We start from the raw sequence: 56,496 nt of genomic DNA on the forward strand, positions 1-56,496 counted from the left end.
CCCGGTTCGCCGTTGCCGGACGAGCGGATGCGCATGCCGTTGTCGATGCCGACCGGGATCTTCACTTCCAGCGTCTTGTTGCGCTTGATGCGGCCCTGGCCCGCGCAGGCCGCGCACGGCTCCGCAAGTGGGGCAGTCGATGTGCCCCAGCACTTCCTTAGATTGGCTCATGGTGGTGGTGTGGTGGTGGTGTTTGGTGCTCCCCCGTGGCCTCTCGCAGCCACGGGGCGAACCGATCAACCCCCCGCAGGCCGTCACAGTGGACGGCTCGGGGGGCTTGGGGCCTCGTCGGCCCCTTGTCTTGCGTACAGTTATTGACACGGGTCCGAGGGAGTGAAGCGCCGCAGGCGCTCCACTCAAATGCCCGCGCTCGGGCCTGCTCTCGTTGCTCGGGGCTCCATGTGCCGCGTGCCTTCCATTCCTTGCGGCTGCTACGCGCCACAAAGCCCGCCGCCTTGTCCAGCACGCCCACGTGCTTCGCCTGGGTGGCGGTTTCGTACCGGCCGACCACTTCGCGCTTCTCGGTGGCGACCGCGTAGGCGTAGCCGCGCCCCGATGCCGCGCCGCCTTGGGCTGTCAGGTACAGGCCCCAATCCGCGCCGCCCTCGGCCGTCTTGTTGGTGGCATCCCAGGCCAGCCGCAGACCCTCGGGGGCGAATTGCAGCGCCGCCGCTTCGACCCGGCGCAGTTCGCGCCATGCCGTGACCGGGGGTTGCCCGATGGCCTGAAACTGCCGGATGTGGTGGGCACGCGCCCAGAAACGCACGCGGGTGGCGCCCTCGTAAAGCTGCCCCTGCTCCATCACGATCTTGGCCCCGTCTTCCTCGTCGTGGTGGCCTTCGTCCAGGGTGGCGCCGTGCCCGTCGATGCCCTTGCTGATGTACTTTGCGCAGTAGCCCGCCGCGCCGCCTGGGTTCAACGCCACGGCCTTGAAACGGTGCTCCGCTGCGCCGCTCTCGTCGCCCGAGTCGGCCAGCCAGTAAGCCCGCAGCAGGGCCGCCGCCTTGCAGGCATTCCCAGGCATCGAACCCGCGATGCCCTCACGCTCGGCCGCGCTGGGCTCGACCCATAGCATTGCGTGCCAATGGGGGGTGCCGTCTTGGTGCGGCTCGGCCACCCGAAAGCCGAACACGCCCAGGCCGCGCCGCTGCAAAGCCGAACGCGCCCGCGCCCAGGTCTTGCACAGCCATTGCTGCCCGTCCTTGATCGTCGGACGGCCGGCCGCCTCCCAATTGGGATTGGGGCGCCCGTTGTGCTTGGTGGCGTGGTACCGGCTCGGGGTGGTGTGCGTGGTGAAAATGCCCAGCCAGCCCGCTTCATCGGCCCATGCTTCGCATCCCTTGATGCGGGTCATCAGTTCGCCGCGACGGATAGCCGGGTTGGCGGTGCTCTTGGCCGCCAGTTCGCCCAGGTTGAACACTTGGCCGTCCGCGTTTTCGAGCTCGGTCCCTTCCAGGGTGGCCCGGTTGCGCTCGTCTTGCTCCAACATCCGGTGCACGGTGTCGTGAGTGACGTAGGGTTGCCGCCGCTTTGCGCAGACCTCGGACGCCTCACGGCCTGCCGCCTCACGCTTTGCGATGGCCGCCCGCGTCAGTTGGCGCCGCCACCAGTAGGCGCAGGACACGCGGGCGATGATGCCGCCCAGGTCTTGCAGGGTGTCGACAAAGGGCCGCGCATCCAGGGGCGCCAGCACATCGGCCAGCAGCGCGAAAAACCGCTCACGGTGGTAAATGGTGCGCTCGGGGTCTTCCAGGCCCGCGACCTCGGCCGCCGCCTGGGTGGTGATCCGCTCGACGGCCTGGGGCATCATGTCGGCCCGCTGGCGTGCCAGTTCGCGCAATTCGCGCCCGCGCATGGATGGCTCGACAGGCCGCGCACGGTTGGCCGCCTGGGTGGCCGCGATTTGCGCGACGGCCTGGGCGACCTCGGCCACCGTGGCACGGGTGCCCAGGGTGGCCGCATGGTTGAAACGGTTGATCTTGAGGCGATCCGGGCCAGTGTCCAGCCAGTTCGCCCGCGCCCGCTCACGCTGAAGGGGCGACAGGTTGCGGCGCCTGCTCATGGCAACATCCCCGCATCCCATCCGGCACACTCACGGCCGAACAGGACGAACATGGCGCCCACTCGGCACTTTTGTTCCCAGGTGAACGCCTCAAACCGCAGGGGCACGGCTTCGACCTCGGGCACGGCCAGCGAGACAAGCGCGAGTTTCACCCGCTCGTCAAGCCCCTGCCACGTCTTTTCCCACTTGGACAACAAAGCCGGGTTTCGGCTCCGCAAAAGCTGGGCGATGCTCACCCCCTGGGCGTCAGCCTGGGCGCGCAGATCGGCGCCGCCGATGGCGTGCCGCTCTTGGTCCGTGGTGGGCCGCATGGCGTGCCGCCTGGGTCAGAACGTGACGACAGCGCCCGCCTGGGCCTTGCCTTGCAGACCGGCACGGTCCCGGAATTCGTCAGCGTGGGCCGCTTGATGCACCAGGGCGAAGCCGATCACGTCGGCCTGCTCGGGGTCAAGTCGCACTTCCAGACCCTTGCCGCAGGGGCTCACCAGTTGGAGCACCACATAGGCGCCCAGGTTTTCGCTCACGACGGAGCCCGCTTCGATCTTTGTGGTGTGCTTCATGCTTGATCCCTTCCCCCCGGTGCCCTTGGTAGGTGTGCCGGGCCCCTGCTGTTTGGGGGGGATCGTCCAGGGCTGCCCGGCACAGGGGCGAAGCATAAACGGGTCGTGGTGCTATTTCACGGGCCGTTGTGCAATGTGTCGGCGCTGACACATGGGGTTGCAATTCGTGCGTTTTTGTGCTTCACACCCTGTTAGGGGTATCGCTTCATGGTGTTTACACGTATCGTTTTGGTATCACAGATCGGGGGATCTCATGCTTACTACTGCAAAGCTGCTCGACGCCGCGAAACGCGCCCAGGGCATCACGTCGGAATACCGTCTTGCCCGCGTGCTGGGTGTCACAGATAGCGCCCTTTGGAACTACAGACACGGCCGCACGCCGGACGACGAACGCGCCCTAAAAATCGCCGCGCTTGCCGGTCTTGATGCCCGGTATGTGCTTGTTTGCCTTGCCGCCGAACGGGCCAAAGATGACGCATCCCGCGCCGTGCTTCTGGCCTCTGCCGCGATCCTGGGCGATGCCCTCGGCATCCCTCCCGATGGCCCCGATGATGGCGACCGATCGGACAAAACGCCGCGCACGTTGGACGCCATCCCGGCGCCCGCTTCTTCACTGTCTATTGGGGTTTCGAGCGATTCGCCCGCCGCACAGGGTACCGATGCGTTTTATACATCGTAGCAAGTTATTAATGCGGATTGCTGCGCGAAGAAAGCAAGCCCCTCGCTCGGCGCCGGGTGTGCGTCCTCACGTATGCTTGACCCTTCGCGTCACGTCACACCCGCCTCGCACCATGCGCACCTTGATCCGCCCATTGTTGTCTGTCGTCCTCGGTCTGGCCGCCATGCAGGCCCAGGCCGGCAAAACGCTCGACGCCGTGCGCCAGCGTGGGCAGGTCCAGTGCGGTGTGACCAATGGCGTGGCCGGCTTCTCGGCGCCCGATGCCCAGGGGCGCTGGCAAGGGCTGGACGTTGACGTCTGCCGTGCCATCGCAGCGGCCGTGCTGGGCGATCCCAACAAGGTCAGCTTCGTCTCGCTCAACGCCCAGCAGCGCTTCACGGCCCTGCAGTCCGGCCAGATCGACGTGCTCTCACGCAACAGCTCCTGGACGCTGACCCGCGATGCCTCCTTGGGCCTGAACTTCACCGCCATCACCTATTTCGATGGCCAGGGCTTCCTGGTGCCCAAAAAGCTCAAGGTCACCAGCGCAAGGCAACTCAAGGGCGCACAGGTCTGCACCCAGGCCGGCACCATCAACGAAAAGAACCTCTCCGATTTCTCCCGCACGGCGAAGCTCAACATCAAGCCCGTGGTGTTCGACGGCTTTGAAGCGGCTTTCAAGGCGTTTTTCGCTGGCCGTTGCCAGGCCTTCAGCACCGACGCATCGGCCTTGTCCACCATCCGCAACAAGGAAGCCAGCAAGCCCGACGACTACGTGATCCTTCCGGACATCATCTCCAAAGAGCCCCTGGGCCCGGTGGTCAAACGCGGTGACGACGACTGGTTCGCCATCGTCAAGTGGACGGTCTTTGCCCTGCAGAACGCCGAAGAACTCGGCATCACCCAGGCCAATGCCGACAAGCTCAAAGTCAGTGAAGACCCGGCGATCCAGCGTCTGCTGGGCTCGGGTGAAGACATGGGCAAGCTGCTGGGGCTGGAGAAGACCTGGGCGCTCAAGGCCATCCAGGCCGTGGGCAACTATGGCGAGGTGTTCGAGCGCAATGTGGGTGCGCAATCACCGCTGAAGTTGCCCCGTGGCGCGAACAGGCTCTGGAATCAGGGTGGTCTGATCTACGCGCCACCCGTGCGCTGACCCCGAGGCCCCGCGCCCACGATGTTCGAGTTCCTGCAGCAGCCCGCCGGCTTTGACATCGGCGAGACCGGCCTGCTGGCCTTTGACGCGACCCAGCCCCTGTGGCGCGCCATGCTGGTCGGCCTGGGCAACACCCTGAGGGTGGCCTTGCCTGCCTTGCTCCTGGCCACGTTGCTGGCCACGGCCGTGGCCCTGGCGCGCCGCGCCCGCAGTGCGCCGTTGCGCTGGGCGGGGGGCGCTTTCGTCGACACCCTGCGCAACGTGCCTTTGCTGGTGCAGTTGCTGGTGGTCTATTTCCTGCTGATCGAGTGGCTGCCGGATTCCAGCCAGGCGCTGCCCTTGCTGCCCGGCGTGTGGCTGAGCAAAGGTGGCCTGGCCTTTCCATGGCCCGATGCCTGGCTGAGCCAACCTTCTGGCCAGGGATTCTGGAACTGGCCGGTTCAAGGCGGCTTCAACATCGATGGCGGCGCCGCCCTCACGCCCGAGTACCTGGCGGTCTGCCTGTCGCTCACGCTGTACACCGCGGCCTTCCTGGCCGAGGTGATCCGTGGTGGGCTGGAGGCCGTGCCCCCCTCCCTGCTGGAGGCCGCTGAAACGCTGGGGGCGACCCGCTGGCAGGCCTTGTGCCGGATCGTGCTGCCCCAGGCGCTGCGCGCCATCGTGCCGGCCGCTACCAACCAGTACCTCAACCTCATCAAGAACTCGTCGTTGGCGGTGGCCGTGGGCTACCCCGATCTGGTCTCGGTTGGCAACACGGCATTGAACCAGACGGGTCAGGCCGTGGCCTGCGTGCTGGTGATGATGTCGGTCTACCTCAGCCTGTCGCTGCTGACTTCGGCCTTCATGAACTGGTTCAACCGCCGGCAGGCCCTGAAAGGCGTGGCATGAAAGGGGCTGGCTTGGCAGCAGTGAAGTGGGCCGTCACGGTGCTGGCTGGCGTGCTGCTCGCATGGTTGGGCTGGCAGGTGTTCAACTGGGCCGTGCTGAAGGCCGTGTTTCAGCCCGATCTGCTCGCGTGCCAGTCACTCGACCACGCTGGGGCCTGCTGGGGTGTGGTTGCCGAGAAATTTCGACCCATGGTGCTGGGCGCCTACCCCCATGAAGCGCAGTGGCGGCCTTTGACCGCCTTGGCACTCACGGGCGCCTTCGCCTGTGTGGCGTTTGGCTCGGTTTGGGCCCCTCGAGGCTGGCGCCTGTCATCGCGCGCGGCCTGGTTCCTCGGGCTCTGCTGGCTGCTGGGCAGCCTGGGGCTGATGCGAGGCGGCTTTGCGGGGCTGGAAAGCGTGCCCGTGTCGCAATGGGGCGGCTTGCCCCTGACCCTGGTGCTGGCCGTGGCCAGTCTGGTGTTGTCGCTCCCGCTGGGCATCTTGCTGGCCTTGGGCCGGCGCTCGCCACACGCTGGCTTGAGTCTGCCCTGCACGGTGTTCATCGAGACGGTGCGCGGGGTGCCTCTGGTCACCTTGCTCTTCATGGCGGCCTTCATGCTGCCCGCCCTCTTCCCGGCCGATGCCCAGCCCAGCCTGTTTGGGCGTGTGCTGGCCACGCTCAGCCTGTTTTCTGCGGCCTACCTGGCTGAACTGGTGCGTGCCGGTTTGCAGACGGTGCCTGCCGAACAGGTCGAGGCTGCCCAAGTGCTGGGCCTCACGGGCTGGCGCATCCAGCTGAAGGTGGTCTTGCCACAAGCCTTGCGGGCGGTGCTGCCGGCCCTCGTCAGCCACACGATCGGGCTGTTGAAAGACACCTCGCTGGTCATGGTGGTCAGCCTGCACGAACTCACGGGCTCACTCGGCCTGGCCTTGGGGGGCGATGCCGACTGGCGTCCCTTCTATTTCGAAGGCTACCTCTTCATCGCGGCCATTTACGCCCTCATGTGCCTGGGCCTCGCCCGTCTGGGGCGTCGCATCGAGGCGGGTTGGCAGCAGGCGGTGCGCTGAGCCGTCCCCAAAAAAAGACCCGCCATCGGGCGGGTCACATCGCACTGAGCCGCAAGCCAGTGTGTTCAGGATTGAGCGCGGTCCCGCGGGGGCATCGACTCGCCTTCGCCGTCTTCTTCACCGTTGACCATGGGGATCAGCGGTTTGTCCAGCGGGCGGCACACGCGGCTGTGCAGTCGGTTCAGGCGCTCGGAGCCTTCCATGGCCTTGAGAACCGCTTGCGGGTCCATCATCAAGGCAAAAGGATTGGCGTAAAGACCTTGCTTCTGCATGCTGCCTCCGGTGTGAAAAGTGAATGTCGATGGAAGTCATCGTAGGCTTCACGGGCCGAAGGCGGTAGTCGCCAAAGCGCCAGACCGCCTGTCAGAAATTGTCTGACAAGGGTTGGCGCAATGGTGCGTTCAAACCCTCAGGCGGCCCGCACACCCGAGAACAAATCCTCGAAGTTGGCCGACGTGATGCGGCCCAGCTCGGCCAGGTCGACGCCTTTGAGTTCGGCCATCAGTTGCGCCACCAGGGCCACATAGGCCGGTGAGTTCGTTTTGCCCCGGTGCGGCGCTGGCGCCAGGTAGGGGCTGTCGGTTTCGATCAGACAGCGATCGAGCGGCACGAAGCGGGCGACGTCGCGCAGGTCGGCAGCGTTCTTGAAGGTGAGGATGCCCGAGAACGAAATGTAGAAGCCCAGGTCGAGGGCTGCACGGGCCACGGCTTCGGTTTCGGTGAAGCAGTGGAAGACGCCGCCCACCTGCCCTTGCCCGCTTTCACGCAGGATGGCCAGGGTGTCGTCGCTGGCCTGGCGGGTATGGATCACCAGCGGCAGCGCGGTTTGTCGGGCGGCCTCGATGTGCACACGAAAGCGCTCACGCTGCCAGGCCATGTCGGCCACGGTGCGGTCGCCCAAGCGGTAGTAATCCAGGCCGGTCTCGCCGATGCCCACCACGCGTGGCAAAGCGGCCCTTTCCACCAGATCGGCCACCGTGGGTTCCTGGATGCCTTCGTTGTCGGGGTGCACGCCCACCGTGGCCCAGAAGTTGTCGTAGCGGGTGGCCAGGGCGTGGACTTCCGGGAACTCTTCCAGCGTGGTGCTGATGCACAGTGCCCGGTCGACACCGGCTTCGTGCATCTCGGCGCGGATCTGGTCGAGTTGCTCGGCGTACTGAGGGAAATTGAGGTGGCAGTGGGAATCGACAAACATGGGGACGTGACCTGGGCGCAAGGGGCTGCAGGGCGCAGCCAACCCATGATCTTGCCTCAAAGTGTCTGTGTGGGCTTGCTCGACGAGATGTTGGTGCCCAGGATCTGCTCGATCTTCACGCGCAGCAGTCGGGTCTTGTCGTCTGCGGGGAAACGAACCCCCACGCCTTGTGTGCGGCCCCCCGACGCATTGGCCGGGGTGATCCAGGCGATCTTGCCCGCCACAGGGTAACGCTGCGGGTCTTCTGGCAAAGAGAGCAGCAGGTAGATGTCGTCGCCCAGGGTGTATTCGCGCGTTGTGGGCACAAACAGACCCCCATCGGTGAAGGCTGGGATGTAGGCAGCGTACAGCGCGCCCTTTTCGCGGAAGACGAGCTGGATAACGCTGGGGCGTGCTGGCGATCCCGGCACACCGGCTCCCAAGGCCCCGAGGCCGGGGCTCAGCCGCCCCGGGCCCGAGGGCGCAAAGGCAGAGGGCAATGCCGTCGTCTGAAAATCACTCATCGTGGGGAAAGTGTAAGGCCTGCATTGGGCCCCACGGCGTGAAATAGCGCTCACTCCAACGGGTCTTTACGCACTGTCACACCCCCGATTCGGAGGGGCCACTCGCCCACATGTGCGATCGATCGCCCAGGCTCAGCGCGGTCGGCTCACCTTGGGCGCCATCACGGCGCGGGCCTGCAGCAGCAGGGTCTCGACCTTGAGTCCGGCGTTCCAGGGGTGCTCGGCGTGCCGGCTCAGCTTGCGCAGCTCTTGCGACCAGAGCGTCAGCCGATCGAGGTGAGGCGGTTTGGGCAGGCTGCTGGCCGGAAAGTAGCGCGGCGCCGCGCCCACGGCCGTGCAGGCCAGGTCGTGGCAGAGCTTCTGCAGGGTCTCGACGACCAAGGGCAAGGGCCAGCTGGTCAGGGCGGTGGCATTGCCTTGCACCAGGTCCTTGGGGATCATGGGCCAGTAGCGGGCGTCCAGGCCCAGTTCATGGCGCTCTCTGGCCGTGAGCGGCTGGCCACCCGCGGCCGACAGCAGCACCTGGGCATCGGTTTGCGACAGGCCCTCGACCGCATCGGCCAGCCAGCTCGCCGCAGCGGCCTCTTCCGGCCAGGGCAGGCGCCAGGCCTGGCACCGGCTGCGCACGGTGGGCAGGAGTTCGTCCAGTGCCGACCCGCTCAGCACGAAACGAACCTGGCCCGGCGGCTCTTCCAGGGTCTTGAGCAGGGTGTTGGCGGCCACGAGGTTCATGCGCTCGGCCGGGTGCAGCAACACCACCTTGGCCCGGCCGCGTGAAGCGGTGTTCTGCGAAAACTGGACCACGGCGCGGATGGCCTCGACCTTGATCTCCTGGCTGAGCTTCTTGCCCTTGCCCGAAGATTTCTCGGCCTTGTCGCCCCCCTCGCCTTCTTCGCTCCCGCCCGCCTGCCATCCCAGGGAGGCCTGAAGGGCCTCGGGCAGCACGACCTTCAGGTCAGGGTGAGAACCGGCGTCGATCAGGTGGCAACTGGCACAGAGCCCGCATGCGGGGCGGAAGGCCGATCCAGCAGGCTGCGCTTCGCACAACCAGGCACGTGCCAGCGCCAGCCCGAATTCGAACTGGCCGATGCCCGGGGCACCATGCAGCAGCACCGCGTGGCTGTTGAGCTGGTCAAGGGCGCCTTGCAAGGCCGGTTGCAGCCAGGGCCACAGCGGCGCGCGGGGGCCCTGTTCGTCGCGGGCGCTCATGCCAGGCCTCGCTCGACCATGGCCAGGCGGATCTGCTCGGCCACGTCTGCGGGGGAGCGGGCGGCGTCGATCAGCACGAAACGCTCGGGCTGGGCGGCGCGGCGCGCCAGGTAGGTGGCGCGCACGCGTTCGAAGAAGGCCTGGTCCTGGGCTTCGAATCGATCCGGCTGGCGTGCGGCACTCAGGCGGGCCGCGGCGACGGCGGGTGGCAGGTCAAACAGCAGCGTCAGGTCGGGCTGGCGACCGGCCTGCACCCAGTGTTCGAGCGTGCCCAGCACGTTGAGGTCAAAGCCCCGGCCTCCCCCCTGGTAGGCGAAGGTTGCATCGGTGAAGCGGTCGCACAGCACCCAGGCACCACGGGCCAGGGCCGGTTCGATCACCTGCTGAAGGTGGTCGCGTCGGCCGGCGAAGACCAGCAGGGCCTCGGTGAGCGGGTCCATGGCGTCGTGCAGAAAGAGCCCGCGGAGCTTCTCGGCCAGCGGCGTGCCTCCGGGCTCGCGGGTGCGCACCACTTCGTGGCCGGCCTGCCGCCAGGCCTGCTCGAGCGCATCCAGGTGGGTGGTCTTGCCCGCGCCGTCGATGCCTTCGAAGGTAATGAAGCGGCCGGTGGGGCTCATGGGCTCTTTCTGGCGTTGCTGACGCCGCGTTGGTACAGGTTCACGGCCCGATTATGCTCAGCCAATGTGGTGCTGAAGGCACTGCTGCCATCGCCGCGCGCGACGAAATACAGGGCCTTGCTGGGCGCAGGGTTGACCGCGGCCAGCAAGGCGGCCTTGCCCGGCATGGCGATCGGCGTGGGGGGCAGGCCTCGGCGGGTGTACGTGTTCCAGGGCGTGTCCGTCTGCAGATGGCTCTTGCGCAGGTTGCCATCGAAGGCATCGCCCACGCCGTAAATCACGGTGGGATCGGTCTGCAGCGGCATGCCGATGCGCAGGCGGTTGGTGAACACGGCCGCGATCAGCGGGCGGTCGCTTTCCTGGCCTGTTTCCTTTTCGACGATGGAGGCGAGCACCAGGGCGTCTTGTGGCGTAGACAGGGGCAGGTTGCTCTGGCGCTGTGCCCAGGCCGCATCCAGCTGTTTGACCATGGCCTGCATGGCGCGCTTCATCACCGCCAGATCGCTGCTGCCTTTGGCGTAGGAATAGGTGTCGGGAAAGAAGTGGCCCTCGGCCGGCACACCCTGCAGGCCCAACCGGGCCATGATCTCGGCGTCGCTCAGTCCTGCGGTGTCGGCCTTGAGGCCTTCGGCCTGGGCCAGTTCGGCGCGGAAGCGCTTGAAGGTCCAGCCCTCGATCAGCCGGACGGTCGCGAGGCTGGCATCGCCACGCACCATCATGCGCAGCAGGTCGCGCGGGGTGGCCCCGGCCGACAGTTCATAGCTGCCGGCCTTGAGCTGGCGCGATTGTCCGGAGACACGGAACCACTGGTACAGCAACCAGGGCGAGGTCTCGACCCCGGCATCGACCCATTCTCGGGCCACATCGCGCGGCGTGCTGCCGGTTTCGATGGACACGTCGACCACCGGGGTGCGCAGGCTCAAGGGCTGGTGCAGCCACCATGCAACGCTGGCGGCCGCGCCCAGCAAGGCGATGGCCAGCAGACCGAGCAAGGGACGCAGCACGCCACCGGCTTGCCGCACAAAGGAAGTGGGATACACCCGGTGATGTGGTTCATGCATGACGGGCGTGATGATAATGACCTCCATGAGCCAGATCCAACTTCCAGAAGCAAAGTCGTGGGGCGGTGCCCTGCTTGTGTCCGACCTGGGTGTGCTGCAGGCCCAAGGTGCCGATGCCGCCACCTTCCTCCATGGCCAGTTGAGCCAGGACACCAAGGGGCAGGCCGCCACCGAAGGTCGCCTGGCCGCCTACTGTTCGGCCAAGGGGCGGATGCTCGCCAGCATGGTCACCTTGCGCCCTGAGCCTGAAACCTTCTGGCTGCTGACCGATCGCCAGGTGCTGCCTGGCCTGCTCAAGCGCCTGCAGATGTTTGTGTTGCGCGCCAAGGCTGTCCTGAGCGACGCCTCGGCCACGCTGAACGTGGTGGGGCTGGTGGGCGAGGTGGCCCAGGGCTGGCTGGGTGAAGCGGCAGGCAGCGAGCCCTGGCAGGCCCGTGCCCATGCAGGTGGGCAGGTGCTGCGCCTGCCGGATGTACAGGGTGTGGCCCGCTGGGTCTGGGTTGGGCCGGCGTCGGAGGCCGCCACGGTGACGGGCGCCCTGCCCGCCTTGCCCGAGGCCGCCTGGCGCTGGCTGGATGTGATGAGTGGCGTGCCACGCATCGAGGCCACGACGGTCGATCAGTTCGTGCCGCAGATGGTGAATTTCGAACTGATCGGTGGCGTGAACTTCAAGAAGGGCTGCTATCCGGGCCAGGAAGTGGTGGCGCGCAGCCAGTATCGGGGCACGACCAAGCGCCGCGCTTTTGTCGTTCACGCGGCGCAGGCGCTGCAACCGGGACAGGAAGTGTTCAGCGCCGCGGATCCGGCCCAGCCTGCCGGCCTGGTGATCAACACCGCGCCCATGCCGACGGCATCGCCCTCGGCCGGTTTGCCGGTGGACGGCGGGCCCAGCAGCGCCCTGATCGAACTCAAGTTGGCTGCAGTGGGTTCGGCCTTGTTTGCAGGTTCTGCGGATGGGGTGGCCCTCACCCTGGGCAGCCTGCCCTACGACCTGCCCAGTGCCGAATCGGCCGACTGAGAGAAATCCTTAACGGCCATCTGACGCGTTTGCCCCGTGAACACGGGGCGCGCGACGCAGGCTGACCAGGCCTTGCGTTAGGCTTCACCCTGATGTTGGCCGCGCCCCTCCCCTCCCCTGTTTCGCCTGAGCCCCAGAGGCCCGGGCGAGCCCTTTACGTCTATTACCGCGTGCCCATGGGACAGACCCTTGCCTTGCAGGCTCGGGTGCGGGCCATGCAGGCCACCCTGAACGAGGCCTTTCCTGGCCTGCAGAGCCAATTGCTGCGCCGGGCAGATGGCCCCGCGGATGCCGCCGAACTCACCTGGATGGAGGTCTACGCACACCCGCAGGGCGTGAGCGCCGCCTGCGAAGAGGCGCTGGCCGATGCGGCGGCAGACCTGTCTGCATGGGGGATGGGGCATCGCCACGTCGAGGTGTTCGTGTCAATGGAGGCCACGCCCGTGGCCAGGATGGATTGAGGTCGTACCATGTGCCTGGTCGCGTTGGCGCTTGATCAAAGCAGCCGTTTTCCCTTTGTGTTGGCCGCCAACCGTGACGAGTTCATGGACCGCCCCTCCGCCCGGCTGGGATGGTGGGAGCCCGAAGGCGGTGGCCCGGCCATCCTGGGCGGTCGCGATCTGCAGGCTGGCGGCACCTGGCTGGGCCTGACCGCGCAAGGTCGTCTGGGTCTGGTCACCAATGTGCGCAACCCCAAGGAGCAGGACGACGAGGCCCCCTCGCGCGGTCTGGTGGTGCCCCAGTGGCTCAAAGGCGATGTGCCGATGCAGATGCTGTGGCCCCGTCTGGCGATGTCTGGCTACAACGGCTTCAACCTGCTGGCGCTGGACTTCGCTCAGGGTGAGTGCTTCTGGATCAACAACCGCAACCTCTATCCACAGCGCATCGACAAGGGCATCTTTGGCCTGTCCAACGCCGTGCTCAACACGCCTTGGCCCAAGGTTCAGGCCCTCAAGGCCAGGATGAAGGTTGCCATCCCCAGTTCGGCCACGGCCGACGAGCTGGCCAACAGCCTGTTTGAAGCCTTGGCCGATCCCAGCCAGCCAGAGGACAAACTCCTGCCCCATACCGGCGTGAGCATGGAATGGGAGCGCCTGCTCTCGTCGGCGTTCATCCGTTCGGAAGATGGGCGCTACGGTACACGTTGTTCGACCCTGGTCATCACCGAGCGGGTCAACAAGCGCCTGGTCACGCACGTGATGGAGCGCAGCTTCACGGGCAAGGCCGGCATGGCCCTCCTGCGGCGCGTGACGCTGAAGAACTGGCCCCCTCGGCACACCATGGACCCCACCGAGGTGGCCCGCCTCGGTGCCACCCTGCCGCCGGCCGCATTGCGCCACGAAGATGCGTTCGAGAGCAGCGAGGTATCGGAAGACGCCCACCACGCCCTGGCTGCCACAGGCACCACGCCGCGGCCCCGAGCCCGCAGCCTCATCAAGCCGAACAAGGTCAAGCCCCTCGGCACCATCTGACCTCGGCCTTCCGCCAGGCTGCGTCGTTTGGGCAGGCCTGGATCAGAGTGTGAGCGTCATGCGCTGGTGCGGGATGCCGACTTCGTCGAAAACGGGGCCTTCGGCCCGGAAGCCCAGGCGGGTGTAGAACCCCTGGGCGCTGACCTGCGCATGCAAGGCGATCTGCTGGATCTGCCGGGCACGGGCCTGTTCCAGCAGGGTCTCCAGCATCAACTGGCCCAGTCCCACACCGCGGCTGCTGCGCAGCACCGCCATGCGGCCCACCTTGGCCGCGCCGTTCGCCTGCCCAACGTGGATCAGGCGTCCTGTGGCCAGCGGCAATCCTGCGAGGTTGCAGGCCACGACGTGCACCGCCTCGGCATCGTCCTCGTCCCACTCTTCGGATTCGGGGATGCCCTGCTCGCCGACGAACACGGCCTTGCGCACGACCCGGGCGGCCTCGCCGACTTCGTCCCACGAGCCCGCCCGAACGGAATGCACGGGCCGTTCGCTGGCATGGGCTTCGATCTGGGCGCGCAGGCTGTCGGGCACACGCATGGGTTGGCGGTCCGCCAGGCTGGTCAGCACGTAGACGGCCTCGCCGCTGACGATCAGTCGTCCCTGTGCCCACACGGCCCAGGCCATGGTGAGAGAAGAGTTGCCGATGCGCTCGCAGCGCACGCCCACCTCCAGCCAGTCATCGAGCCGGGCGGGCGCGTGGTACTGCATGCTGTTGGCGCGCATGTAGAGGTCGCCCTGCACATGCAGCAGGCCTTCCGGGTAGGGCAGGCCCACTTCACGCCAGTAGTCGGACATGGCCGCGTCGAGGTAGCTCAGGTAGTGAGCGTTGAAGACCACCTGCTGGGCGTCGACCTCGGCCCAGCGGACACGCAAACGGTGGATGAAGCTGAATTCGTCGGGGCGGCTCATGCAGGCAAGGTTAGCGCAACTCGCGCCGCAGGATCTTGCCCACGGGGGTCTTGGGCAGCTCTTCGTTGCGGAATTCCACGATGCGCGGGATCTTGTAGCCGGTCAGGCTCTTGCGGCAGTGTTCGATCACGGCTTCCTTGGTCAGCGTGGGCGCGCGCGGCACGATGATGACCTTCACGCGCTCGCCGGCCACCTCGTCGGGCACACCCACGGCGGCCACTTCCTTGACGTCGGGGTGCATGGCGATCACGTCTTCGATCTCGTTGGGGTAGACGTTGAAGCCCGAGACCAGGATCATGTCCTTCTTGCGATCGACGATCTTCAGGAAACCGAGCTCGTCCATCACGGCGATGTCGCCAGTGGCCAGCCAGCCGTCCTGGTCGATCACCTCGGCGGTGGCTTCAGGGCGGTTCCAGTAGCCCTTCATGACCTGGGGGCCCCGCACGCAAAGCTCACCCGGCTCGCCGATGTCGGCCCAGGAGCCGTCGTCACGGCGGTTACGCACCTCCGTGGAGGGCAAGGGCACCCCGATGGACCCGGTGAAGGTGGGGCCCGGCTTGGAGATGTCGACCGGGGCCTGGGTGACGATGGGCGAGCACTCGGTCAGGCCATAGCCCTCCACGATGGCGTTGCCTGTGACCTCCTTCCAGCGCTCTGCGATCGAGCGCTGCAGGGCCATGCCGCCTGCGATCGAAAGCTTGAGCTTGGAGAAGTCGCGCTTTCGGAACTCGGGGTCGTCCAGGAAGGACGAATACAGTGTGTTGACGCAGGTGATCCCGCTGAAATGCTCGTTCTTCAGGATCATCATGACGCGCTTGGTGTCGCGCGGGTTGGCGATCAGGATGTTGCGACCGCCCAGTGCCATGAAGATCAGGCAGTTCACGGTCAGCGAGAAGATGTGATACAGCGGCAGCGGCGTGACCACGGTTTCGGTTTCGCCCGTGAGCTGGCCTTCGGCAAAGGCCAGGGCCTGCTGGCAGTTGGACAGCACATTGCGGTGCGTGAGCATGGCACCCTTGGCCACGCCAGTGGTGCCCCCTGTGTACTGCAGGAAGGCCAGGTCGTCTGCGGTGACGGCCACGGGTTTGAGCTGCTGCGGCGAGGCGGCCTGGAGCGCATCACGGATCCAGATGGCGCCGGGCAGCTTGTACTCGGGCACCATTTTCTGCACATGGCGCAGCGCGAAGTTGAGCGCCCGCCCCTTGAGGTTGAGCCAGCCGTCGGACAGCAGGTCGCCGATCTGGGTCAGCACGATGCGCTTGACCGCGGTACCGGCCATGGCGTCCTGCAGGGTCTTGGCGAAGGTTTCCATCACGATGATGGTTTCAGCGCCGCTGTCTTTGAGCTGGTGGTTGAGCTCGCGCGCCGTGTAGAGCGGGTTGACGTTGACCACCACCGCACCGATGCGCAGGACCGCAAACAACACCACCGGGTACTGGAAGGTGTTGGGCAGCATGATGGCCACGCGGTCGCCCTTTTTCACACCCTGGGTTTGCAGCCAGGCCGCGAAGGTGCGCACCAGGCGGTCGAGGCGGTCATAGGACATCTCGGTGCCGATGCTGACGAAGCCAGGGCGGTTGCGGAACTTGTTCACGCACTCGTCAAAGTACTGGCTCAGCGAGCTGTACTTGTGGACGTCGATGTCGTGCGGCACGCCCTTCACGTAGGACGACAGCCAGATGCGGCGGGTGCTGCCATCGGGGTTGACGATGGACTGGCCGGACGGGATGGCGGCTGCGGCGTTGTGGCTCATGTGTGTCTCCTTCAAGGCCTGCCTGGCTCGAGGCGAGGCGGCAGGTCGGTGCAGTCTGCAGGCTGTGGGCGAGGTACGGTGGGGCTCAGCGTTCCAGGATGGCGACCACGCCCTGCCCCCCCGCTGCGCAGATCGAGATCAGGCCACGACCCGAGCCCTTCTGGGCCAGCATCTTGGCCAGCGACGCCACAATGCGCCCGCCGGTGGCGGCAAAGGGGTGGCCCGCGGCCAGCGAGCTGCCGTTGACGTTGAGCTTGCGACGGTCGATGGCGCCCAGGGGTTTGTCGAGCCCCAGTTTTTCCTTGCAGTAGACCGGGTCTTCCCAGGCCTTGAGGGTGCACAGCACCTGGGCGGCAAAGGCCTCGTGGATCTCGTAGAAATCGAAGTCCTGCAGGGTCAGGCCGGCACGGGCCAGCATGCGCGGCACGGCGTAGGCCGGGGCCATCAGCAGGCCTTCCTTTTTGTTGAAGAAGTCGACCGCGGCCACTTCGCTGTGCGTGATGTAGGCCTGCACCGGCAGCTTGCGTGCGGCCGCCCATTCTTCGCTGGCCAGCAGCACGGCCGAGGCACCATCGGTCAGCGGGGTGGAGTTGGCCGGTGTGAGCGTGCCCTGGCCGGGGGCGACCTTCTTGTCGAAGCAGGGCTTGAGCGAGCGCAGCTTCTCGATGGTGATGCCTTCGCGCAGGTTGTTGTCCTTGCTCACGCCCTTGAAGGGGGTGATGAGGTCGGCCAGGAAGCCTTCCTTGTAGGCACGGGCCAGGTTGGTGTGCGAGGCCAGGGCCAGCTGGTCCTGCTCTTCGCGGGGGATGCCCCACTCGCGCGCCATCAGCTCGGCGTGCTCGCCCATGGAAAAGCCGGTGCGCGGCTCGCCATTCTTGGGGATGGCCGGCTTGACCAGCATGCTCGGGCGGATCTGGCTGAGCACCTTGAGCTGGGCCATGGTGCCCTTGGCGCGGTTGGCTTCCATCAGGATCTTGCGCATCTTCTCGTTGATGCCGATGGGGGCGTCGGAAGTGGTGTCCACACCGCCACCGATGCCGGATTCGATCTGGCCCAGGGCGATCTTGTTGCCCACCAGCATGATGGCTTCCAGGCCGGTGCCGCAAGCCTGTTGCAGGTCGTAGGCCGGCGTTTCGGGCGAGAGCGTGGTGGACAGCACGGATTCGCGCACCAGGTTGAAGTCCCGGCTGTGCTTCATCACGGCGCCGGCGGCCACGTCGCCCAGGCGTTCGCCATGCAGGTTGAAGCGGTCGGCCAGGCCCTGCAGGGTGGCGGTCAGCATCTCCTGGTTGGAGACGTTGCTGTAGGCGGTGTTGGAGCGGGCGAAGGGGATGCGGTTGCCACCCAGGATGGCGACGCGACGGACGTGGGTCATGATGGGACTTTCAGATTCAATGTGCGGGGATGGCGTGGGCTGCGGGGTGGCTCAGTAGCTCACCCGGCCGCGCAGATGGGGCTTGTCGCCCTTGGCGTTGCGGACCTCGAACAGGGCACCGGATTCGCTGCGGGCCGCCCAGAGCGAGGCGCGGGCCGGCAGGTAGAGCGGTGTCTTGAACTCGACCAGCACCTCGGCCTGGCTGAGGGCCTCGCGGGGCAGCAACATGGCCAGCGCGCGGGCCTTGGTCCACATGCCATGGGCGATGGCCTTGCGGAAGCCCAGGAAGCGCGCCGTGAGCGCCGACAGGTGGATGGGGTTGATGTCACCCGAGACGCGGCCGTAGCTGCGGCCAATGCCGGCCCCGGCGTAGAAATCGGCCTGGTGCGACAGCGGGGTCGGGTCGACCAGGGCGCTGGCATAAGGCTCGCCCTTGGGCTGACGCACGCCCAGGCGCAGCAGGGTCCAGGTGCTTTCCCAGACCACCTCCCCGGCACGCAGTGCGCGAGCGTGGAGAGTGAAGGCCTGGCCCTTTTCGTGGGCGTAGAGCTCGCCGGTGCGCATCTCGATGCGCAGCTCATCGCCCACCTGGATGGGCTGGCGCAGTGTCGCGCTGTTGGCCAGGTGCACCAGGCCCATGGCGGGCCACGGGAAGCGACGCGACCCGAACAGCATCATGGCCAGCGGGAAGGCCGACAGGTGCGGCACCAGCATGGGCACGCCGTGCACCTTGCAGAAGCCGCAGACCTTGGCGTAGGCCGCCACGTCTTTCTGGGTGATGAGGACCTTGGGTCGGACATAGGTGACCTCGGGCAAGGCCTCGACCACACCCGGGCGCTTGCTGCTGGAGCGCAGCGCACCCAGGTTGAGCGCCAGGGCGCCGGGCAGCTTGTTGACTTCGATGATCTTCATGGACCGATCTCGTTCAAGGGCTGCGCTCAGGCGCCGATCAGGCTCTGCCCGCACACGCGGATCACATTGCCCGTGACACCACTGGACGCCGGGCTGGCAAACCAGGCGATGGCCTCGGCCACGTCGACCGGCTGGCCGCCCTGGCTCATGGAATTCATGCGGCGACCTGCTTCGCGGATGGCAAAGGGGATGGCGGCCGTCATGGCGGTTTCAATGAAGCCCGGGGCCACGGCGTTGATGGTGATGCCCTTTTCTGCGAACAGCGGGGCGCTGGCCTGGACCATGCCGATGACACCGGCCTTGGAAACGGCGTAGTTGGTCTGCCCCATGTTGCCGGCCACGCCCGAGATGGACGACACGCAGACGATGCGGCCGCCCGACTTGAGCGCGCCGGACGCCACCAGGGCCTCGTTGATGCGCTCCTGCGTGGACAGGTTGACGTTGACCACGAGCTGCCAGAGGTGCTCCTTCATGTTGGCCACGGTCTTGTCGCGGGTGATGCCGGCGTTGTGCACGACCACGTCCCAACCGCCGTCGGCGCGGGCTGCGTCAACCAGCTTCTGAGGGGCGTCTGGCGCACCGATGTCCAGGGCCAGGGCGCTGCCACCCAGGCGCTTGGCGACGGCATCCAGCCCGGCCTGGGCCTGTGGCACGTCGAGGCAGATGACCTGGGCACCTTCACGGGCCATGACCTCGGCGATGGCCTCACCAATGCCACGCGAAGCCCCGGTGACCAGTACCTTCTTGCCCGCGAGGGACTGGGCCCAGTCGGCCGGTTCCTGCAGGCCGCCCACCAGCTTGCCCACGCGGATCACCTGGGCCGAAACATAAGCCGAGCGCGGCGAGATCAGGAAACGCAGCGTGGATTCCAGGTGGGCCTCGGCGCCCTCCTCCACATAGACCAGCTGGGCGTTGATGCCCTTCTTGAGTTCCTTGCCCAGCGAGCGGCTGAGGCCTTCCAGGGCGCGCTGGATGGCAGCCTTTCGGGGTGAAGCGCACTGCTCAGGCGGGCGACCCAGGATGACCACGCGGCCGCAGGGCAGCACCGAGCGGGCGGCATCGTGGAAGAACCAGTAGAGCGCATCCGACTGGGTGCTGTCCTCCAGACCGGTGGCGTCGAAGACCAGGGCCTTGACCTTTTCCCCTGGCTGGCCGTTGTTGTTCCAGCGGCCGGTGGTGAGGCCCTCCTTGTTGGCCACGGCCACCCACTGGGGCAGCTTGTCGTGGGCCAGGGTCTGGGCGCCGATGCGCTTGAACACGCTGGCCAGGGCCGGCAACAACTGGGGTTCACCGCCTCCACCGATGAGCACAGAGCCCTTGATCACAGGCTGACCGGGCTTGTAGCGCTCCAGCTGCATGGGCTTGGGCAGGCCCAGTGCATTGACGAGCTTGGCGCCCATGGGCGAGTTGGCGAAATCAAGGTAACCGTCGGACATGTGACTCACTCTGTGTGATGGCCAGGGGACGTGGACAGTCGCCTCAGGCCGGTTGATGACGTGGTGGGCCTAACCGGCACACCGCTGGGGGTGGTGTCGCCCGAAGGCGGCACCGGGGGTCAGGAGATGGCGATGCCGGCCCTCATGCGCTGCTGACTTCGCTGAGCGCCAGCTTGGCCGTGCCGGCCGAGGTCGCCCCGACCGCAGCCACACCCGGCAGGTTGACGATGGCATCGAAGAGGTTGGTCTGATCGGGACCGGGAAGCGGCGCCTTGAGCGCGGCCACCATCAACGAGGCCAGGCGGGACAGGATGAGGGCTTCGTTGTCGCCGCTGTCCTGCGTGAACTCGCGGATCACGCGCTGGGTGTTGCCCGCGGCCAGGATGCTGGAGAGCGCGCCCATGGCAAAGTTCAGCCGGAAGCCCAGGTCGTGGCGGTGCAGATCGGGCAGCGTGCGCTGGAAGGCCGAGAAAAAACGCCCGAGGATCTGGATGTAGTGCGTGTTGATGAAGTCGCGTACCACCGGGGAGGGGTCGGTGTAGGAGCGGCCCAGGAAGTGCAGGTAGCGGTCGGCGAAAGGCACGTCGCTGCGGAAGATGCGCACCGCTGGCAGGAACAGGGCCACGAGCACGTGTTCGCAGGTGAGCTTGTCGCCCAGGGCCGCTTCGAAGGTGTCCAGCATGGCCAGTCGCTGTTCGTTCAGCGGGTCGAGCTGGCGGGCGAGCACGGCATGGATGAGCGCATCCTTGCTGCCGAAGTGGTAGTTGACCGCGGCGAGGTTGACGGCCGCTGCGCTGGTGATCTGTCGCATCGACATCGATTCGAAGCCGCCGGAGACGAACAGCGTCTCGGCCGCATCGAGGATGCGAGTCTTGGTGTCAGCAGGTGAAAGCCGGTTAGGGGCTGGTGCAGCCATGTGTGTGTTCCCCACGTTACGGACGTTTCAAACGTCCGTTTCATGAACGGTTGCAATGGTATGCGACGGCGCCACCAGCGCAGCGCGTCGCACGCGTCAAAAAAATGGGTTTCCCCCGTGACCCGGGGGCCAGTTGTGCATTTTGACGTGCATTCGCCCTGGGGCTTCCCCCTAGGAGCCACCCTGGCAGGGAAGCGAGGAGAGTCCCTGACGTGGCCCTCCGGCCCTGCAGGCTACAGTTTTGAGGTCCCCTCCTGCCTCCGGCTCAAGCCGCTCTGTCGCCATGTCCACCATCCTCTATCTCACCCAGATCCAGTTTGCGTTCGGGGCCATCGGCCGGTTGGCGGCCGAGTGCGAGCGGGTCGGCATCCGCAGGCCGCTGATCGTGACCGATGCGGGCGTGCGCGCGGCCGGCGTGCTGCAGAAAGCCCTGGATGCCCTGTCCGGCTGGCCCGTGACCGTGTTCGACCAGACGCCGCCCAACCCGACCGAGGCCTCGGTGCGTGCGGCCCATGCGATCTGGCAGGCCGGCGAATGCGACGGTCTCATCGCGGTGGGCGGGGGCTCCAGCATCGACCTGGCCAAGGGCCTGGCCATCATGGCCACCCACCCCGGGCCACTGACGACCTACGCCACCATCGAGGGCGGATCACCTAGGATCACCGCAGCGGTCGCGCCCCTGATCGCGGTGCCGACCACCTCAGGCACGGGCAGCGAGGTGGCGCGTGGGGCCATCGTCATCGTCGACGATGGGCGCAAGCTGGGCTTCCACTCCTGGCACCTGATGCCCAAGGCCGCCATCTGCGATCCCGAGTTGACGCTGGGCCTGCCTGCGGCGCTCACGGCCGCCACGGGCATGGACGCCATCGCGCATTGCATGGAAACCTTCATGGCGCCGGCTTTCAACCCACCGGCCGATGGCATCGCGCTCGATGGCCTGGCGCGCGCCTGGGCCCACATCGAACGCGCCACCCAGGATGGCAGCGACCGGGAAGCCCGCCTCAACATGATGAGCGCCTCGATGCAGGGGGCCATGGCCTTTCAGAAAGGCCTGGGCGTGGTGCACAGCCTCAGCCACAGCCTGGGCGGCGTGAACCCGCGCCTGCACCATGGCACGCTCAATGCGATGTTCCTGCCCGCGGTGGTGCGCTTCAACGCCGAAGCCGAGTCCATTCAAAAAGAACGCCGCCTGGAGCGCATGGCCCATGCCATGGGCCTGGCTACGGCCGAAGAGATCCCGGGGGCGATCCAGTCCCTGAACCGGCGCCTGGGCCTGCCTTCGGGCCTGGCCGAGATGGGTGTGCAGCGCGACTGGTTCGATCGCATCGTGAGTGGCGCGCTGATGGACCATTGCCACAAGACCGGTCCGCGCCTGGCCTCCGCGCAGGACTACCTCGACCTGCTCGACGCCTCAATGTGAGCGCGCTGCCGCCGCCAGGGCTTCAACCTCGGCTTCGCTGAGGCGGGTCACCATCACCTGGTCGATCTTGTAGCTGTCGACGTCCATCACCTCGAAGCGGAAGCCGCCCCAGACCACGGTGTCGGTGCGCTTGGGAATGCGGCGCAGCATGACCATGAGGAAGCCGGCCAGGGTCTCGTACTCGCCTTGATGTGGAAGGCTGTCGAGGTCGATGGCCCGCAGCACGTCGGGGATGGCGGTGATGCCATCGATCAGCCAGGAATTGGCGTCGCGCTGCACGATCTGTTCTTCGTCAAGTGGGGCGACCAGGCTGCCCATGACGGTGCTCATCACGTCGTTGATGGTGATGATGCCCACGACCAGGCTGTATTCATTGACGATCACGGCGAAGTCTTCGTGCGCCTGCCGGAACTGCAACAGCACCTCCGACAGGGTGAGCCGGTCGGGCACGCTGAGCACCTTGCTGATCAGGCCCTCGGCGCGCAGCGAGATGGGCTGGGCATTGAGCGCGCGGCTGAGCAGGTATTTGGAATCCACATAGCCCAGCACGTGGTCGATGTCGCCATCGCAGACCAGGTAGGTGGAGTGCGGGTACTGCTCGATGCGGGCACGGATCAGGGCCTCGCTGTCGTCCACCAGGAAGTGGATGATGCTGTCGCGGGCCGTCATGGCGCTGGTGACGAGGCGCGTGTCGAGTTCGATCACGTTCTCGATCACGCGGTGCTCGGCGCCTGCCAGCACACCGGCTTCGGCACCCGCCTCGGCCATGGCCAGGATGTCGTGATGGGTGATGGCGTCGTCGCGCTGGTCAGGCAGGCCCAGCACCTTGAAAAGCGTGTCGGTCAGGCGCTTGAAGAACCAGACGATGGGCCGAAACAGCAGCAGGAAACCGTGCATGGGGCCCACCACGCGCACGGCCACGTGCTCGGGCGAGTTCATGCCCAGGCGCTTGGGGAAGAGGTCGGCCAGCAGGATGAAGAGGCTGGTCACCAGCACGAAGGAGCCGGCGACGCTGAAGGTCTCGACGTGCTCGGTGGTGAACGGCAGCTGGGTCAGCACCGAGCGGATCACGGGCGAGAAAGCCCCCTCGCCCACGATGCCGCCCAGAATGGCCACCGAGTTCTGGCCAATCTGGATGACGGTGAAGTAGTCGCCGGGCTCGTCCTGCACGGCCATCACACGCTCGGCGCGGACGTCGCCCTGGTCGGCCATCTGGCGCAGGCGCATGCGGCGCGAGGCCGCCACGGCCAGCTCGGAGATCGAGAAAAAGGCGCTGGCCGCGATCAGGGCCGCGATGAGCATCAGGCTGCCTGCAGTGGAATCCATGCGGTGAGTGTAGCGATTGCCGGGTGACAGGTCACAGCGCCTGCAATTCGCTTGCCGGGCACCCACGGGCCAGCCAGTCCTGCCATTCATTGGCCAGCTGGGCGCTGCGGGCCACGGCCTCGGTCCAGGCGGCCACGCGCTCGGTGTGGGCCAGGCTGAGGAAGTCGTGGCGATCGGGCAGCTTGCCGCCCGGCAGGGTCCTGACCCACTCGGGGTTGGGGGCCAGCAGCACCATGTTGTCGAGAGCCGGTGTGGCGCCATGGCGCCAGCGCAGGGTCTTGTCCAGCCAGCCGGGGATCACCTGGCGCTGAAAGTGCGGGTAGAGCACCAGGCCCTCGGGCATCGACGCATAGGGCCAGTGAAGGTGGTAGTCGACCAGGCCACCGTCCCAGTGGTTGCCCCGCGGCGTGCCGGGGATGTCGCGCACCGGGTCAAGCACAAAGGGGATGCTGCAGGAGGCCTGCATGGCGGGCATGAAGTTGGCCTCGTCCAGCGTTGTGTGGCGGGTGGGCAGATCGGTGAAGCGCAAGGGCAAGGGCTCGCCGGGGGATGAGAGCACGGTGCGTTCCAGGAAGGCGCCCACAGCTCGGCGCGAGAGCACATTGCCCAGCGCCAGGCCACCGAAGCCCAGGGCGGTGCGGCGGCGCCCGGCGCGACGCAGCACCTGCCGGCCCGCAGCGGTGAGCACGTGCAGGCGCCAGCGCGGATGGTGGAGGATGTGGCCCAGATCGGCTCCGAAAAAATCCAGCAGGGTTTGCGCAAAGGCGGCGCTGACCTCGGTCGGGCTGGGCTTCTTCAGCCCAGGGCCCGTGCCGAACTGCTGGTGGATGTAGGCGTGGGCAAAGCGGCTGAGCGCCTGCCCCGGATCCGGCATGGCGGCGGTGGCCATGCGCCAGGCCCCGATCGACGCCCCCACCAGGTGCACCGTGTGACCACCCAAGGGCAGCCAGTGCGCAAACAGGTGCTGGTCGAGGTGGTGGAGGATCAGCCCTTTGGGGCCGCCTGCGGCGCCGGGCACCAGGTGGACATCGGCAGGGCGCAGGCCATGGGCGGTGATGTGGCGGCGAGCCCGTTCGCCCGCGTGGATGTGCAAGGCCTTCATGGCCGGGAGCATAGCCCAGCCATGAAGGCCGCCAAGCCTCACACCTGGCCGGGTGTGGGCTGACGGCGGCGCGAGCGGCTCAGCGCTTGGGCTGCAGCTTGGCGAAGGCGGCGGCCATGGCCGATTGGCCCTGGGGTTGCACTGCAGCGCCCCGCCCTGCCCCACCGGGCGCCCGTTCGTTGCGGGCCGCAGGCCGGAAGCCGTTGTCGCGCGCCGCGCCCGCGCCCTTCGGGCCGGTAGCGGTGTCGAGCTTCATCGTCAGCGAGATGCGGTTGCGAGAGAGGTCGACCTCCAGCACCTTGACCTTGACGATGTCGCCGGTCTTGACCACCTCGCGGGCGTCGGTCACGAACTTGTTGGAGAGCTGGCTCACGTGCACCAGCCCGTCCTGGTGCACCCCCAGGTCAACGAAGGCGCCGAACTGGGCGACGTTGCTCACGGTCCCCTCCAGCGTCATGCCTTCCTTCAGGTCCTTGATGTCTTCGACGCCATCGTTGAAGCGGGCGACCTTGAAGTCGGGGCGCGGATCGCGGCCAGGCTTTTCCAGCTCGGAGAGGATGTCCTTCACCGTGATGGCACCGAACTTCTCATCGGCAAAGGCCTCGGGGCGCAGGGTGCGGATCACGTCGGCATTGCCGATCAGTTCCTGCACCGGGCGGCCGACCTTGGCGCTGATCTTCTCGACCACAGGATAGGTTTCGGGGTGCACGCCCGAGAGGTCCAGCGGGTTGTCGCCACCACGGATGCGCAGGAAGCCGGCGGCCAGCTCGAAGGTCTTGGCGCCGAGGCCGGCCACGTCCATCAGCTGCTTGCGGTTGCGGAAGGCCCCGTTGGCATCGCGCCAGCGCACGATGCTGTTGGCCACCGCCGAGCTCAGGCCCGAGACGCGTGACAGCAGCGGGGCCGAGGCGGTGTTCAGGTCCACGCCCACGCCGTTGACGCAGTCTTCCACCACGGCGTCCAGGGTCTTGGCCAGCTCGCTCTGGTTGACGTCGTGCTGGTACTGGCCCACGCCGATGCTCTTGGGGTCGATCTTGACCAGCTCGGCCAGCGGGTCCTGCAGGCGGCGCGCAATCGACACGGCGCCACGCAGGCTCACGTCCAGATCGGGCAGTTCCTTGCTGGCGAATTCCGAGGCCGAGTAGACCGAAGCGCCCGCCTCGCTCACCACCACTTTGTCGATCACGGCGCCGGGCGCCAGCTGTTGCAGGCGCTTGATCAGGTCGGCGGCCAGCTTGTCGGTCTCGCGGCTGGCGGTGCCGTTGCCGATGGCGATCAGGTTCACGCCGTGTGTGGCGCAAAGCTTGGCCAGGGTGTGGATCGAGCCTTCCCAGTCCTTGCGCGGTTCGTGCGGGTAGACGGTGCTGGTGTCGAGCACCTTGCCGGTGTCGCTCACCACGGCCACCTTCACGCCGGTGCGGATGCCCGGGTCCAGGCCCATGACCACGCGCTTGCCGGCGGGGGCGGCCAGAAGCAGGTCTCGCAGGTTCTCGGCAAAGACCTTGATGGCGGTGGCCTCGGCCGATTCGCGCAGGCGGCCGAACAGGTCGCGCTCCAGGCTCAGGCTCAGCTTGACCTTCCAGGTCCAGGCGATGCTTTTGCGGATCAGGTCATCCGATGCGCGCTTGGCGTGGCTCCAGCCCAGGTGCACGGCGATGCGGCCTTCGGCCATGGTGGGCTTGCCGGGCACGACTTCTTCGTCCAGCGCCAGCTTGGCGTCCAGCACCTCTTGCGTGCGGCCACGGAAGACCGCCAGGGCGCGGTGCGAGGGCACGGTGCGGATGGGCTCGTCGTAGTCGAAGTAGTCGCGGAACTTGGCGATGTCGGGGTGGTTCTCGTCCTTGCCGTCCATCAGCTTGGACTTGAACAGGCCCTCGGTCCACAGCCAGTCGCGCAGCTTGCCGATCAGGGTGGCGTCTTCGGCCCAACGTTCGCTGAGGATGTCGCGCACGCCGTCGAGCACGGCAAGCGGGTCGGCGAAACCGGCCTCGGCGTTGACGAAGGCGGCGGCCTCGGCCTGCGGGTCGAGCGTCGGGTCGGCAAAGAGCTTGTCGGCCAGGGGCTCGATGCCGGCTTCGCGGGCGATCATGCCCTTGGTGCGGCGCTTTTGCTTGTAGGGCAGGTAGAGGTCTTCCAGCTCCTGCTTGGTGGGCGCAGCCTCGATGGCGGCGCGCAATTCGGGCGTGAGCTTGCCCTGCTCGTCGATGCTCTTGATGACGGCGGCGCGCCGGTCCTCCAGCTCGCGCAGGTAGCCCAGCCGGGCTTCGAGCTCGCGCAGCTGAGTGTCGTCGAGGCCATCGGTGGCCTCCTTGCGGTAGCGTGCGATGAAGGGCACGGTGGCGCCCCCGTCCAGCAGCTCAACGGCGGATTTGACTTGGGCGAGGCGAACCTTCAGTTCGGCCGCCAGTTGCGTCAGGATCTTGTCCAAGGGATGGCCCTGCTTGTCTAGCATTCATAGAGGCCGCTTGCGGGGAACCGTTTCCCGGCAGGCGGAGCACCGAGGGGGCGCAGTTTGCCACAGGGTCCGGCGCTGGCCGTGGTGCCGGATGGGTACCGGTGGGCCCGGCATCGGCGACAATAGAGCCTTCGTCCGACTCACCGGTGCCCCTGCGCCCGTTACCGCCTGCCATGGCCTTGATCTCTTATTTCCTGCCGAAGTCCGTCCTGTTCAAGCTGGACCCGGAGGCCGCGCACGACCTGACCATCGCCGCCCTGGCCCGCTTTCAGAACACGCCGCTGGCCTGCCTCTGGAGCGCCCAGCGCGTGCAGGACCCGGTGGAGCTGGCAGGCATCACCTTCCCCAACCGGGTGGGCATGGCTGCGGGCCTGGACAAGAACGGCCGCGTGATCGATGGCCTGGGGGCGATGGGTTTTGGCTTTGTGGAAGTGGGCACCGTCACGCCCAAGCCACAGCCGGGCAACCCCAAGCCGCGCATGTTCCGCCTGCCCGAGGCCAACGCCTTGATCAACCGCCTGGGCTTCAACAACGAAGGGCTTGACAGCTTCCTGGCCAATGTGAAGCGCGCGCGCTTTCGCCAGCAGGGTGGCATCCTGGGCCTGAACATCGGCAAGAATGCCGTGACGCCCATCGAGAATGCGGTCGATGACTACCTGATTGGCCTGGAGGGTGTCTTCCCCCACGCCGACTACATCACGGTCAACATCTCCAGCCCGAACACCAAGAACCTGCGCGCCCTGCAAAGCGACGAGGCGCTGGACGCCCTGTTGGGTCAACTGCAGGAACGCCGCCAGCAGCTCATCAAGCAGCATGGTCGCAGCGTGCCCATGTTCGTGAAGATCGCGCCGGATCTGGACGAAACCCAGGTGGGGGTGATCGCTGCGACGCTGCAGAAAAACGGCATCGATGGCGTGATCGCCACCAACACCACCATCTCGCGCGAGGCCGTGCAAGGCCTGGCCCATGCGGACGAGATGGGCGGCCTCAGTGGCGCGCCGGTGCTGGAAGCCAGCAACCAGGTCATCCGCCAGCTGCGTGCGGCCCTGGGCCCGCGCTACCCCATCATCGGCGTGGGCGGGGTGATGAGCGCGGCCGATGCCCAGGCGAAACGCGATGCCGGGGCCGACCTGGTCCAGATCTACACCGGCCTGATCTACGCAGGCCCGCAGCTGGTGCAGGACTGCGCCCGCGCACTCAAGGGCTGACGGGCTCTTCCTTGCGGCCGTCCACCAGGCGGACGGCCACTTCCAGCGCCTGCTGGCATTCCTTCATGTCCACATCCAGCGCCCTGGCATAACGGGCCACGGCCTGTTGCGTGGCGTGCAGCACCTTGGCCGCGGGCATGACATGGGCGTCGGTCAATTCATTGGCCAGACTGGCCACGGTGCGCAGGGTCTCTTCCGGGCCGATGGGTTTGCGGACTGGCGCCGTGCGGTTGAAGGGCCTGGCGGCCTGGATCAGGCGCTCCTGCATGCCCCAGTGCTTGAGCACGGCGGCGGTGAGGTCGTCGAGGTTCACACCCAGCACGGCGCTGGCAGCGGCCTCCTGGCTCATGCCTGGCGAGGGCGCGCTGCTGTCGCCCGTGGGCGGCCCAGGCAGCATGAGGCGGCTGATCTGCGCGGCCTCATCGGGAAAATGGTAGAGGATGAGCAACCAGCCCAGGCGCTGAGAGGTGGCCGACATCAGACCCTCTTCGTCGCTCACGCTGAAGGGCACCAGCAAGCGGGCGATGTGGCCGGCGATGCACGCCAGGCGCATCTCCTTGCCCAGGGCCAGCACGGCCTGCTGCCCAGCCTCCGCATTGGCCGTGACCCGGGCCTGCAGCGCGCCGGGCCAGGCCCGCACGGTGCCCGCCACGCGGCGCATGCCCTGTTGCCCCATGAGCACCATGGCCCGCGACAAGGTGGTCACCCCGTCGTCGGCCGAGCGGCTGCTGAAACCGGCGGCATTGGCGGCGCGCAGCATCTCCCATCCCAAGGTGGGATTGCGGGCGACTACGTCCACAAAGTCGTCGACACGCAGGGTGTCCTGGTTGAGCGCAGCCTGAAGGGCTTGCGGCATGCCGGGCCGACCAGGCAGGCTGCCCACCGAATTGAGCCGGTCCAGCAGAAAGAGCAGCGGGCTGGAGGCTTCCTGCGCATTGGTCTTGATCCAGCCCTGCAGCGCGCTGAGCAGCGTGCGGGCATTGAGGTAGCGCTGGCGCTGCTGGCGGTCGGTGGCGCGGTTGACGATGGCGCGCAGCGTGTCGACCACGGGTGTGGGCGTGTTCCAAGGCAGGCGCACGATCTCGGGGCCGACGCGCGAGGCGGCGCTGGCGAGGTCGCTGTCGTCCAGTGCCGGGTGGCCGGCCAGCAAGCGGTGCATCAGCAGGCCGACCATGAGCACATCGCGCTCGCTGCCCTGGCGGGCCTGGGTGCGAGCCTGGGCGACGAGGTTGGGGTGTCCAGGCTGGGTCTGGGCCAGGCCCACACCGAGGCCGACCAGCATGGCCTGGCCGTTGCCGTCGAGCAGCACGTTGTGGAGGCCGATGTCGAGGTGGGCCATGCCGGCTTCATGGGCGTAAGCCAGGCCCTCCAGCAGCTGGGCCGTCCAGTTGGCGACCTCGAAGGCCGTCGGCGCAGGAGGCAGTTGGAGGCGCTCGGCCAGGCTGATGCCCCCCCCTTTCACGCAGGTGACGAAGGGCCAGCCCTCGTGGTTGCCTTGCTCCAGCACCTCGGCCAGGCGCGGGTGATTCAGGCGTGACGACTGTTGTGTGTCTTCGCCCCAGCGCAGGCGCTCGGCAGGCGAGGCCGGCTGCACCCGGGGCACGCACAGCATCACGTCCTGCTTCAGCCGCGGGTCAAAGGCCAGCCAGGTGCTCGACGCCAGGCTGCGCCCCAGCATCTGGCGCAACTCGAAGCGTCCGAACATCCGGGGTGCGGCAGGGGTGGGGGGCGAGGCTAAGGCCATGGCGGGAGTCAAGGCAGGTCGTCCTTCGTGGGTAATGCCTCACGATTTCACACCATCCTGCCCTTTCGCAATGCGCCGTCAAGGTCCGGAAACCCGGGTCATTTCCATGCTGTCTCACGCTACGGTGGGCTGACCTCCCTCGTTCAGCGGCAGGAACTCGCCATCGCCACTGACCAGCGCAGCCGAGACCTTGTCCCCAGGCTGCAGCGCCTGCACCGCGGCCACATAGCGTGCCATCTGCGCCTGGTAGGCCTGTGACTGCTGAGGGCTGTGGCTGAGCTTGTAGTCCAGCACCCACCAGTGACGGCCTTCGGGCGTGTCGAGCGCCACCAGGCGGTCGAGCCGGAGCACCTGGCCCTCGTGGTCCAAGGCGACCTCGTTGCCGGCCCAGGCGAGGGCATCTGGGTCCAGCCAGGTGCGCAGCTTGGGGCTGTGCAGCACCTGCCTGACCTTGCGCTCGGCCTCGGCCCAAAGCGATGCGGGCAGGCCGAGGGCCGCGGCAGCACGCTGCACGGCCTGGGCAATGCGTGTGTCGTTGCGCTGAGGCAGGGGCAGCGTGGTCAACCATTCCAGGCTGCGGTGCACGGTCTGGCCCAGACGCTGGATGTCCGTCTGCTCGGGCGAAGCGTTCCGCCCGGCGCCGCCTTCCAGTCGAGGCTGCAGCGCGGGCAACACCTTGAGGCGGGTCTGGGCAGGCTCGCTGGGCAGCGGGCCATTGGGCGTGACGCGAGCCGGCGTCCAGGGGGATTCGGGATCGATCGCACCGGCACGATGCAGGCGCTGCCACCAGCTGCCCGGGTTGACACTGCGGGGGGCCGTGCGGCTGAAGACCAGTTCTTCGCGCGCCCGTGTCAGGGCCACGTAGAGGGCGTTGAGCTCCTCCCGTGCATCGGCCTCCTGTTCTGAGGCCATGGCGGCGGCGAGGCTGGGCGGCGGCTTGCTTTCCGATTGCACGAAGGCACAGCGAAGCGGCCGCGACTCGCTTTCGGGCCAATCCACGAGCAAGGTATAGCTGTCGGAACGGCCGGCGTTGGCATCGGTGTCGACCATGAAGACGACCTTGGCCTCCAGCCCCTTGGCGCCATGAATCGTCAGCAGCTGCACGGCCCCGGCCTGACTGCGCGATGGAAGGGGCTCGGTCAGGCGTTTGAGTGCGCGCACAAACCGGTAGGGGGTGGCGTCACGCCCCGAATCCATTGAGAGGCTCTGACTCAGCAGCGCGTCCACATGGCCCAGGCTCTGGACGCGCCGGCCAGCAGGCACCACGGCGACCAGGCGGGCTCGCAGGTCCCCCTCGCTCACGATGCGCTCCAGGAGGTCGTGCGGCGGTGACACCTCGGCCATGGCCTGCCAGCGCTGCAACAGCGTGGCCGCCCGGGTCAGCGCGGCCGAAGGTGGGGTGTCGCATTGACCCTGTTCGGCCTGGCGGCACCAGGCCATGAGCGTGTCCCACCAGCTGCGGCCGTCCAGCCGGGCCACCAATGCCATGAGATCGGCATCGTTGGCGCCAAACAATGGGCTCTTGAGCGCGTGGGCCAGGGCGAGGTCGTGCTGGGGCGAGACCAGCGCGTCCAGTACAGCCAGGAGGTCACGCACCTCGGGCGTCTCGGTCAGCAGGGTGTTTTCAGGCGCCACATGGGGGATGCCAAGGGCATCCAGCGCATCGGCCACCAAGGCCAGGGTGGCACGCCGGCGGGCCAGCACCTGGATGTCGTCCGGGGCCAGGTCGCCCTGCGCCAATCGCTCGGCAATGGCGGCGGCCACCAGCGCGGCCTCGTGCTCCTTCACGCCGGTCTCCAGCGAAACCCGGGGCGTCTGCAGGCTGTCCCGCCAGGCGGCGCCCTGCTCGGTCGATTTGGCCGGGGTCGTGGGCGTGGGCAACACGCGGATCCGAGCCTGCTCGGTCGACTCGGTTGTGTGTGGCCTGAAGCCGGGGAAGGCCCCCTCGTCGTGCGCCTGGCCCATGACCTGGTTGAGCGCCTCGATCACGCCGGGCGCATTGCGGCGGGTGTGGTCACAGGCGAGCAGCGCGCCATCGAGTGCGTCGATCACGAAGCCCTTGGCCGCCTCGAACACCCGCGGATCGGCCCGGCGGAAGCGGTAGATGCTCTGCTTTGGGTCCCCCACCAGAAAGACCTGGATGGGCTGGCGACCACTGAGCCCGCCCCCCGCGCCGGCATAGGCCGATAGCCAGGACTTCAGCGTCTGCCATTGCAGGGGGCTGGTGTCCTGGAACTCGTCCATCAGCAACTGGCGCACCTGGCTGTCCAGCCGCTCCTGCACCCAGCCCGAAAGCTGTTCGTCACCCAGCAAACGTGCTGCGGCAAGCTCCAGGTCGACCATGTCGGCCTGCCCCCGTTCGGCCTTCAGCCGCGCGTACTCGGCATACAGGACGCGCGCCAGACCCGCCATCTGGCGGTGCAGCCGGTGGCCATCGCGCTGAGCCTGGGCCTGCTTGAAGCCGACCAGCCAATCCTGCGCCCAGGCCAGCTCGTCGCTGTCCCCCAGTTTCTTTTTTGGCGTGCCGGTGGCCGTCAAGAGCGCCGACACCAGGCCTTGCGCCTGCGCAGCCAGGGAGGCCTGCCCCATGGCGGCTTCCATCTCGGCCCCGGCCTTGGAGGCCAGCGCGCCCTTGCTCCCACCCAGGGTCTTGGCCAGCGCCAGAAAACGTTCTCGCAGACCTGGCGCCAGCAACGCTTCGCCAGGATCTTCCACATCGGCCCAGGCGGGCGACCATTCGGACAGCGGCTGCACGCCCCCATCCAGGCGGCCAGCCTGGTCGGCCAAGGTGATTTCCAGGCGGTTGTCGAGCGCCTTCTGCAGCCAGGCCTCGACGCTGTGTCGGCCCAGATCGGCAAACAGCGCGGTCACATGGCTCACCTCGTCGGGCACAGCCTCGCCATCGCGACGCGCCTGCTGCGCCATGGCGTCGATGCGCTTGAGGAAGCGCCCCCACAACTCGGGCCAGAGTTCGCTGGTGTCTTCGATCAGCTGGAGTTCGGGGGGGAGTGAGAGTTCAGTCAGCACGTCCAGCGGCGCGGCCTTCACCAGGCGCGAAAACCAACCGTGGATGGTGTGGATGTCGACACCCCGCCCTGCTTCCAGCCACTCCCCGTGCAGGGCCGCCAGGCGCGGCACCAGCTCGGCCACGCGCTCAGGCGGCACACCGCGTAGCCGCAGTTCGGTGGCGCGCTGCGCATCGCTGGTGTGGGCAAACTCGCGCAGCCAGCCGTGCAAGCGCTCGCGCATCTCCCCGGCCGCCTTCTTGGTGAAGGTGATGGCCAGGATCTGGTGGGCTGGCACCCCATCCAGCAGCGCCCGCAGGATGCGCGACACCAGCATCCACGTCTTGCCCGCGCCCGCACAGGCCTCGACGACCACACTGCGTTGCGGATCGCAAGCCACTTCGTAAAAACGCTCGCGGGGGGCCAGCTGCCCGTTGATTTCGTAGGCGGCCTGGTTCATGCCGTGGGTCCTTCTTCAGTGGGGGCGGCATCCGTCTGCCGGTGGGGCGGCCAATGGTCCTTGCGGCACAGGCCGCGCGCCTGGCACCAGGAACAGGCCACGCCTTCGCCCAGGGCAGGCATGGCGGCGCCTGCGTGCAGCCTGCGCCAGTCGTCGCTCAGGCCCTCGACCAGCGCCTGCGCCGCGTCCATCACCTCGTCCTGCGCCAACAGGGTCACGGCTTTGGGCTCCAGATGCAGGTACGCGGCCTGCAGCTTGGCGTCAGCGGGTGCCGTCGCGTCGCCCAGGTCCAGCGCCGCATAAAACGCCAGCTGCGTGTCTTCCAAAGGCTTCTTGACCTTGTCCTTGAGCGTGCCCAGGCTGCCGGTCTTGTAGTCCAGTACAAAGCGGGTTTCCTGGCCTTGACGGTGTTGCACGTCCACCCGATCCAGTTGCCCCTGCAGACTGAGCTGCAGGCCTGCGCCCAGGTCGAGCCCACGCTCACGCTTGACCTCGGTGTCCCGCACCGACCACCCCTCTGCCTCGTGCGGCCGCAGCCAGCCCACATAGGCCTGGGCCAGGCGCGGCAAGCCAGCCTGGAAGGGCAGGAACCAGGGGCGCTGCCCGTCGCGGTCCATGCCCGTGCTGCGGCACACCTCGGTGGCAGCGTCAAGCCAGGCCGCCACGTCCTGCGCCTCGTCACTCAGCGCCGTCTGCATCCCCCGGCGATCGTGGAAGAGCTTGAGCACCTCGTGCAGCCAGTTGCCGAAGTCCGAGCGGTCCAGCCCCTCCTCCAGCTCATCGACATCCCGCAGCCGCAACAAGGTTGCCGCGAAAAAACGGTAGGGACACTGCCGCAGCTGCTCGTAGGACGTCGCCGAGATGCTCGCAGGCAGGCCCAATGGCGCCCCCGTCAGCTGCGGCAACGGGGGTGTGCTTGGTGCCACGTCAACCGCCCTCTCGGGCCGCGCGTCCAGTCGTGCCGCCACCGCCGTGCCCGACAGCCCCGCCCAGCGCTCCAGCCAGGCACTCGGCTCAAGTGGTTCACTGCCCTGCCCTTGTCGATACAGACAGACCACGTCGGGCCGGCTCATCAGCAGGGCAAAGGCTTCCCACTGGGCCGCACGCAGGCTCAACGGCGTGCCCAGCCCCATCTGTTCGCACAGGCCGGCACTCAACCAGCCCGAGGCACTGCCCAGGGCACCGAGCTGGCGCTCGTCGGCACCAGGCAGCACGATGGCATGGAAGGGGCGCAGGACCGCGCGCGCCAGCGGCGTGATCACCACGTCCACGCTGCCTTCGGGGGCTGCCGGCCGGAAGGTGGTCGCTTCCAGCACCGCATTGACCCAGCGCAGAAAGCCCTGCCCGTCCAGCATCGTGCCCTGCGAAAGCGGCACCCAGGCGCCGCCCTCCCCTTCGTCGACCTGGTCCAGCTTCAGGGCCGTCCAGGCCAGTTCGCCGGCCGGGTCCGACAGCAGCTGGGCCGCAGCGCCCCCAGCCTCCAGCGCCGCACGGGTGGCCCGCAGCCATTCCCGCAAGCTGGCGCGGGCTTTTTGCCACAAAGTCTGCAAAGGGGTGGCCACGTCGGTCGCCCAGCGCAGCAAGGTCTCCGCCGGCGGCGGCACCACCCAGGATGGCGCGCCCGAGGTGGCCTCTGTTGCACCCGCCGCGGCGGGCAACAAGCCCCATGCCGACATCAACCCGCGCCGCCTGCACCAGGCCTCCAGCACGCCGCAGGCGAACCCCGAGGCTGGCCCCAGGTCTTCGGGGCCTTGCAGCCAGCCCGACTTCAACCAGTCCAGCAATTCGTCCGTGCTGGCCCGCGGGTGCGAAGCCTGGATCAGCCGCGTCACCACCGTCGCCGCCCGAGTGGTCGACAGCCGCCAGCCCGTTTCGTCCGCCACCGTGGCACCGGCCCCCTCCAGCAAGGCCCTGGCCCGCCGGATCAGGCTGCGGTCCAGGGCGATCAGGGCCACAGGCGCACCGCCCACGGCCCGCGCCGCATTGACCGCCTGCAGAACCTGGGCTGTGGCCTGCTGGGCCTCGTCCTCCGCGTCGCCGCAGGCGACCAGCACCGGGGCACGACCGGATTCGTGCCCCCCCGTCCACGCCGGCATGGCGGCACACCACCACACCGCCTGCCCCAGCGCCTTCGCGTGGCGCAGCACGGCCAGCATCAGGGCGGCTTCCGTCCCCGGAGAGACCTGCTCGCCCGCGGTCACGCCCACCCAGGCCGAAGGCCGTCTCAGGTAAAGCAGGTCGCTGGCCCAGCCCGTCTGTCCGGCCTGCAGGGACCACTCCAGGGCCCAGGCCAGCAAAACCCGCTCACGCCCGCCTGGGCCTTGTGCAAACTGCCCGGCCTTGGCCGAGGCTTGCAGCGCCTCTCGGGCGTCGTCACCGTAGGCGGCCCGCTCGGCAGGCGGCATGGCCTGCTGACGCCGCGCCCACGCATGGGCGGCGGCCACGATCTGGTCCAATGCAAACTCGAACCCTCGGCGGTCGCGACGAGCCCACTGCTGGCCCCAGGCTTCCTGCCCCAAGGCCCGGGCCGCCTGCAGCCGGTCCAGCACCGGGTCCATGCTCAAGGGCGGAAAGGCGCCAGCCTCCTCGGCAGCGGGCTGCCAGGCCCAGGCCTGGTCTTCGGCCAGGGCCGCGATGGTGTCGATGCGGGGCTGCCAGCCTCCCACGGCCCGGGTCCAGGCCATGCGTGCCTGCGAGAGCACGGCCCCCACCGGCAGAACAACCAGCGCCTCCCTCGGGTCTGCGCCCTGTTCGGACAGCACCTCGGCCAATCGCCTGGCCCACTGCTCCCAAAGCGCGTCCGTCTGGCCCTCGGGGCCCCATGCCCAATGCTCAGGCTGCAAGGAAAGGTCGGACTCAGAGGTTCCGGCTATGAAGGTCATTGAATAAGGTCTCTTGTGGCGGCGCCGGCCGTCCGCATCTTCTGTGTCAGAATCTTTGCATCCCTGCCGGGATTGCGGCCCATGTGGTGTGGCCCGCCCGGTATCTTGAAGGATAGTTCCATGAGCAGCGACCTGATCAAACACATTTCCGACGCCTCCTTCGACGCCGACGTCCTTCAATCCGCCGAGCCCGTGCTGGTGGATTATTGGGCGGAATGGTGCGGCCCTTGCAAGATGATCGCCCCCATCCTCGACGAAGTCGCCAAGGACTACAGCGGTCGCCTCAACATCGCCAAAATGAACGTCGACCAGAACCGCGACGTGCCCGCCAAGTTCGGCATCCGTGGCATCCCCACGCTGATGATCTTCAAGGGTGGCCAACTGGCTGCCACGAAGGTCGGCGCGCTGTCCAAGGCCCAGCTGACGGCCTTCATCGACGGCAACCTTTGAGATGACGGGGCTTGATGCCCCGTTTTCCTACCTATAATGCGTTCGCCTGCTGACATGATTCGGCAGGTGTTCGCCAAACCCGCTGGCCCAACCAGCGGCTGGTGAATCAGGCACAGGCGGTCACCCCGCTCTCGCTGCCCGGTCACCCCGGCAAACCCACGGCCACCACCGGCCTCACGGCCTGTTGTCCTCCCCACCACCCACGATTCATTCACCCGCTTGATCCGGCGCCCATTCGGGTTGCGGCCAACCAGGCTGGTTTCGTTCAGGGTTCCATTCCATGCACCTGTCAGAACTGAAGGCACTGCACATCTCGAAACTCGTCGAGATGGCCGAAGGCCTCGAAATCGAGAACGTCTCTCGCATGCGCAAGCAGGAGTTGATGTTCGCCATCATGAAGAAGCGCGCCAAGGCGGGCGAGCAGGTCTTTGGCGACGGCGTCCTCGAAGTGCTGCCGGACGGCTTCGGCTTCCTGCGCGCGCTCGACATGAGCTTCCTCGCCAGCACCGACGACATCTACCTGTCGCCCAGCCAGGTTCGCCGCTTCAATCTGCACACCGGCGACATGATCGAAGGTGAAGTGCGCGTGCCCAAGGACGGCGAGCGCTACTTTGCCCTGGTCAAGGTCGACACCGTCAACGGCATCCCGGCCGAGGTCAACAAGACCAAGCTGATGTTCGAGAACCTGACGCCGCTCTTCCCCGAAGAGCAGTTCAAGCTCGAGCGCGACAACGTCAAGGGCGACGACAACGTCACCAGCCGCATCATCGACCTGATCGCGCCCATCGGCAAAGGCCAGCGCGCCTTGCTCGTGGCCCCGCCCAAGAGCGGCAAGACGGTCATGCTCAAGAACCTGGCGCACGCCCTGGTGGCCAACCACCCCGACGTGCACCTGATCATGCTGCTGGTCGACGAGCGTCCGGAAGAAGTGACCGAGATGCAGCGCACCGTGCGCGGCGAGGTCATCTCCTCCACCTTCGACGAACCGGCCCAGCGCCACGTGCAGGTCGCCGAAATGGTGATCGAGCGCGCCAAGCGCCTCGTCGAACTCAAGAAGGACGTGGTGATCCTGCTCGACTCGATCACCCGTTTGGCCCGCGCCTACAACAACGTCCTGCCCTCCTCGGGCAAGGTGCTGTCGGGCGGCGTGGACTCCAACGCCCTGCAACGTCCCAAGCGCTTCTTCGGCGCGGCCCGCAACGTCGAAGAAGGGGGCTCGCTCACCATCATCGGCACCGCCCTGGTCGACACCGGCAGCCGCATGGACGAAGTGATCTACGAAGAGTTCAAGGGCACCGGCAACTGCGAGATCCACCTGGATCGCCGCATGGCCGAAAAGCGTGTCTACCCTTCGATCCTGATCAACAAGTCGGGCACGCGCCGCGAAGAGCTGCTGCTGAAGTCGGACATCCTGCAAAAGAGCTGGATCCTGCGCAAGCTGCTCTACCCGATGGACGAGATCGAGGCGATGGAATTCGTGCTCGACAAGATGCGCTCAACGAAGAACAACCACGATTTCTTCGACATGATGCGCCGGGGTGGTTGACCTGCCCCACAGGGGCCCTGCAAGCCAGGGCTCCCATGCTATACTCCAAGGTTTTCCGGCTGTCGGAAAGTGCCCCACACGGTGTGAGGTGGCTCCCGATGATGCACATTGCAAACAGCAAGAGGTTTTGACATGCCCAAACAAGGTATCCACCCCAACTACCGCGAAGTGGTGTTCCTGGACCAATCGAACGGCTTCAAGTTCGTGACGCGTTCCTGCGCTCCCACCAAGGAATCCATCAAGCTCGAAGACGGCCGTGAACTGCCGCTGTTCAAGCTGGAAACCTCTTCCGAATCGCACGCCTTCTACACCGGCACCCAAAAGTCGGTGGACTCCCTGGGCGGCCGTGTGGAAAAGTTCCGCACCAAGTTCGCTCAGTTCCGCAAGTAATCAGGACGCGGGCCTCGCATGGCTTGGCCCGCTTGATGAACGTCATCCGAAAGGGCAGCTCAGGCTGCCCTTTTGCATTGTTGCCACCGTGGTGGCCCACGTCTTCACGCACCGCATGAGCAGCCCATCGGCCCCAGTGATCTCCCCTGCCCTCGTGACGCAAAAAGCGGTTCAGCGCCTGCCGCGCTGGGCGCTGTTGCTCTTTTGTGCGGCCTATGTGATCCCTGGCCTGTTGGGGCGCGACCCCTGGAAGAACGAAGACATCGCGTCCTTCGGACAGATGTGGAGCCTGGCCCTGGGACAGGCATCGTGGCTGCAGCCCCATGTGGGCGGCGTGGTGCCCACCTCAGGCGGCATCCTGCCGTACTGGCTGGGTGGCGGCGCCATCTGGCTCCTGAGCCCGCTGCTGGATCCGGCCCTGGCCGCCCGCATCCCCTTTGCCTTGCTCCTGTGTGCGATCCTCGCGCTCACCTGGTACACGACCTACCACCTGGCTCGCACCGAGGCCGCACAGCCCCTGCCCCTGGCTTTTGGTGGCGAGGCCCTGCCACACGATTACGCGCGGGCCGTGGCCGATGGTGCCCTGCTGGCCCTGATCGCCAGCCTGGGCCTGCTACAACTGGGGCACGAGACCACGCCAGAGTTGCTCCAACTGGCGGGCAGCACCCTCTTCCTCTACAGCCTGGCCGGTGCGACCTTCGTGCCGGGCAAGGCCCGCGCGGCCGCACTGACCAGTCTGCCGGTGATGGCCGCCAGTGGCAGCCCCACCGTGGCACTCATGCTGGGGGCGCTGGGCACCCTCGTCTGCCTGCGCTCACGTCACGAGGGCATGCGTGTGCACGTTCGCTGGATTCTGGTCAGCACCCTGATGGCAGCGGGCCTGGCGACCGCGCTCACCCTGGCCGGTCTGTCGGGCTGGACTCAGCGCCTGGACGCCCCCGACGGCATCCAGCCCGTCCTGAAGCTCATCACCTGGTTCACCTGGCCGGTCCTGCCGCTGGCCGCCCTGACCGTCTGGCACTGGCGTCGCCAGGTCATGCGCCGCCACATCGCCTTGCCGCTGCTGACGGCGGTGGTGGGCGTGCTGGCCTGTGTCGGCATGGGCGGCAACGAACGGGCGCTGCTCGAGTGCCTGCCCGCCCTGGCCGTGCTGGCTGCATTTGCCCTGCCCATCCTGCAGCGCAGCCTGGGTTCTGCCATCGACTGGTTTTCGGTCTTTTTCTTCAGCAGCTGTGCCGCTGGCATCTGGCTGATCTACGGCGCCATGCACACGGGCAAGCCACTCAAGGTGGCTGCCAACGTGGCCAAGCTGGTGCCCGGTTACCAGGCCGTGTTTTCGCCCACGGCGCTGGTGCTGGCGGTGATCGGCACCGTGCTTTGGCTGGGCCTCGTGCGCTGGCGCACAGCCCGCCAGGCGCATGCACTCTGGAAGAGCCTGGTGCTGCCTGCGGGCGGCGTGGCCCTCTGCTGGTTATTGTTCATGACCCTGTGGCTGCCCTTGCTGGACCAGGCCAAGAGCTACCGCCTGCTGCTGAGCCGATTGGAGCCCCATTTGCCCACGGGCGAATGCGTTTATGCGCCGGGCGCGCCAGTCGGGTTGCTGACCGCCCTCGAGTACTTTGGCCGCTACCAGGTCAAGGGCGTGGACGCTGGCCAGGACCCTGATCTGTCGCCGTGCGCCACGATGCTGCTGCGCATCCCTGCACACCGCCCCAGCCCAGCCGTGGAGGGCTGGCGCTGGACGGGCACCTACAACCAGCGCACCCACAACTCCGAGCAGATTGCGGTGTACCAGCGTCTGCGTCGCCCCTGAGGGCCTCGTTCAAGCACTCAGGCGAACGCGGGCGGCGGGAACCGTCAGGGTGAACGTCGAGCCCTTGCCCGGCTCGCTGCTGATGCGCAGTTCACCGCCGTGGCGCTGCACCACGTGCTTGACGATCGACAGCCCAAGGCCCGTGCCGCCCGTCTCCCGGCTGCGACTGCCGTCGACCCGGTAGAAGCGCTCGGTGAGACGAGGAATGTGTTCCTGCGCGATGCCGATGCCGCCGTCTTTCACCGAGAACTCGCCGCCACCATCGGGCAGGTTCACCCACCGCACGTGGATGTGCCCACCTTCGGGCGTGTAGCGGATCGCGTTGCTCACCAGATTGCCCATGGCGCTGAGCCATTCACTTTCCACCCCGGCGATCTCACCGTGCTGGCCCTGCTCATCCAGCGTGAACTGCATGGGGTGGCGTTCTCTTGAAAGTCCGCGTGCATCGGATTCAATCCGTTGCATCAGGCGATCGGCACGCACCCAGCGATCCGGAGGCGGCATCGGGCTGCCCTCGATCTGCGCCAGGATCAGCAGGTCGGCCACCAGGGTCTGCATGCGCTCGGCCTGTTGCGACATCAGCTCGATCACCCGCTTGCGCTCGACCTCGGTCAGGGGCAAGGCCCCCATGGTCTCGATGAAGCCACTGAGCACGGTGAGTGGCGTGCGGATCTCGTGCGACACGTTGGCCACGAAATCGCGGCGCATCGTGTCGGCACGCTCACGCTCCGTGATGTCCTGTGAGATCACGACCTTCTGGTTGCCATCGCCATAACGCTGCACCTGGATCAGCAGGTGCCCGCCATTGCCACCCGCCTTGGCGCATTTCACCGCCTCGCCGTATTCACCGGCGGCGAGGTAGCGCACAAAGGCAGGTTGACGCACGAGGTTGGTGACCCGTTGCATGAGGTCGCGTTTCGGGTCGAGCCCGAAATGCAGTGCGGCGTTGGAGCTGATCCAGGTGATCTGCTCCCCCTCGTCCAGCATCATCACGCCGTTGGGCGACGCATCGATGGCCGACAGGAACTGCGCCAGCCGAGCCTGTTCCTGCTCGATCTGCCTGTCCTTGAGGATCTGCACGCGCTTGACCCGGTGGGCCACCTCACCCCAGAGGCCGGCCACCTTGGGCGGATCGGCTTCTGGCGTGCGCAGCCAGTCGAGCAGCATGTGCCCCTTGAGGGTGTCCATCGCCGAGAACACCAGCGCCGCCGAGGCTGAGCCCGCGAAGGCAAAAGCCGCCGGATGCTGAAATTGTCGCCCCAGCCACCAGCCCGCCAGGGCCCCACCGCCAGCGGTGAGCAGGCGCGAGCCCAGCCGCGACAGCAACCACGAATTGCTTGAATCCACGATGAGAAGTGCCGTGTGTCAGGCGGCGTTGGCCAGCTGTTGGGTGAGGCGGTAACCGGCGCCGCGAACGGTTTCAATCAGTTGCGAGCGGTCCACGGGGGCCAGGGCCTCGCGCAGGCGCTTCACGTGCACGTCGACCGTGCGCTCCTCGATGAAGACGTGGTCACCCCAGACCCGGTCCAGCAGTTGTGCACGGCTGTGCACCCGCTCCGGGTGGGTCATGAAGAAGTGCAGCAGCTTGAATTCGGTCGGGCCGATCTTCACTTCCTGATCACCCCTGCAGACGCGGCGCGTGGCCGGATCCAGCTTCAGGCCGGCCACTTCCACGGCCGAATCCAGCGCCTGGGGTGCCTTGCGGCGCAGCACGGCCCGCACCCGGGCCATCAGCTCATGGGTCGAGAAAGGCTTGGTCAGGTAGTCGTCGGCGCCTGCGTCCAGCCCGGCCACCTTGTCCACCTCTTCGGCTCGTGCGGTCAGCATGATGATGGGCAGCTCGCGCGTCCGCGGAGCGCCACGCCAGCGTTTGGCCAGGCTCAGGCCAGACTGCCCCGGCAACATCCAGTCCAGCAGGACCAGATCGGGCAGCACCTTGTCGATTTCCAGTTGGGCGTCATCGGCATCGTGGGCGACCGTGACCTCGAACCCTGCATGGCGCAGGTTCAGGGCGATCAGCTCCGAGATCGCCATTTCGTCTTCAACCACCAGCACTCGGCTCATGGTGTGCTCCCGGTTTTTATTTGATGATGGACTCAACCGCCTCGGGCGTGTTGTGTCGCACGTCCGTGCCCTTGACGATGTAGATCACTTGCTCGGCCAGGTTCTTGGCGTGGTCACCCACGCGCTCGATGGCCTTGGCCACAAAGACCAGGTCGATGGACGCGGAAATGGTGCGCGGGTCTTCCATCATGTAAGTGATGAGCTTGCGCATCAGGCCGTCGAACTCGGCGTCGATCAGGTTGTCGCTCTTGATCACGTCCAGCGCCACCGTGGTGTCCAGGCGGGCAAAGGCGTCCAGGGCGCGGCGCAGCGAGGCCGTGGCCAGCGAGGCTTCGAACGACACGTCGCTCACCGGCAGGCGCAGGCGGCTCGACACACCCGTGTTGATCAGGCGCTGTACCGTGCGGGCAATGCGGGCGGCTTCGTCGCCCACGCGCTCCAGGTTGCCGATGGTCTTGGAGATCGCAATCAGCAGACGCAGGTCGCGGGCCGTGGGCTGACGGCGGGCGATGATGGTCGACAGGTCGGCGTCGATGTCCATCTCCATCTGGTTCACGCGGTCCTCGATCTCGAGCACCTGGCTGGCCGTCTCGCCGCTGAAATGCGTCAACGCGTGGATGGACTGTGCCACCTGGGACTCCACGAGCCCCCCCATCTCCAGCACGCGGGTGGAGATGCCGCTCAGCTCGTTGTCGAACTGGCTGGACAAATGCTTTTCGGTCATGGCGATACTCCTTCAGAGCTTGTTGTTCGTGGGCAGGGGCATCAACCGAAACGACCGGTGATGTAGTCTTCGGTTTCGGTGCGCTTGGGCTTCATGAAGATGTCGGTGGTGGCACCGAATTCGATCAATTCGCCCAGGTACATGTAGGCCGTGTAGTCGGAGCAGCGGGCAGCCTGCTGCATGTTGTGGGTCACGATCAGGACGGTGTAGTCACCCTTGAGTTCGTGGATCAGCTCTTCGATCTTGCCGGTCGAGATCGGGTCCAGTGCCGAGCACGGCTCGTCCAGCAGCAGCACCTCGGGCTTGATCGCGATGCCGCGGGCGATGCACAGACGCTGCTGCTGACCACCCGACAGGCCCGAGCCACTCTGGTTCAGCTTGTCCTTCACCTCGTTCCACAGGGCGGCCTTCTTCAAGGCCCACTCCACGCGCTCGTCCATTTCGACGCGCGAAAGGTTCTCGAACAGGCGCACCCCGAAGGCGATGTTCTCGTAGATCGACATCGGGAAGGGCGTGGGCTTCTGGAACACCATGCCAACCCGGGCACGGATCAGCGACACGTCTTCCTTGCTGGTCAGGATGTCCTGGCCATCCAGCAGGATCTGGCCTTCGGCGCGCTGCTCGGGATACAGCTCGAACATGCGGTTGAAGGTGCGCAACAGGGTCGACTTGCCGCAGCCCGAGGGGCCGATGAAGGCGGTGACCTTGTTCGCCGGCAGCTCCATGTTCACGTTCTTGAGCGCGTGGAACTTGCCGTAGAAGAAATTGAGGTTGCGGACCGACAGCTTGGACTTGGCGTCGGTGGCGTTGTGAACCTTGGCATCCATGGTTTGGATCTCCATCAAATCTGGTGAGGCCGGCCGCTTTAGCGCTGGCGGAACATGACGCGGGCGATGATGTTGAGCACCAACACACCGATGGTGATCAGGAAGACGCCAGCCCAGGCCAGCTTCTGCCAGTTCTCATACGGGCTCATCGCGAACTTGAAAATGGTGACCGGCAGGCTGGCCATGGGTTGGCTCAGGTCCGACGACCAGAACTGGTTGGACAGGGCCGTGAACAGCAGCGGCGCCGTCTCGCCCGAGATGCGTGCCACCGCCAGCAGGATGCCGGTGATGACGCCTGCGCGGGCCGACTTCAGTGTGATGGTGAGGATCACGCGCCACTTGGGCGTTCCGAGGGCGTACGCCGCTTCGCGCAGGGCCTGGGGCACCAGGGCCAGCATGTTCTCGGTGGTGCGGATCACCACCGGCACCACGATCAGCGCCAGGGCCAGCACACCCGCCCAACCCGAGAAGGAGTGGTTGCGGGCCACGACGGCCGAGTAGATGAACAGACCGACCACGATCGACGGGGCCGACAGCAGGATGTCGTTGATGAAACGCGTGACGCTGCCCAGCCAGCCCTTCTGGCCGTACTCGGCCAGGTAGATGCCAGCGAGGATGCCCACGGGCGTGCCGATGGCCGTCGCCAGGCCCACCATCATCAGCGAACCCATGATGGCATTAGCCAGACCGCCCTCTTCCTGCGGCGCCGGCGTCATCTCGGTGAAGGTGGCCAGGGCCAGACCGCCAAAGCCCAGGCGAACGGTCTCGATCAGGATCCAGATCAGCCAGACCAGGCCAAAGGCCATGGCCGCGAGAGACAGGGTGAGCGCCACCATGTTGACCAGCTTGCGGCTGGCGTAACGCTTGGCGCGGATCGCTTGCAGTTCGGCGCTCATGAACGCGCTCCTTCCGACTTCTTGAGGCGGGCCAGCAGGACCTTGGAGAAGGCCAGGACCACAAAGGTGATGAAGAACAGCACCAGCCCCAGGTAGATCAGCGAGGCCTGATGCAGGCCTTCACCCGCTTCGGCAAACTCGTTGGCCAGGGCCGATGTGATGCTGTTGGCGGCCTCGAAGACCGACAGCGAGTTGAGCTGGTTCATGTTGCCGATCACGAAGGTGACGGCCATCGTTTCGCCCAGCGCACGGCCCAGGCCCAGCATGACGCCACCGACCACACCGGTCTTGGTGTAGGGCAGCACGACCTTCCAGACCACCTCCCAGGTGGTGGAGCCCAGGCCATAGGCCGACTCCTTCAGCAGAGAGGGCGTGACCTCGAACACGTCGCGCATCACCGAGGCGATGAACGGGATGATCATGATGGCCAGGATGATCCCGGCCGACAGGATGCCGATGCCCACAGGCGGCCCCGAGAACAGCGCCCCCAGGTAAGGCACACCGGCGGTGATGGCCTGCAGGGGCTGCTGCACGTACTCAGACAGGATGGGGCCGAACACCAGCAAACCCCACATGCCATACACGATGGAGGGCACGGCCGCCAGCAGTTCCACGGCAATGCCCAGAGGGCGCTTCAACCAGGCTGGCGACAGCTCGGTCAGGAACATGGCGATGCCAAAGCTCACCGGCACGGCAATCAGCAAGGCGATGAACGAAGTCATCAGGGTGCCATAGATCATCACCAGGCCACCGTATTGGTTCTGGACCGGATCCCACTCCGAGCGCCAAAGGAAGCTGAGGCCGTATTCACGGATGGCAGGCCACGCACCCACGATCAGCGAGCCGATGATGCCCAACAGAAGGGACAGGGTCAGGATGGCCGCAGCACGGGTCATCAAGGCAAACACCGCGTCAGCCCAAGGGGCCTGGACGCGGCGAGAAGGAGGATTCGTCATGGGGCGGCGTTGCGACGCGGTGTCTCGGCGCCCTGCGGCGTCGTCCATGTCGGCGGGAAGAATGGCGGTCATTGGAAGCCTCCAGGGAAGGGCATCGCTGCTCAGCTAGGGGATACAGCTGGGCCGGACGCCTGTGTTGTGCAGGGCCCGGCGCTTTGTTTTGGGTGTCAGATGGGAATCAGCTGGCTTACTTGTAGGCCACGGCCTTGCCGCTGGCGTCCTTGATGCCGGCCCACTGCTTGCGGACCAGTTCCTTGACAGACGCCGGCAACGGCACGTAGTCCATCTCGGCGGCCGTGGCGTCACCCGTGCTGTAAGCCCAGTCGAAGAACTTCAGGGTACTCGTGGCCTGGGCCGGCTTGTCCTGCGACTTCTGCATCAGGATGAAGGTGGCACCGGTGATGGGCCACGCGTTCTTGTCGGCCTGCTCGGTCAGGATCTGGTAGAACGACTTGTTCCAGTCGGCGGCCGAGGCTGCGGCCTTGAAGGTCGCGTCGTCGGGCTGAACGTAGTTGCCCGCGGCGTTTTTCAAGGTCACGTGCGACATCTTGTTCTGCTTGGCGTAGGCGTATTCCACGTAGCCGATGGCGTTGGGCAGGCGCTGCACGAAAGCAGACACGCCTTCGTTGCCCTTGCCGCCCGCACCGCTAGGCCAGTTCACGGCGGTGCCTTCACCGACCTTGGCCTTCCACTCGGCGTTCACCTTCGAGAGGTAGTTCGTGAAGATGAAGGTCGTGCCCGAGCCGTCGGCACGGCGAACCGGCGCAATGGGCGCGTCAGGCAGGGGAACGCCAGGGTTCAGGGCCACCAGCGCCGCGTCGTTCCAACGCGTGATCTTGCCAAGGTAGATGTTGCCCAGCACTTCGCCGGTCATCTTGATCTGGCCAGGCTGGATGCCCTTGATGTTCACCACAGGCACCACACCGCCGATCACGGTGGGGAATTGAACCAGGCCATCCTTGTTCAGTTCGTCATCCTTCAGGGGCATGTCGGAAGCACCGAAGTCGACCGTCTTGGACTTGATCTGCTTGATGCCGGCACCCGACCCCACCGATTGGTAGTTGATGCGGGTCTGGGTGGCCTTGTTGTAGGCCGAAGCCCACTTGGCGTAGATCGGTGCAGGGAAGGTGGCGCCCGCACCGGTCACGTCCTCGGCCATCACGGCGCCGGTTGCCAGGGCCATGGCAACGGCCACAGCGGTGCGGATCATCTTGAAGCTCATGTGGATGCCTTTCCAGTCTCGTGTGACACGACAAATTCGATAGGCTGAACTCTAGAAGGCAATTGTGACGCGTCCATGACAGCTTCTGCTGCTTCTGTCACAAACCTTGATCTTCGCTCGCGCACGCCTTGCATGACAAGGCCGTCACGGAGATGTCACGCCTTCGTCACAGAGCACTTCTATCGTGCGGGCTTGCTTCGAATCGTCCCGAAGTCAGCCCCCGTATGGAGACCCCTGCATGTTCACTTCTGCCCGTCTGACACCTTTCGCCGCCGCCCTGGGCCTTGCAGCCCTGATCGCCCTTGGTGGCTGCGCATCCACTGCTGGCGTGTCCGGCACTCCGGCCAACGTGGTCGTGGCAGCCACCCAGCACACTGATCTGGCGACCTTCAACAAGCTGGTGGCCCAGGCGGGCCTGAGCGCCGCGTTGGAAGGTCCTGGCCCTGTGACCGTGTTTGCTCCCACCGATGAGGCCTTCAAGGCGCTGCCCGCCGCCACCCTGGACAAGCTGGCAAAGGATCCCGAGGCACTGAAATACGTGCTCTCGTACCACGTGCTCCCTGCCAAATTGATGGCCGCTGACGTCACGGGGCCGACCAGCGTGGCCACCCTCGCCGCCGCCAAGGTTGCGCTGTCGAAGGCGGGCGACTTTGTCACCATTGACGACGGCCTCGTCATCCAGGCCGATATCGCGACCGGCAACGGCGTGCTCCACGTGATCGATCGCGTGCTGACCCCGCCGAAGAAGTAAGCGCAGGCTCGCCCCAGCCATCGCCGCCTGGCGGCACAAACAAAAAAGGGTGTCCTCGGACACCCTTTTTCATGGCCGAACGGGCCTTGATCACGCCGATCAGTAGGGCGCCTTGACTGCTTCGACCAATTGTTCGGCACAACTGCGGGCCAGAGCCGGTTCGCTGGCCTCCACCATCACGCGCAGAAGCGGTTCGGTGCCCGAGGCCCGGATCAGCACCCTGCCCTTGCCTGCCAGCAGCGGCGCCACCTTGGCCTGGGCCGCGGGCAGGTGCGGGTTGGCCTTCCAGTCCTGGCCGGGCTGCAGTCTCACGTTGATCAGCACCTGGGGGAAAAGGCTCACGCCCTCCAGCCAGTTCGCCAGCGGGCGCCCCGAGCGCACCACGGCCTGCAGCACTTGCAGCGCGCTGACGATGCCATCACCCGTGGTGTGACGGTCCAGCGCGATCAGGTGCCCGGAGCCCTCGCCGCCGAGCTGCCAGCCTCGCGACACCAGCTCTTCCAGCACATAGCGGTCGCCCACCTTGGCGCGAACGAAGTCGACACCACGCTGCTGCAGGGCCAACTCCACAGCCATGTTGGTCATCAGGGTGCCGACGGCGCCTGGCACGGCTTCGCCCTGATCCAGTCGATCGGCCACCAGCACGTACAGCAGCTCGTCCCCATTGAACAGGCGCCCTTGCGCATCCACGATCTGCAACCGATCGGCGTCGCCATCGAGTGCGATGCCGTAGTCGGCACCGTGTTCCGCGACGGCCTTGACCAAGGCCTCGGGGTGCGTGGCCCCCACGCCTTCGTTGATGTTCAGGCCATTGGGCCCACAACCGATCGAGATCACCTCCGCGCCCAGTTCGTGGAACACATTTGGCGCCACCTGGTAAGCGGCACCGTGGGCACCGTCGACCACCAGCTTCAATCCTTTGAGCGAGAGGTTGGCGCCAAAGGTGGCCTTGCAGAACTCCACATACCGCCCGCGGGCGTCTTCAATCCGACGGGCCCGCCCCAGGCTGGCTGAATCCACCCAACGGGGCGGCTCGTCCAACGCTGCCTCCACCTGGGCCTCCCAGTCATCGGGCAGCTTCTCGCCTCGAGCCGAGAAGAACTTGATGCCGTTGTCGGCAAACGGATTGTGCGAAGCGCTGATCACCACACCAAGGCTGAGTCGCAAGGCGCGTGTCAGGTATGCCACACCGGGCGTCGGCAAGGGCCCGGTCAGCAAGACGTTCACCCCGGCGGAGGCAAAGCCCGCCTCCAGCGCCGATTCGAGCATGTAGCCCGAGATCCGGGTGTCCTTGCCGATCAGCACCGTGGGCGACGGGTCTGTGCGACGCAACACCTGCCCGACCGCATGCCCCAGGCGCAGCACGAAGTCGGGCGTGATGGGCGATTGGCCCACAGTGCCGCGGATGCCGTCGGTGCCAAAGTAGCGTCGTGTCATGGGGGTATCTTTTCTATCAACCTGCGAAACGGGACGGTGATTGTCGCGCGAAACGGCCAGCGTGCGTTCGTTCAGGCGAGTGGCCAGCCTCACCATTTGGGGCAAGTGAGGCAGTCAGTCCAGGAAGCCCGCGGCCTGCCAGACCTTCAGGACATCGACCGTCTGGGCCACATCGTGCACACGCACGATCCGAGCCCCCTTCTGGACACTCGCCAGGGCAGCGGCGAGGCTCGCTGCCAAACGGTCGCCCACATCTCGCCCTGTGAGGTGACCCAGTGTCGATTTGCGAGACCAGCCCAGCAGCAAAGGCCACCCCAAGGCCAGCACGCGCTCCTGTTCGCGCATCAGCGTCAGGTTGTGCTCGGGCGACTTCCCGAAGCCGATGCCTGGGTCCAGCGTGATGCGATCGTGCGCAACGCCCTGGTCCAACAGCGCCTGCGCGCGCGCCTGCAGGAAAGACGTCACCTCGCTGACCACATCGGGGTAGCTCGGGCGCTGCTGCATGGTCGCCGGGTCGCCCTGCATGTGCATCAGGCAAATGCCACATTGCGGATGACGGGTGACCGCCGCCTCGGCGCCTGGCGCCAACAGCGCGCGGATGTCATTGACGATGTCGGCACCGGCATCCAGCGCTCGCTGCATGACCTCGGTCTTGCACGTGTCGATCGATACCGGCACCCCCAGCGTCAGGGCCGCTTTGAGCACACCTTCGATGCGAGCCCACTCTTCCAGCGGTTCCAGCGTGCGCGCGCCGGGGCGGGTGGATTCGCCGCCCAGGTCGAGGATGTGGGCACCGTCCTTCACCAGGCGCTCGCAATGCGCGATGCCGGCAGCGGTTTCCGCGTGCCGGCCGCCATCCGAAAAGGAGTCCGGTGTGAGGTTGACAATGCCCATGACCTGAGGCGTGCTCAGGTCGATGCGGAAGCGGGTGGTTTGCCAGATCGCCATGGAATACAAGACACAAGGGCCATGAAAAAACGGGGCCGAAGCCCCGTCTCGGTGAGGCCAGCACATGGCTAGCACTCGGTGTGCATCACACGGCAGCCGGTGCGCCGTCGGTGCTCACGGGAGGCTTGGGGCCCCCGCTGGGTTTGTTGCTTGGCGGCGTCCAGTCCTTGGGCGGACGGGGCTCGTTGCCTTGCATGATGTCTTCGATCTGGTCAGCGTCGATCGTTTCCCAATCGAGCAGGGCCTTGGCCATGGCGTGCATCTTGTCCTGGTTGTCTTCGATGAGCTTGCGCGCCAGGGCGTACTGCTCGTCGATGATGCGACGGATCACGCCGTCCACCTTGCGCATCGTCTCTTCCGACATGTTGGTCGTCTTGGTGACCGAGCGGCCGAGGAAGACTTCACCTTCGTTGTCGGCATAGACCATGGGACCCAGTTCGTCCGTCATGCCGTAACGCGTGACCATGTCCCTGGCGATGGCCGTGGCACGCTCGAAGTCGTTGGAGGCCCCCGTGGTCATCTGGTCCATGAACACCTCTTCCGCGATGCGGCCACCGAACAGCACCGAGATGGTCGACAGCATGCGTGTCTTGTCCATGCTGTAGCGATCGCCTTCAGGCAACTGCATGGTCACACCCAGCGCGCGACCACGCGGGATGATGGTGACCTTGTGGACGGGGTCGGTCTTGGGCAGTAGGCGGGCAACCAGGGCGTGACCAGCCTCGTGGTAAGCGGTGTTCTTGCGCTCCTCCTCCGGCATGATCATGGACTTCCGCTCAGGACCCATCATGATCTTGTCCTTGGCCTTTTCGAAGTCGTTCATCTCGACGACACGGCCATTGCGGCGGGCAGCGAAGAGCGCCGCTTCGTTGACCAGGTTGGCCAGGTCAGCACCGGAGAAGCCGGGCGTGCCACGGGCCAGGATGTCTGCACGGATGTCCTGGCTGACCGGCACCTTGCGGATGTGGACGTTGAGGATCTGTTCGCGACCGCGCACATCGGGCAGGGTCACGTAGACCTGGCGGTCGAAACGACCAGGACGCAGCAGAGCCGGGTCCAGGATGTCCGGGCGGTTGGTCGCGGCAATCACGATCACACCCAGGTTGGTTTCGAAGCCGTCCATCTCCACCAGCATCTGGTTGAGGGTCTGTTCGCGTTCGTCGTTGCCGCCACCCAGACCGGCGCCACGGTGGCGACCCACGGCGTCAATTTCGTCGATGAAGATGATGCAGGGCGCGTTCTTCTTGGCCTGCTCGAACATGTCGCGCACGCGGGCAGCACCCACGCCAACGAACATTTCCACAAAGTCAGAGCCAGAAATCGTGAAGAAAGGCACCTTCGCCTCGCCAGCGATGGACTTGGCAAGCAAGGTCTTGCCGGTGCCCGGAGGGCCCACCATCAGCACGCCGCGAGGGATGCGACCACCCAGCTTCTGGAACTTCTGCGGGTCACGCAGGAAATCGACCAGTTCCTTCACTTCTTCCTTGGCTTCGTCGCAACCCGCCACGTCAGCGAACGTGACGTTGTTGTTGGTGTCGTCGAGCATGCGCGCTTTGCTCTTGCCGAAGCTGAAGGCGCCACCTTTGCCACCACCCTGCATCTGGCGCATGAAATAGATCCACACACCGATCAGCAGCAGCATCGGGCCCCAGGAGACCAGCAGGCTCATCAGCAGCGATGGCTCTTCACGGGGCTTGACGTCAAATTTGACGCCGTTGTTGATGAGGTCGCCCACCAGGCCACGGTCCAGATAGGTGGCCGTGGAACGGATGCGCTTGTCGTCATTGGTGGTTGCAATGATCTCGGTGCCACCGCCGCCTTCTTGCAGCGTCACGCTCTTGATGCGCTTGGCGCGGACTTCTTCCAGAAAATCGGAATAACCGATCTGGTTGCCGCCTGTTGTGGCCCGGTCGAACTGCTTGAACACGGTGAACAACACCAGTGCCACAACCAGCCAGACTGCAATTTTCGAGAACCATTGATTGTTCACCGCGGCTCCTTCTACCCATTCGTGCCCAGGTCAGCCGACGCAGGTTGCGCCCACACACCGACCAGGGTTCAAAAACCACGCAACCAAGCACCGCTGGGGCACCGTGTCACGCAATCTTCGCGGTACATGGGGATGATTCTAGACGAGTCAAGCCCCCCTCTGCAGGGCGCTATCCCCTCTGAAACCCCGGTTTTCCGCGGTTTCAAGACAGTGATCGGCAAATTCAATCACTTCAGACCGGCGTCGCCTTCGGGTCAGGCGCTTTTGAGGCCAATGCCCACCAGGAAAGTTTCGGCGGATTTGTCACGCGAGGCCTTGGGCTTGATGGGTTTCACGACGCGGAAGTTCGCCTTGAACATCTCCACCAACTGGCTGTAGCCACTGCCATGGAAGACCTTGCACACCAGAGCGCCCTCTTTTTTGAGGTGCTGTTGGGAAAAATCGATGGCAAGTTCAATCAGGTGCTCGATGCGCGCGGCGTCGGAAATTTCGATGCCACTGAGGTTCGGGGCCATGTCGGAAATGACCACGTCAACCGGCCTGTCGCCCACCGCGCCCTGGAGCTGCTGCAACACGGCGTCCTCTCGAAAGTCGCCCTGGATGAACTGCACACCTTCGATCGGCTCGAAGTCCAGCAAGTCGAGGGCGATGATGGTGCCGTTGAGTTCCCCAACCGCGGCGCCCCCCGTGCCCGCGTCCTTGGGGGCAAATTTGCGCCGCACGTACTGGCTCCAGGCCCCTGGTGAGGCGCCCAGGTCCACCACCAGTTGACCGGGTTTGATCAGGTGCAGGGCCTCGTCGATCTCCTTGAGCTTGTAGGCCGCCCGTGAACGAAAGCCTTCTTTTTGAGCCTGACGCACGTATGGATCGTGGATGTGCTCGTTCAACCAGGCTTTGTTGAGCTTTTTGCTTTTGGTTTTGACTTTCATGGCTCGATAATAGAGGGATGCCTGCAATTCAATTGACAACAGCCGAGCGCCGCGCCTTCCGCGCCGATGCGCACCACCTTGACCCCGTCGTGATGATCGGGGGTGACGGCCTGACGCCCGCCGTGATCAAGGAGACCGATTCTGCGCTCAAGGCCCACGGACTGATCAAGGTTCGTGTGCTGGGCGATGACCGCGCGGCCCGCGAAGCCATCTTCGCGCAGCTGTGTGAGGAGCTCAGTGCGGCGCCCATCCAGCACATCGGCAAGCTGCTGGTGCTGTGGCGCCCTCTGCCTGAGAAGGAAGCCGCCGAACCGCGCCAGGACCGTGGTGGTGGCCCGCGCGAGGTGAAGCTGCTGAAGTTTTCGAAGAGCGGCCTGCGCCGCCCTGAGGTGTTGAAGGTTCAGGTGATGGGCAACCAGCGCATCACGGCCGGCGGCCTGATCAAACGTGCGAAAAAACGCGTGACCAGCAAAAAGCCCGCCTGATCTGGCTCAGCCCCGCCTTCGCTTGAAGCCCATGCCGCCCGTGCTGGAAAGCACCGGCGGTTTTTTCTTGCCCAAGCCTCAGTCCTTGGCGCTGCGCGCGCCCGTGAGGCGCCAGGCGAGGGCCAACACCGAGAGGCCCTTGAGCCAGAACAGGCAGGCCGAAATGCCGTGCAAGGCCCCGAAAGACAGGCGCGTGGGCTCGCCAGCCTTGGCCGCTTCGATCATGGGGTGAAGCGCGAACTGGCCAAACACGGTCAAGAACAGCGCGCAAAGCACGAGCAACAGGTTGCCTGTCATCACCCGGGTCTGACCTTCGGCCTCAGCCAGGTCGCGCACGCGGCGACGCTCGATGAGGAAAATGACGATGGCCAGCGCAAGGCTGACCCTGGCCTCGATCGCGAAAATCCGGCCCGCCCCCTGCCCTGCCATGCTGCGCTCCAGCACGGCAAACAGGCTGGGAGCCGAAATGGCGCCCACACCCAGAATGAGGCCGGCCCAAAGACCAGCCAGCCAGCTTTGCAAACGCTGCAAGGTGTTCATGGCGGGCGACTGACTCAGATGTAACGAACTTCGATGATTTCGTAGTTGCGCACGCCGCCCGGAGCCTGGACGGCCGCGATGTCGCCGGCTTCCTTGCCAATCATGGCGCGCGCAATCGGCGAGCCGATCGAGATCTTGCCTTGCTTGAGGTCGGCCTCGTCGTCGCCCACGATCTGGTAGGTCACGGCTTCGCCAGACTCTTCCTCTTCCAGGTCGACGGTGGCACCAAACACCACACGGCCTCCCGCATCGAGGCTGGCCGGGTCGATGACCTGGGCGGCAGACAGCTTGCCTTCGACCTCGTTGATGCGGCCTTCAATGAAGCCCTGCTTGTCCTTGGCGGCGTCGTACTCTGCATTCTCAGACAGGTCGCCCTGGGCGCGCGCTTCGGCAATCGCCTGGACCACGGCCGGACGCTCGACGTGCTTGAGGCGGTGCAGCTCTTCCTTGAGCAATTCGGCGCCGCGCTTGGTGATGGGGATGGTCGACATGGTTCGTCTCTCGTTGACGGGCCCTGCGTTCAAGGCCTCTCAAAATGAACGGAGCCGCGCCCTTCAAGCCACCTTGCGGTGCTGGCCGGGCGCGGCCCTCGTGGATCGCTTGTTCAGGCCCCAGGCGACAAGGCTTTCACCCTGTCGCCCGTGAGGCCTCTGCAGTTTAGTGCAGTTTGGCGTGCAGTTCCTGCAGCGAATACACAACCAGGTCGTCCTCATGCTTGAGGGCTTCCACGACGGCTTCGCAGCCGGCCATGGTGGTGTAGTAGGTCACGCGGTTGGCCAATGCCGCCTGGCGGATGCTGCGCGAATCGGCGATGGCGGTGCGGGTCTCGTCCACCGTGGTGAACACCAGCTGGATCTCGCCTGCCTTGATGGCATCGCTGATGTGTGGACGGCCGTCCTTCACCTTGTTCACCGGCTTCACAGGGATGCCCGCTTCGGCGATGGCGGCAGCCGTGCCCTTGGTGGCCACGACGCTGAAGCCCAGCTTCACCAGGTCGCGGGCCACTTCCACAGCCCGAGCCTTGTCGCCATCCTTCACCGAGATGCACACCGTGCCCTTGGTGGGCAGACGCGAACCGGCACCCAGCTGGCTCTTGAGCATGGCTTCACCGAAAGTGACGCCCACGCCCATGACTTCGCCAGTGGAGCGCATTTCAGGGCCAAGAACCGGGTCCACACCGGGGAACTTGTTGAAGGGGAAGACCGCTTCCTTGACGCTGTAGTACTCGGGCACCACTTCGCGCGGAGCCTTGCCATCGGGCGACTTTTGCGTACTCAGCTTCTGGCCGGCCATGCAGCGCGCGGCGATCTTGGCCAGGGGCTGGCCGGTGGCCTTGGACACGTAAGGCACGGTGCGCGAGGCTCGCGGGTTCACTTCCAGCACGTAGACGGTGGCCTGGTCCAGGCCCTGGGTCACGTCGCCCTGGATGGCGAACTGCACGTTCATCAGGCCAACCACATTGAGGGCCTTGGCCATCAGCGCGGTCTGGCGGCGCAGCTCATCCTGGATCACGGCCGACAGCGTGTAGGGGGGCAGCGAACAGGCGGAGTCACCGGAGTGCACGCCAGCTTGTTCGATGTGCTCCATGATGCCACCGATCATCACGTCGGTGCCATCGCTGATGCAGTCGACGTCGACTTCGACCGCGTCGTTCAGGAAGCGGTCGAGCAGCACGGGCGACTTGTCGGAGACGCGGACGGCTTCGCGCATGTAGCGCTCCAGGTCCTTGTCGCCATGCACGATTTCCATGGCGCGGCCACCCAGCACGTAAGAGGGACGAACCACCAGCGGGTAGCCGATCTCCTGGGCCAGCGTCAGCGCGGCTTCTTCGGTGCGGGCCGTGCGGTTGGGCGGCTGCTTGAGGCCCAGCGTGTGCAGCAGGGCCTGGAAGCGTTCGCGGTCTTCGGCGATGTCGATGCTGTCGGGCGAGGTGCCGATGATGGGCACACCGTTGGCCTCGAGGTCGAGGGCCAGCTTCAGCGGGGTCTGACCACCGTACTGCACGATCACGCCGACCGGTTTTTCCTTCTCGACGATTTCGAGCACGTCTTCCAGGGTCACCGGCTCGAAGTACAGGCGGTCGGAGGTGTCGTAGTCGGTCGAGACGGTCTCGGGGTTGCAGTTGACCATGATGGTCTCGTAGCCGTCTTCGCGCATGGCGAGGGCAGCGTGGACGCAGCAGT

The 56,496-nt window shown here is 66.2% G+C and carries 50 protein-coding genes and 1 pseudogene (1 of these 51 only partly in view); 15 read left to right on the forward strand and 36 right to left on the reverse strand.

Annotated features, from left to right (window positions below; all coding sequences use genetic code 11):
• From QZ994_RS00385 to QZ994_RS00400, 4 genes and pseudogenes are all read right to left on the reverse strand, one after another.
• Positions 1-128: pseudogene (locus QZ994_RS00385) on the reverse strand (molecular chaperone DnaJ); the annotation flags it as partial.
• 29 nt (positions 129-157) lie between these two features.
• Positions 158-1,933: a replication endonuclease gene (locus QZ994_RS00390; RefSeq protein WP_290866703.1), complete on the reverse strand. Its 1,776-nt coding sequence runs from the start codon at positions 1,931-1,933 to the stop codon at positions 158-160.
• 125 nt (positions 1,934-2,058) lie between these two features.
• The gene (locus tag QZ994_RS00395; protein WP_290866707.1) at positions 2,059-2,373 is read right to left on the reverse strand and encodes a hypothetical protein; all 315 of its coding nucleotides are present in this window, start codon (positions 2,371-2,373) and stop codon (positions 2,059-2,061) included.
• A 15-nt stretch (positions 2,374-2,388) separates the two neighbouring features.
• Positions 2,389-2,622: a hypothetical protein gene (locus QZ994_RS00400; RefSeq protein WP_290866710.1), complete on the reverse strand. Its 234-nt coding sequence runs from the start codon at positions 2,620-2,622 to the stop codon at positions 2,389-2,391.
• Positions 2,623-2,875: 253 nt separating this feature from the next.
• On the opposite strand from QZ994_RS00400, the gene QZ994_RS00405 reads away from it, so the two are divergent.
• The 4 genes from QZ994_RS00405 to QZ994_RS00420 all read left to right on the forward strand — a co-directional run bounded on the left by QZ994_RS00405 (position 2,876) and on the right by QZ994_RS00420 (position 6,367).
• Positions 2,876-3,301 (forward strand): hypothetical protein, encoded by a 426-nt coding sequence (locus QZ994_RS00405; RefSeq protein ID WP_290866713.1) that lies wholly within the window; start codon positions 2,876-2,878, stop codon positions 3,299-3,301.
• A 112-nt stretch (positions 3,302-3,413) separates the two neighbouring features.
• Positions 3,414-4,433, forward strand: coding sequence for an amino acid ABC transporter substrate-binding protein (locus QZ994_RS00410; RefSeq protein WP_290866717.1), 1,020 nt, complete (start codon positions 3,414-3,416; stop codon positions 4,431-4,433).
• Between the two features lie 21 nt (positions 4,434-4,454).
• Entirely contained in the window at positions 4,455-5,321 is an 867-nt protein-coding gene (locus QZ994_RS00415) for an ABC transporter permease subunit (protein ID WP_290866720.1), read from the forward strand.
• 20 nt (positions 5,322-5,341) lie between these two features.
• On the forward strand, positions 5,342-6,367 hold the full coding sequence (locus QZ994_RS00420; protein ID WP_290866885.1) for an amino acid ABC transporter permease: 1,026 nt from the start codon (positions 5,342-5,344) through the stop codon (positions 6,365-6,367).
• Between the two features lie 65 nt (positions 6,368-6,432).
• On the opposite strand, the gene QZ994_RS00425 is transcribed toward QZ994_RS00420, so the two are convergent.
• From QZ994_RS00425 to mltG, 6 genes are all read right to left on the reverse strand, one after another.
• The gene (locus QZ994_RS00425) at positions 6,433-6,639 is read right to left on the reverse strand and encodes a hypothetical protein (RefSeq protein ID WP_290866723.1); all 207 of its coding nucleotides are present in this window, start codon (positions 6,637-6,639) and stop codon (positions 6,433-6,435) included.
• 137 nt (positions 6,640-6,776) lie between these two features.
• Positions 6,777-7,562, reverse strand: coding sequence for a TatD family hydrolase (locus QZ994_RS00430; RefSeq protein ID WP_290866726.1), 786 nt, complete (start codon positions 7,560-7,562; stop codon positions 6,777-6,779).
• A gap of 56 nt (positions 7,563-7,618) precedes the next feature.
• Positions 7,619-8,065 (reverse strand): PilZ domain-containing protein, encoded by a 447-nt coding sequence (locus tag QZ994_RS00435; RefSeq protein ID WP_290866730.1) that lies wholly within the window; start codon positions 8,063-8,065, stop codon positions 7,619-7,621.
• 132 nt (positions 8,066-8,197) lie between these two features.
• Positions 8,198-9,274 (reverse strand): DNA polymerase III subunit delta', encoded by a 1,077-nt coding sequence (locus QZ994_RS00440; RefSeq protein ID WP_290866733.1) that lies wholly within the window; start codon positions 9,272-9,274, stop codon positions 8,198-8,200.
• Entirely contained in the window at positions 9,271-9,891 is a 621-nt protein-coding gene (gene tmk / locus QZ994_RS00445) for a dTMP kinase (RefSeq protein WP_290866736.1), read from the reverse strand. The genes QZ994_RS00440 and tmk overlap by 4 nt, the downstream gene beginning before the upstream one ends.
• Positions 9,888-10,952, reverse strand: a complete 1,065-nt coding sequence (gene mltG / locus QZ994_RS00450) for an endolytic transglycosylase MltG (protein ID WP_290866739.1) — start codon at positions 10,950-10,952, stop codon at positions 9,888-9,890. Before mltG ends, tmk begins: the two co-directional genes overlap by 4 nt.
• A 25-nt stretch (positions 10,953-10,977) precedes the next feature.
• Here mltG and QZ994_RS00455 point away from each other — a divergent pair, with 25 nt between their 5' ends.
• From QZ994_RS00455 to QZ994_RS00465, 3 genes are all read left to right on the forward strand, one after another.
• On the forward strand, positions 10,978-11,970 hold the full coding sequence (locus QZ994_RS00455) for a folate-binding protein (RefSeq protein WP_290866742.1): 993 nt from the start codon (positions 10,978-10,980) through the stop codon (positions 11,968-11,970).
• Between the two features lie 92 nt (positions 11,971-12,062).
• Positions 12,063-12,431, forward strand: a complete 369-nt coding sequence (locus tag QZ994_RS00460; RefSeq protein WP_290866745.1) for a DUF4936 family protein — start codon at positions 12,063-12,065, stop codon at positions 12,429-12,431.
• Between the two features lie 9 nt (positions 12,432-12,440).
• Positions 12,441-13,442 (forward strand): NRDE family protein, encoded by a 1,002-nt coding sequence (locus tag QZ994_RS00465; protein WP_290866748.1) that lies wholly within the window; start codon positions 12,441-12,443, stop codon positions 13,440-13,442.
• A gap of 42 nt (positions 13,443-13,484) precedes the next feature.
• On the opposite strand, the gene QZ994_RS00470 is transcribed toward QZ994_RS00465, so the two are convergent.
• From QZ994_RS00470 to QZ994_RS00495, 6 genes are all read right to left on the reverse strand, one after another.
• Positions 13,485-14,351: a YbgC/FadM family acyl-CoA thioesterase gene (locus QZ994_RS00470; RefSeq protein ID WP_290866751.1), complete on the reverse strand. Its 867-nt coding sequence runs from the start codon at positions 14,349-14,351 to the stop codon at positions 13,485-13,487.
• A 10-nt stretch (positions 14,352-14,361) separates the two neighbouring features.
• Positions 14,362-16,104, reverse strand: a complete 1,743-nt coding sequence (locus QZ994_RS00475) for an AMP-binding protein (protein WP_290866754.1) — start codon at positions 16,102-16,104, stop codon at positions 14,362-14,364.
• 85 nt (positions 16,105-16,189) lie between these two features.
• Positions 16,190-17,479 carry an acetyl-CoA C-acetyltransferase gene (locus tag QZ994_RS00480; protein ID WP_290866757.1) on the reverse strand — a complete coding sequence of 430 codons (1,290 nt, stop codon included), beginning with the start codon at positions 17,477-17,479 and terminating at the stop codon, positions 16,190-16,192.
• Between the two features lie 51 nt (positions 17,480-17,530).
• A complete protein-coding gene (locus QZ994_RS00485) occupies positions 17,531-18,391 on the reverse strand; it encodes a MaoC/PaaZ C-terminal domain-containing protein (protein WP_290866761.1) in 861 nt (286 codons plus the stop codon).
• A 26-nt stretch (positions 18,392-18,417) separates the two neighbouring features.
• Positions 18,418-19,827, reverse strand: a complete 1,410-nt coding sequence (locus QZ994_RS00490) for a 3-oxoacyl-ACP reductase (RefSeq protein ID WP_290866764.1) — start codon at positions 19,825-19,827, stop codon at positions 18,418-18,420.
• Positions 19,828-19,969: 142 nt separating this feature from the next.
• Positions 19,970-20,743 (reverse strand): TetR/AcrR family transcriptional regulator, encoded by a 774-nt coding sequence (locus QZ994_RS00495; RefSeq protein ID WP_290866767.1) that lies wholly within the window; start codon positions 20,741-20,743, stop codon positions 19,970-19,972.
• 283 nt (positions 20,744-21,026) lie between these two features.
• Between QZ994_RS00495 and QZ994_RS00500 the strand changes: the two genes are divergently transcribed.
• Complete coding sequence (locus QZ994_RS00500) at positions 21,027-22,163, forward strand: iron-containing alcohol dehydrogenase (protein WP_290866770.1); 1,137 nt, start codon at positions 21,027-21,029, stop codon at positions 22,161-22,163.
• On the opposite strand, the gene QZ994_RS00505 is transcribed toward QZ994_RS00500, so the two are convergent.
• The 3 genes from QZ994_RS00505 to QZ994_RS00515 form a co-directional block, all read right to left on the reverse strand.
• Positions 22,155-23,489 carry a hemolysin family protein gene (locus QZ994_RS00505; RefSeq protein WP_290866773.1) on the reverse strand — a complete coding sequence of 445 codons (1,335 nt, stop codon included), beginning with the start codon at positions 23,487-23,489 and terminating at the stop codon, positions 22,155-22,157. The genes QZ994_RS00500 and QZ994_RS00505 overlap by 9 nt on opposite strands.
• A gap of 31 nt (positions 23,490-23,520) precedes the next feature.
• Positions 23,521-24,591 (reverse strand): patatin-like phospholipase family protein, encoded by a 1,071-nt coding sequence (locus QZ994_RS00510; protein ID WP_290866776.1) that lies wholly within the window; start codon positions 24,589-24,591, stop codon positions 23,521-23,523.
• A gap of 79 nt (positions 24,592-24,670) precedes the next feature.
• On the reverse strand, positions 24,671-27,019 hold the full coding sequence (locus QZ994_RS00515) for a Tex family protein (RefSeq protein ID WP_290866779.1): 2,349 nt from the start codon (positions 27,017-27,019) through the stop codon (positions 24,671-24,673).
• A 200-nt stretch (positions 27,020-27,219) separates the two neighbouring features.
• Between QZ994_RS00515 and QZ994_RS00520 the strand changes: the two genes are divergently transcribed.
• Positions 27,220-28,254 (forward strand): quinone-dependent dihydroorotate dehydrogenase, encoded by a 1,035-nt coding sequence (locus QZ994_RS00520; protein WP_290866782.1) that lies wholly within the window; start codon positions 27,220-27,222, stop codon positions 28,252-28,254.
• Here the strand turns inward: QZ994_RS00520 and QZ994_RS00525 are convergent.
• The 3 genes from QZ994_RS00525 to QZ994_RS00535 all read right to left on the reverse strand — a co-directional run bounded on the left by QZ994_RS00525 (position 28,244) and on the right by QZ994_RS00535 (position 36,306).
• Complete coding sequence (locus QZ994_RS00525; protein WP_290866785.1) at positions 28,244-29,959, reverse strand: HDOD domain-containing protein; 1,716 nt, start codon at positions 29,957-29,959, stop codon at positions 28,244-28,246. The genes QZ994_RS00520 and QZ994_RS00525 overlap by 11 nt on opposite strands.
• Before the next feature lie 153 nt (positions 29,960-30,112).
• On the reverse strand, positions 30,113-33,463 hold the full coding sequence (locus QZ994_RS00530) for an exodeoxyribonuclease V subunit beta (RefSeq protein WP_290866789.1): 3,351 nt from the start codon (positions 33,461-33,463) through the stop codon (positions 30,113-30,115).
• Positions 33,460-36,306, reverse strand: a complete 2,847-nt coding sequence (locus QZ994_RS00535) for a PD-(D/E)XK nuclease family protein (RefSeq protein WP_290866790.1) — start codon at positions 36,304-36,306, stop codon at positions 33,460-33,462. The genes QZ994_RS00530 and QZ994_RS00535 overlap by 4 nt, the downstream gene beginning before the upstream one ends.
• 159 nt (positions 36,307-36,465) lie before the next feature.
• Between QZ994_RS00535 and trxA the strand changes: the two genes are divergently transcribed.
• The 4 genes from trxA to QZ994_RS00555 all read left to right on the forward strand — a co-directional run bounded on the left by trxA (position 36,466) and on the right by QZ994_RS00555 (position 40,544).
• Positions 36,466-36,795, forward strand: a complete 330-nt coding sequence (gene trxA, locus QZ994_RS00540; RefSeq protein ID WP_290866793.1) for a thioredoxin TrxA — start codon at positions 36,466-36,468, stop codon at positions 36,793-36,795.
• Between the two features lie 280 nt (positions 36,796-37,075).
• Complete coding sequence (rho, locus tag QZ994_RS00545) at positions 37,076-38,341, forward strand: transcription termination factor Rho (RefSeq protein ID WP_290866796.1); 1,266 nt, start codon at positions 37,076-37,078, stop codon at positions 38,339-38,341.
• A 132-nt stretch (positions 38,342-38,473) separates the two neighbouring features.
• The gene (locus QZ994_RS00550) at positions 38,474-38,731 is read left to right on the forward strand and encodes a type B 50S ribosomal protein L31 (RefSeq protein WP_290866799.1); all 258 of its coding nucleotides are present in this window, start codon (positions 38,474-38,476) and stop codon (positions 38,729-38,731) included.
• A 115-nt stretch (positions 38,732-38,846) separates the two neighbouring features.
• The gene (locus tag QZ994_RS00555) at positions 38,847-40,544 is read left to right on the forward strand and encodes a hypothetical protein (RefSeq protein WP_290866802.1); all 1,698 of its coding nucleotides are present in this window, start codon (positions 38,847-38,849) and stop codon (positions 40,542-40,544) included.
• A 9-nt stretch (positions 40,545-40,553) separates the two neighbouring features.
• Here QZ994_RS00555 and phoR read toward each other — a convergent pair whose 3' ends face one another.
• The 7 genes from phoR to pstS form a co-directional block, all read right to left on the reverse strand.
• Positions 40,554-41,891, reverse strand: coding sequence for a phosphate regulon sensor histidine kinase PhoR (gene phoR, locus QZ994_RS00560; RefSeq protein ID WP_290866805.1), 1,338 nt, complete (start codon positions 41,889-41,891; stop codon positions 40,554-40,556).
• 18 nt (positions 41,892-41,909) lie between these two features.
• Positions 41,910-42,608, reverse strand: a complete 699-nt coding sequence (gene phoB, locus QZ994_RS00565; protein ID WP_290866808.1) for a phosphate regulon transcriptional regulator PhoB — start codon at positions 42,606-42,608, stop codon at positions 41,910-41,912.
• Between the two features lie 16 nt (positions 42,609-42,624).
• Complete coding sequence (phoU, locus tag QZ994_RS00570) at positions 42,625-43,332, reverse strand: phosphate signaling complex protein PhoU (protein ID WP_290866811.1); 708 nt, start codon at positions 43,330-43,332, stop codon at positions 42,625-42,627.
• A 41-nt stretch (positions 43,333-43,373) separates the two neighbouring features.
• Positions 43,374-44,159, reverse strand: coding sequence for a phosphate ABC transporter ATP-binding protein PstB (pstB, locus tag QZ994_RS00575; RefSeq protein ID WP_290866814.1), 786 nt, complete (start codon positions 44,157-44,159; stop codon positions 43,374-43,376).
• Between the two features lie 38 nt (positions 44,160-44,197).
• On the reverse strand, positions 44,198-45,055 hold the full coding sequence (gene pstA / locus QZ994_RS00580; protein ID WP_290866817.1) for a phosphate ABC transporter permease PstA: 858 nt from the start codon (positions 45,053-45,055) through the stop codon (positions 44,198-44,200).
• The gene (pstC, locus tag QZ994_RS00585) at positions 45,052-46,011 is read right to left on the reverse strand and encodes a phosphate ABC transporter permease PstC (RefSeq protein WP_290866888.1); all 960 of its coding nucleotides are present in this window, start codon (positions 46,009-46,011) and stop codon (positions 45,052-45,054) included. The genes pstA and pstC overlap by 4 nt, the downstream gene beginning before the upstream one ends.
• A gap of 187 nt (positions 46,012-46,198) precedes the next feature.
• The gene (gene pstS, locus QZ994_RS00590; protein WP_290866820.1) at positions 46,199-47,233 is read right to left on the reverse strand and encodes a phosphate ABC transporter substrate-binding protein PstS; all 1,035 of its coding nucleotides are present in this window, start codon (positions 47,231-47,233) and stop codon (positions 46,199-46,201) included.
• Positions 47,234-47,471: 238 nt separating this feature from the next.
• Between pstS and QZ994_RS00595 the strand changes: the two genes are divergently transcribed.
• A complete protein-coding gene (locus QZ994_RS00595; protein WP_290866823.1) occupies positions 47,472-47,984 on the forward strand; it encodes a fasciclin domain-containing protein in 513 nt (170 codons plus the stop codon).
• Between the two features lie 99 nt (positions 47,985-48,083).
• On the opposite strand, the gene glmM is transcribed toward QZ994_RS00595, so the two are convergent.
• The 4 genes from glmM to QZ994_RS00615 all read right to left on the reverse strand — a co-directional run bounded on the left by glmM (position 48,084) and on the right by QZ994_RS00615 (position 53,288).
• Positions 48,084-49,421 carry a phosphoglucosamine mutase gene (glmM, locus tag QZ994_RS00600; RefSeq protein ID WP_290866826.1) on the reverse strand — a complete coding sequence of 446 codons (1,338 nt, stop codon included), beginning with the start codon at positions 49,419-49,421 and terminating at the stop codon, positions 48,084-48,086.
• A gap of 114 nt (positions 49,422-49,535) precedes the next feature.
• Positions 49,536-50,369 (reverse strand): dihydropteroate synthase, encoded by an 834-nt coding sequence (gene folP, locus QZ994_RS00605; RefSeq protein ID WP_290866829.1) that lies wholly within the window; start codon positions 50,367-50,369, stop codon positions 49,536-49,538.
• An 85-nt stretch (positions 50,370-50,454) separates the two neighbouring features.
• Positions 50,455-52,359, reverse strand: coding sequence for an ATP-dependent zinc metalloprotease FtsH (gene ftsH, locus QZ994_RS00610; protein ID WP_290866832.1), 1,905 nt, complete (start codon positions 52,357-52,359; stop codon positions 50,455-50,457).
• A gap of 254 nt (positions 52,360-52,613) precedes the next feature.
• Entirely contained in the window at positions 52,614-53,288 is a 675-nt protein-coding gene (locus QZ994_RS00615; protein WP_290866836.1) for an RlmE family RNA methyltransferase, read from the reverse strand.
• Positions 53,289-53,305: 17 nt separating this feature from the next.
• On the opposite strand from QZ994_RS00615, the gene QZ994_RS00620 reads away from it, so the two are divergent.
• A complete protein-coding gene (locus QZ994_RS00620; protein ID WP_290866839.1) occupies positions 53,306-53,773 on the forward strand; it encodes a YhbY family RNA-binding protein in 468 nt (155 codons plus the stop codon).
• A gap of 78 nt (positions 53,774-53,851) precedes the next feature.
• Here the strand turns inward: QZ994_RS00620 and QZ994_RS00625 are convergent, their stop codons facing one another.
• From QZ994_RS00625 to carB, 3 genes are all read right to left on the reverse strand, one after another.
• The gene (locus QZ994_RS00625; protein ID WP_290866841.1) at positions 53,852-54,313 is read right to left on the reverse strand and encodes a DUF4149 domain-containing protein; all 462 of its coding nucleotides are present in this window, start codon (positions 54,311-54,313) and stop codon (positions 53,852-53,854) included.
• A 14-nt stretch (positions 54,314-54,327) separates the two neighbouring features.
• Positions 54,328-54,804 carry a transcription elongation factor GreA gene (gene greA, locus QZ994_RS00630; RefSeq protein WP_290866843.1) on the reverse strand — a complete coding sequence of 159 codons (477 nt, stop codon included), beginning with the start codon at positions 54,802-54,804 and terminating at the stop codon, positions 54,328-54,330.
• Positions 54,805-54,970: 166 nt separating this feature from the next.
• On the reverse strand, positions 54,971-56,496 hold the final stretch of the coding sequence (gene carB, locus QZ994_RS00635; RefSeq protein WP_290866845.1) for a carbamoyl-phosphate synthase large subunit. Its footprint extends 1,750 nt past the window's final position; only the last 1,526 of its 3,276 coding nucleotides appear in the window; its start codon lies beyond the right edge, outside the window — the gene reads right to left on this strand; it ends in the stop codon at positions 54,971-54,973.

This window comes from Aquabacterium sp. (assembly GCF_021768455.1).
In the GTDB taxonomy this organism is placed as follows: Bacteria; Pseudomonadota; Gammaproteobacteria; order Burkholderiales; family Burkholderiaceae_C; genus Aquabacterium.

Excerpts from the sequence above, each read along its gene's own strand:
- QZ994_RS00550 (WP_290866799.1), top strand. The coding sequence starts at position 38,474 with ATGCCCAAACAAGGTATCCACCCCAACTACCGCGAAGTGGTGTTCCTG.
- QZ994_RS00480 (WP_290866757.1), bottom strand. The coding sequence starts at position 17,479 with ATGACCCACGTCCGTCGCGTCGCCATCCTGGGTGGCAACCGCATCCCC.
- pstC (WP_290866888.1), bottom strand. The coding sequence starts at position 46,011 with ATGACGAATCCTCCTTCTCGCCGCGTCCAGGCCCCTTGGGCTGACGCG.
- QZ994_RS00555 (WP_290866802.1), top strand. The coding sequence starts at position 38,847 with ATGAGCAGCCCATCGGCCCCAGTGATCTCCCCTGCCCTCGTGACGCAA.
- trxA (WP_290866793.1), top strand. The coding sequence starts at position 36,466 with ATGAGCAGCGACCTGATCAAACACATTTCCGACGCCTCCTTCGACGCC.
- pstS (WP_290866820.1), bottom strand. The coding sequence starts at position 47,233 with ATGAGCTTCAAGATGATCCGCACCGCTGTGGCCGTTGCCATGGCCCTG.
- tmk (WP_290866736.1), bottom strand. The coding sequence starts at position 9,891 with ATGAGCCCCACCGGCCGCTTCATTACCTTCGAAGGCATCGACGGCGCG.
- mltG (WP_290866739.1), bottom strand. The coding sequence starts at position 10,952 with ATGCATGAACCACATCACCGGGTGTATCCCACTTCCTTTGTGCGGCAA.
- QZ994_RS00625 (WP_290866841.1), bottom strand. The coding sequence starts at position 54,313 with ATGAACACCTTGCAGCGTTTGCAAAGCTGGCTGGCTGGTCTTTGGGCC.
- QZ994_RS00455 (WP_290866742.1), top strand. The coding sequence starts at position 10,978 with ATGAGCCAGATCCAACTTCCAGAAGCAAAGTCGTGGGGCGGTGCCCTG.
- QZ994_RS00475 (WP_290866754.1), bottom strand. The coding sequence starts at position 16,104 with ATGAGCCACAACGCCGCAGCCGCCATCCCGTCCGGCCAGTCCATCGTC.
- QZ994_RS00485 (WP_290866761.1), bottom strand. The coding sequence starts at position 18,391 with ATGAAGATCATCGAAGTCAACAAGCTGCCCGGCGCCCTGGCGCTCAAC.
- QZ994_RS00440 (WP_290866733.1), bottom strand. The coding sequence starts at position 9,274 with ATGAGCGCCCGCGACGAACAGGGCCCCCGCGCGCCGCTGTGGCCCTGG.
- QZ994_RS00460 (WP_290866745.1), top strand. The coding sequence starts at position 12,063 with ATGTTGGCCGCGCCCCTCCCCTCCCCTGTTTCGCCTGAGCCCCAGAGG.
- QZ994_RS00400 (WP_290866710.1), bottom strand. The coding sequence starts at position 2,622 with ATGAAGCACACCACAAAGATCGAAGCGGGCTCCGTCGTGAGCGAAAAC.
- QZ994_RS00530 (WP_290866789.1), bottom strand. The coding sequence starts at position 33,463 with ATGAACCAGGCCGCCTACGAAATCAACGGGCAGCTGGCCCCCCGCGAG.
- phoB (WP_290866808.1), bottom strand. The coding sequence starts at position 42,608 with ATGAGCCGAGTGCTGGTGGTTGAAGACGAAATGGCGATCTCGGAGCTG.
- QZ994_RS00505 (WP_290866773.1), bottom strand. The coding sequence starts at position 23,489 with ATGGATTCCACTGCAGGCAGCCTGATGCTCATCGCGGCCCTGATCGCG.
- QZ994_RS00410 (WP_290866717.1), top strand. The coding sequence starts at position 3,414 with ATGCGCACCTTGATCCGCCCATTGTTGTCTGTCGTCCTCGGTCTGGCC.
- QZ994_RS00510 (WP_290866776.1), bottom strand. The coding sequence starts at position 24,591 with ATGAAGGCCTTGCACATCCACGCGGGCGAACGGGCTCGCCGCCACATC.
- QZ994_RS00615 (WP_290866836.1), bottom strand. The coding sequence starts at position 53,288 with ATGAAAGTCAAAACCAAAAGCAAAAAGCTCAACAAAGCCTGGTTGAAC.
- QZ994_RS00525 (WP_290866785.1), bottom strand. The coding sequence starts at position 29,959 with ATGTTCGGACGCTTCGAGTTGCGCCAGATGCTGGGGCGCAGCCTGGCG.
- QZ994_RS00595 (WP_290866823.1), top strand. The coding sequence starts at position 47,472 with ATGTTCACTTCTGCCCGTCTGACACCTTTCGCCGCCGCCCTGGGCCTT.
- QZ994_RS00490 (WP_290866764.1), bottom strand. The coding sequence starts at position 19,827 with ATGTCCGACGGTTACCTTGATTTCGCCAACTCGCCCATGGGCGCCAAG.
- QZ994_RS00425 (WP_290866723.1), bottom strand. The coding sequence starts at position 6,639 with ATGCAGAAGCAAGGTCTTTACGCCAATCCTTTTGCCTTGATGATGGAC.
- QZ994_RS00465 (WP_290866748.1), top strand. The coding sequence starts at position 12,441 with ATGTGCCTGGTCGCGTTGGCGCTTGATCAAAGCAGCCGTTTTCCCTTT.
- rho (WP_290866796.1), top strand. The coding sequence starts at position 37,076 with ATGCACCTGTCAGAACTGAAGGCACTGCACATCTCGAAACTCGTCGAG.
- QZ994_RS00495 (WP_290866767.1), bottom strand. The coding sequence starts at position 20,743 with ATGGCTGCACCAGCCCCTAACCGGCTTTCACCTGCTGACACCAAGACT.
- QZ994_RS00500 (WP_290866770.1), top strand. The coding sequence starts at position 21,027 with ATGTCCACCATCCTCTATCTCACCCAGATCCAGTTTGCGTTCGGGGCC.
- phoU (WP_290866811.1), bottom strand. The coding sequence starts at position 43,332 with ATGACCGAAAAGCATTTGTCCAGCCAGTTCGACAACGAGCTGAGCGGC.
- QZ994_RS00520 (WP_290866782.1), top strand. The coding sequence starts at position 27,220 with ATGGCCTTGATCTCTTATTTCCTGCCGAAGTCCGTCCTGTTCAAGCTG.
- pstA (WP_290866817.1), bottom strand. The coding sequence starts at position 45,055 with ATGAGCGCCGAACTGCAAGCGATCCGCGCCAAGCGTTACGCCAGCCGC.
- QZ994_RS00415 (WP_290866720.1), top strand. The coding sequence starts at position 4,455 with ATGTTCGAGTTCCTGCAGCAGCCCGCCGGCTTTGACATCGGCGAGACC.
- pstB (WP_290866814.1), bottom strand. The coding sequence starts at position 44,159 with ATGGATGCCAAGGTTCACAACGCCACCGACGCCAAGTCCAAGCTGTCG.
- QZ994_RS00620 (WP_290866839.1), top strand. The coding sequence starts at position 53,306 with ATGCCTGCAATTCAATTGACAACAGCCGAGCGCCGCGCCTTCCGCGCC.
- folP (WP_290866829.1), bottom strand. The coding sequence starts at position 50,369 with ATGGCGATCTGGCAAACCACCCGCTTCCGCATCGACCTGAGCACGCCT.
- greA (WP_290866843.1), bottom strand. The coding sequence starts at position 54,804 with ATGTCGACCATCCCCATCACCAAGCGCGGCGCCGAATTGCTCAAGGAA.
- QZ994_RS00435 (WP_290866730.1), bottom strand. The coding sequence starts at position 8,065 with ATGAGTGATTTTCAGACGACGGCATTGCCCTCTGCCTTTGCGCCCTCG.
- QZ994_RS00470 (WP_290866751.1), bottom strand. The coding sequence starts at position 14,351 with ATGAGCCGCCCCGACGAATTCAGCTTCATCCACCGTTTGCGTGTCCGC.
- glmM (WP_290866826.1), bottom strand. The coding sequence starts at position 49,421 with ATGACACGACGCTACTTTGGCACCGACGGCATCCGCGGCACTGTGGGC.
- QZ994_RS00405 (WP_290866713.1), top strand. The coding sequence starts at position 2,876 with ATGCTTACTACTGCAAAGCTGCTCGACGCCGCGAAACGCGCCCAGGGC.
- QZ994_RS00430 (WP_290866726.1), bottom strand. The coding sequence starts at position 7,562 with ATGTTTGTCGATTCCCACTGCCACCTCAATTTCCCTCAGTACGCCGAG.
- QZ994_RS00395 (WP_290866707.1), bottom strand. The coding sequence starts at position 2,373 with ATGCGGCCCACCACGGACCAAGAGCGGCACGCCATCGGCGGCGCCGAT.